Origin of the sequence: Mesorhizobium sp. M0018 (assembly GCF_040323955.1) — a bacterium.
In the GTDB taxonomy this organism is placed as follows: Bacteria; Pseudomonadota; Alphaproteobacteria; order Rhizobiales; family Rhizobiaceae; genus Mesorhizobium.
In genome coordinates, this window is sequence record NZ_JAMYVL010000007.1 from 223,773 (window position 1) to 279,855 (window position 56,083).

Annotated in this window: 50 protein-coding genes, 1 pseudogene and 1 riboswitch (2 of these 52 only partly in view); of the genes and pseudogenes, 26 read left to right on the forward strand and 25 right to left on the reverse strand. The window is 62.7% G+C overall.

Annotated features, from left to right (window positions below; genetic code table 11):
• The 3 genes from NKJ81_RS12630 to NKJ81_RS12640 form a co-directional block, all read right to left on the reverse strand.
• On the reverse strand, nucleotides 1-1,278 hold the 5' portion of the coding sequence (locus NKJ81_RS12630) for a class II 3-deoxy-7-phosphoheptulonate synthase (protein ID WP_352540630.1). The gene continues 96 nt to the left of window position 1, outside the view; the window shows 1,278 of its 1,374 coding nt (coding positions 1-1,278); the start codon lies at nucleotides 1,276-1,278; its stop codon lies off the left edge, out of view.
• A gap of 179 nt (nucleotides 1,279-1,457) precedes the next feature.
• Nucleotides 1,458-4,955: a transcription-repair coupling factor gene (gene mfd, locus NKJ81_RS12635; protein WP_352502470.1), complete on the reverse strand. Its 3,498-nt coding sequence runs from the start codon at nucleotides 4,953-4,955 to the stop codon at nucleotides 1,458-1,460.
• Between the two features lie 13 nt (nucleotides 4,956-4,968).
• Nucleotides 4,969-5,256, reverse strand: coding sequence for an FAD assembly factor SdhE (locus NKJ81_RS12640; protein ID WP_352471754.1), 288 nt, complete (start codon nucleotides 5,254-5,256; stop codon nucleotides 4,969-4,971).
• Between the two features lie 91 nt (nucleotides 5,257-5,347).
• On the opposite strand from NKJ81_RS12640, the gene recG reads away from it, so the two are divergent.
• Nucleotides 5,348-7,456, forward strand: a complete 2,109-nt coding sequence (gene recG, locus NKJ81_RS12645; RefSeq protein WP_352540631.1) for an ATP-dependent DNA helicase RecG — start codon at nucleotides 5,348-5,350, stop codon at nucleotides 7,454-7,456.
• On the opposite strand, the gene NKJ81_RS12650 is transcribed toward recG, so the two are convergent.
• The 4 genes and pseudogenes from NKJ81_RS12650 to glmS all read right to left on the reverse strand — a co-directional run bounded on the left by NKJ81_RS12650 (nucleotide 7,408) and on the right by glmS (nucleotide 10,703).
• Nucleotides 7,408-8,160: a DUF502 domain-containing protein gene (locus NKJ81_RS12650; RefSeq protein WP_023680026.1), complete on the reverse strand. Its 753-nt coding sequence runs from the start codon at nucleotides 8,158-8,160 to the stop codon at nucleotides 7,408-7,410. The genes recG and NKJ81_RS12650 overlap by 49 nt on opposite strands.
• Before the next feature lie 81 nt (nucleotides 8,161-8,241).
• The gene (locus NKJ81_RS12655) at nucleotides 8,242-8,541 is read right to left on the reverse strand and encodes a HigA family addiction module antitoxin (RefSeq protein ID WP_352540632.1); all 300 of its coding nucleotides are present in this window, start codon (nucleotides 8,539-8,541) and stop codon (nucleotides 8,242-8,244) included.
• Between the two features lie 37 nt (nucleotides 8,542-8,578).
• Nucleotides 8,579-8,847, reverse strand: a pseudogene (locus NKJ81_RS12660) (type II toxin-antitoxin system RelE/ParE family toxin).
• A gap of 32 nt (nucleotides 8,848-8,879) precedes the next feature.
• On the reverse strand, nucleotides 8,880-10,703 hold the full coding sequence (gene glmS / locus NKJ81_RS12665) for a glutamine--fructose-6-phosphate transaminase (isomerizing) (protein ID WP_352540633.1): 1,824 nt from the start codon (nucleotides 10,701-10,703) through the stop codon (nucleotides 8,880-8,882).
• A 288-nt stretch (nucleotides 10,704-10,991) separates the two neighbouring features.
• On the opposite strand from glmS, the gene NKJ81_RS12670 reads away from it, so the two are divergent.
• A complete protein-coding gene (locus NKJ81_RS12670) occupies nucleotides 10,992-11,285 on the forward strand; it encodes a hypothetical protein (RefSeq protein ID WP_352471802.1) in 294 nt (97 codons plus the stop codon).
• Nucleotide 11,286: 1 nt separating this feature from the next.
• Here the strand turns inward: NKJ81_RS12670 and glmU are convergent, their stop codons facing one another.
• Together glmU and NKJ81_RS12680 are read right to left on the reverse strand one after the other, a co-directional pair.
• On the reverse strand, nucleotides 11,287-12,648 hold the full coding sequence (gene glmU, locus NKJ81_RS12675) for a bifunctional UDP-N-acetylglucosamine diphosphorylase/glucosamine-1-phosphate N-acetyltransferase GlmU (RefSeq protein ID WP_352540634.1): 1,362 nt from the start codon (nucleotides 12,646-12,648) through the stop codon (nucleotides 11,287-11,289).
• 130 nt (nucleotides 12,649-12,778) lie between these two features.
• Nucleotides 12,779-13,726, reverse strand: coding sequence for an AraC family transcriptional regulator (locus NKJ81_RS12680; RefSeq protein WP_352502464.1), 948 nt, complete (start codon nucleotides 13,724-13,726; stop codon nucleotides 12,779-12,781).
• Nucleotides 13,727-13,854: 128 nt separating this feature from the next.
• Between NKJ81_RS12680 and NKJ81_RS12685 the strand changes: the two genes are divergently transcribed.
• Nucleotides 13,855-14,748, forward strand: a complete 894-nt coding sequence (locus NKJ81_RS12685) for an SDR family oxidoreductase (RefSeq protein ID WP_352540635.1) — start codon at nucleotides 13,855-13,857, stop codon at nucleotides 14,746-14,748.
• Nucleotides 14,749-14,772: 24 nt separating this feature from the next.
• Here the strand turns inward: NKJ81_RS12685 and NKJ81_RS12690 are convergent, their stop codons facing one another.
• On the reverse strand, nucleotides 14,773-15,519 hold the full coding sequence (locus NKJ81_RS12690) for a cytochrome c biogenesis CcdA family protein (RefSeq protein WP_352471765.1): 747 nt from the start codon (nucleotides 15,517-15,519) through the stop codon (nucleotides 14,773-14,775).
• Between the two features lie 188 nt (nucleotides 15,520-15,707).
• Between NKJ81_RS12690 and NKJ81_RS12695 the strand changes: the two genes are divergently transcribed.
• The 9 genes from NKJ81_RS12695 (at nucleotide 15,708) to rpmG (ending at nucleotide 25,390) form a co-directional block, all read left to right on the forward strand.
• Nucleotides 15,708-16,085: a COG4315 family predicted lipoprotein gene (locus NKJ81_RS12695; RefSeq protein WP_352540636.1), complete on the forward strand. Its 378-nt coding sequence runs from the start codon at nucleotides 15,708-15,710 to the stop codon at nucleotides 16,083-16,085.
• A gap of 447 nt (nucleotides 16,086-16,532) precedes the next feature.
• On the forward strand, nucleotides 16,533-19,148 hold the full coding sequence (gene topA / locus NKJ81_RS12700; RefSeq protein WP_352471768.1) for a type I DNA topoisomerase: 2,616 nt from the start codon (nucleotides 16,533-16,535) through the stop codon (nucleotides 19,146-19,148).
• 6 nt (nucleotides 19,149-19,154) lie between these two features.
• A complete protein-coding gene (gene rnr / locus NKJ81_RS12705; protein ID WP_502898793.1) occupies nucleotides 19,155-21,461 on the forward strand; it encodes a ribonuclease R in 2,307 nt (768 codons plus the stop codon).
• Nucleotides 21,461-21,913 (forward strand): DUF983 domain-containing protein, encoded by a 453-nt coding sequence (locus tag NKJ81_RS12710; protein ID WP_023679976.1) that lies wholly within the window; start codon nucleotides 21,461-21,463, stop codon nucleotides 21,911-21,913. Before rnr ends, NKJ81_RS12710 begins: the two co-directional genes overlap by 1 nt.
• Nucleotides 21,914-21,985: 72 nt before the next feature.
• Nucleotides 21,986-22,720, forward strand: coding sequence for an NUDIX hydrolase (locus NKJ81_RS12715; protein ID WP_352540637.1), 735 nt, complete (start codon nucleotides 21,986-21,988; stop codon nucleotides 22,718-22,720).
• A 16-nt stretch (nucleotides 22,721-22,736) separates the two neighbouring features.
• Nucleotides 22,737-23,912: an MFS transporter gene (locus NKJ81_RS12720; protein WP_352502459.1), complete on the forward strand. Its 1,176-nt coding sequence runs from the start codon at nucleotides 22,737-22,739 to the stop codon at nucleotides 23,910-23,912.
• 110 nt (nucleotides 23,913-24,022) lie between these two features.
• Nucleotides 24,023-24,484: a YqfO family protein gene (locus tag NKJ81_RS12725; RefSeq protein ID WP_352540638.1), complete on the forward strand. Its 462-nt coding sequence runs from the start codon at nucleotides 24,023-24,025 to the stop codon at nucleotides 24,482-24,484.
• A 51-nt stretch (nucleotides 24,485-24,535) separates the two neighbouring features.
• Nucleotides 24,536-24,904, forward strand: coding sequence for a YybH family protein (locus NKJ81_RS12730; protein ID WP_352540639.1), 369 nt, complete (start codon nucleotides 24,536-24,538; stop codon nucleotides 24,902-24,904).
• A gap of 318 nt (nucleotides 24,905-25,222) precedes the next feature.
• The gene (gene rpmG / locus NKJ81_RS12735) at nucleotides 25,223-25,390 is read left to right on the forward strand and encodes a 50S ribosomal protein L33 (protein WP_006201775.1); all 168 of its coding nucleotides are present in this window, start codon (nucleotides 25,223-25,225) and stop codon (nucleotides 25,388-25,390) included.
• A gap of 67 nt (nucleotides 25,391-25,457) precedes the next feature.
• Here rpmG and NKJ81_RS12740 read toward each other — a convergent pair whose 3' ends face one another.
• The 8 genes from NKJ81_RS12740 to NKJ81_RS12775 form a co-directional block, all read right to left on the reverse strand.
• On the reverse strand, nucleotides 25,458-26,525 hold the full coding sequence (locus NKJ81_RS12740) for an ABC transporter ATP-binding protein (RefSeq protein WP_352540640.1): 1,068 nt from the start codon (nucleotides 26,523-26,525) through the stop codon (nucleotides 25,458-25,460).
• 4 nt (nucleotides 26,526-26,529) lie between these two features.
• A complete protein-coding gene (locus NKJ81_RS12745) occupies nucleotides 26,530-27,378 on the reverse strand; it encodes a carbohydrate ABC transporter permease (protein ID WP_352540641.1) in 849 nt (282 codons plus the stop codon).
• Nucleotides 27,378-28,301: a carbohydrate ABC transporter permease gene (locus NKJ81_RS12750; protein ID WP_352540642.1), complete on the reverse strand. Its 924-nt coding sequence runs from the start codon at nucleotides 28,299-28,301 to the stop codon at nucleotides 27,378-27,380. The genes NKJ81_RS12745 and NKJ81_RS12750 overlap by 1 nt, the downstream gene beginning before the upstream one ends.
• A 213-nt stretch (nucleotides 28,302-28,514) precedes the next feature.
• Nucleotides 28,515-29,792, reverse strand: a complete 1,278-nt coding sequence (locus NKJ81_RS12755) for an ABC transporter substrate-binding protein (protein ID WP_031212851.1) — start codon at nucleotides 29,790-29,792, stop codon at nucleotides 28,515-28,517.
• 29 nt (nucleotides 29,793-29,821) lie between these two features.
• The gene (locus tag NKJ81_RS12760; RefSeq protein WP_352540643.1) at nucleotides 29,822-31,009 is read right to left on the reverse strand and encodes a PLP-dependent transferase; all 1,188 of its coding nucleotides are present in this window, start codon (nucleotides 31,007-31,009) and stop codon (nucleotides 29,822-29,824) included.
• Nucleotides 31,006-31,740 (reverse strand): FadR/GntR family transcriptional regulator, encoded by a 735-nt coding sequence (locus tag NKJ81_RS12765; protein WP_023679986.1) that lies wholly within the window; start codon nucleotides 31,738-31,740, stop codon nucleotides 31,006-31,008. Before NKJ81_RS12765 ends, NKJ81_RS12760 begins: the two co-directional genes overlap by 4 nt.
• Nucleotides 31,741-32,203: 463 nt before the next feature.
• Nucleotides 32,204-33,577, reverse strand: coding sequence for a PleD family two-component system response regulator (locus NKJ81_RS12770; RefSeq protein WP_352540644.1), 1,374 nt, complete (start codon nucleotides 33,575-33,577; stop codon nucleotides 32,204-32,206).
• 33 nt (nucleotides 33,578-33,610) lie between these two features.
• On the reverse strand, nucleotides 33,611-33,982 hold the full coding sequence (locus tag NKJ81_RS12775) for a response regulator (protein WP_006334976.1): 372 nt from the start codon (nucleotides 33,980-33,982) through the stop codon (nucleotides 33,611-33,613).
• A gap of 215 nt (nucleotides 33,983-34,197) precedes the next feature.
• Between NKJ81_RS12775 and NKJ81_RS12780 the strand changes: the two genes are divergently transcribed.
• Nucleotides 34,198-34,497, forward strand: coding sequence for a DUF3572 domain-containing protein (locus tag NKJ81_RS12780; RefSeq protein WP_352502452.1), 300 nt, complete (start codon nucleotides 34,198-34,200; stop codon nucleotides 34,495-34,497).
• Nucleotides 34,494-35,147, forward strand: coding sequence for a hypothetical protein (locus NKJ81_RS12785; protein ID WP_352540645.1), 654 nt, complete (start codon nucleotides 34,494-34,496; stop codon nucleotides 35,145-35,147). The genes NKJ81_RS12780 and NKJ81_RS12785 overlap by 4 nt, the downstream gene beginning before the upstream one ends.
• 9 nt (nucleotides 35,148-35,156) lie before the next feature.
• Here NKJ81_RS12785 and NKJ81_RS12790 read toward each other — a convergent pair whose 3' ends face one another.
• Together NKJ81_RS12790 and NKJ81_RS12795 are read right to left on the reverse strand one after the other, a co-directional pair.
• On the reverse strand, nucleotides 35,157-36,737 hold the full coding sequence (locus NKJ81_RS12790) for a hypothetical protein (protein WP_352540646.1): 1,581 nt from the start codon (nucleotides 36,735-36,737) through the stop codon (nucleotides 35,157-35,159).
• A gap of 96 nt (nucleotides 36,738-36,833) precedes the next feature.
• On the reverse strand, nucleotides 36,834-37,409 hold the full coding sequence (locus tag NKJ81_RS12795) for a GNAT family N-acetyltransferase (protein ID WP_352471783.1): 576 nt from the start codon (nucleotides 37,407-37,409) through the stop codon (nucleotides 36,834-36,836).
• A gap of 68 nt (nucleotides 37,410-37,477) precedes the next feature.
• Between NKJ81_RS12795 and NKJ81_RS12800 the strand changes: the two genes are divergently transcribed.
• Nucleotides 37,478-38,806, forward strand: coding sequence for a DNA polymerase IV (locus NKJ81_RS12800; RefSeq protein WP_352471784.1), 1,329 nt, complete (start codon nucleotides 37,478-37,480; stop codon nucleotides 38,804-38,806).
• 151 nt (nucleotides 38,807-38,957) lie between these two features.
• Here the strand turns inward: NKJ81_RS12800 and NKJ81_RS12805 are convergent, their stop codons facing one another.
• Nucleotides 38,958-39,464: a hypothetical protein gene (locus tag NKJ81_RS12805; RefSeq protein ID WP_352471786.1), complete on the reverse strand. Its 507-nt coding sequence runs from the start codon at nucleotides 39,462-39,464 to the stop codon at nucleotides 38,958-38,960.
• A 173-nt stretch (nucleotides 39,465-39,637) separates the two neighbouring features.
• On the opposite strand from NKJ81_RS12805, the gene NKJ81_RS12810 reads away from it, so the two are divergent.
• Nucleotides 39,638-40,519, forward strand: coding sequence for a DMT family transporter (locus tag NKJ81_RS12810; protein ID WP_352471788.1), 882 nt, complete (start codon nucleotides 39,638-39,640; stop codon nucleotides 40,517-40,519).
• A 14-nt stretch (nucleotides 40,520-40,533) separates the two neighbouring features.
• Here NKJ81_RS12810 and dnaE read toward each other — a convergent pair whose 3' ends face one another.
• Nucleotides 40,534-44,061: a DNA polymerase III subunit alpha gene (gene dnaE / locus NKJ81_RS12815; protein ID WP_352540647.1), complete on the reverse strand. Its 3,528-nt coding sequence runs from the start codon at nucleotides 44,059-44,061 to the stop codon at nucleotides 40,534-40,536.
• A gap of 574 nt (nucleotides 44,062-44,635) precedes the next feature.
• Nucleotides 44,636-46,648: an acetyl-CoA carboxylase biotin carboxylase subunit gene (locus tag NKJ81_RS12820; RefSeq protein ID WP_352540648.1), complete on the reverse strand. Its 2,013-nt coding sequence runs from the start codon at nucleotides 46,646-46,648 to the stop codon at nucleotides 44,636-44,638.
• 213 nt (nucleotides 46,649-46,861) lie between these two features.
• On the opposite strand from NKJ81_RS12820, the gene NKJ81_RS12825 reads away from it, so the two are divergent.
• From NKJ81_RS12825 to NKJ81_RS12855, 7 genes are all read left to right on the forward strand, one after another.
• On the forward strand, nucleotides 46,862-47,989 hold the full coding sequence (locus NKJ81_RS12825) for an S-(hydroxymethyl)glutathione dehydrogenase/class III alcohol dehydrogenase (RefSeq protein ID WP_352540649.1): 1,128 nt from the start codon (nucleotides 46,862-46,864) through the stop codon (nucleotides 47,987-47,989).
• Complete coding sequence (locus tag NKJ81_RS12830; RefSeq protein ID WP_352451332.1) at nucleotides 47,986-48,258, forward strand: hypothetical protein; 273 nt, start codon at nucleotides 47,986-47,988, stop codon at nucleotides 48,256-48,258. The genes NKJ81_RS12825 and NKJ81_RS12830 overlap by 4 nt, the downstream gene beginning before the upstream one ends.
• A 20-nt stretch (nucleotides 48,259-48,278) precedes the next feature.
• On the forward strand, nucleotides 48,279-48,848 hold the full coding sequence (gfa, locus tag NKJ81_RS12835) for an S-(hydroxymethyl)glutathione synthase (RefSeq protein WP_352451333.1): 570 nt from the start codon (nucleotides 48,279-48,281) through the stop codon (nucleotides 48,846-48,848).
• Between the two features lie 66 nt (nucleotides 48,849-48,914).
• A complete protein-coding gene (locus NKJ81_RS12840) occupies nucleotides 48,915-49,382 on the forward strand; it encodes a YaiI/YqxD family protein (RefSeq protein WP_352454435.1) in 468 nt (155 codons plus the stop codon).
• Between the two features lie 5 nt (nucleotides 49,383-49,387).
• Nucleotides 49,388-50,065, forward strand: coding sequence for a DUF1345 domain-containing protein (locus tag NKJ81_RS12845; protein ID WP_352473888.1), 678 nt, complete (start codon nucleotides 49,388-49,390; stop codon nucleotides 50,063-50,065).
• 104 nt (nucleotides 50,066-50,169) lie between these two features.
• The gene (locus NKJ81_RS12850; RefSeq protein WP_352473889.1) at nucleotides 50,170-51,051 is read left to right on the forward strand and encodes a cytochrome b/b6 domain-containing protein; all 882 of its coding nucleotides are present in this window, start codon (nucleotides 50,170-50,172) and stop codon (nucleotides 51,049-51,051) included.
• A 1-nt stretch (nucleotide 51,052) separates the two neighbouring features.
• Complete coding sequence (locus tag NKJ81_RS12855; RefSeq protein ID WP_352454438.1) at nucleotides 51,053-51,862, forward strand: molybdopterin-binding protein; 810 nt, start codon at nucleotides 51,053-51,055, stop codon at nucleotides 51,860-51,862.
• A 23-nt stretch (nucleotides 51,863-51,885) separates the two neighbouring features.
• On the opposite strand, the gene NKJ81_RS12860 is transcribed toward NKJ81_RS12855, so the two are convergent.
• Complete coding sequence (locus NKJ81_RS12860; protein ID WP_352540650.1) at nucleotides 51,886-52,488, reverse strand: DUF3011 domain-containing protein; 603 nt, start codon at nucleotides 52,486-52,488, stop codon at nucleotides 51,886-51,888.
• Nucleotides 52,489-52,574: 86 nt separating this feature from the next.
• Between NKJ81_RS12860 and NKJ81_RS12865 the strand changes: the two genes are divergently transcribed.
• On the forward strand, nucleotides 52,575-53,405 hold the full coding sequence (locus NKJ81_RS12865) for a transporter substrate-binding domain-containing protein (protein ID WP_352540651.1): 831 nt from the start codon (nucleotides 52,575-52,577) through the stop codon (nucleotides 53,403-53,405).
• A gap of 14 nt (nucleotides 53,406-53,419) precedes the next feature.
• Here NKJ81_RS12865 and NKJ81_RS12870 read toward each other — a convergent pair whose 3' ends face one another.
• Nucleotides 53,420-54,418, reverse strand: coding sequence for a hypothetical protein (locus tag NKJ81_RS12870; RefSeq protein ID WP_352540652.1), 999 nt, complete (start codon nucleotides 54,416-54,418; stop codon nucleotides 53,420-53,422).
• 203 nt (nucleotides 54,419-54,621) lie between these two features.
• A riboswitch (glycine riboswitch) is annotated at nucleotides 54,622-54,708 on the forward strand.
• Between the two features lie 148 nt (nucleotides 54,709-54,856).
• On the opposite strand from NKJ81_RS12870, the gene gcvT reads away from it, so the two are divergent.
• On the forward strand, nucleotides 54,857-55,975 hold the full coding sequence (gcvT, locus tag NKJ81_RS12875) for a glycine cleavage system aminomethyltransferase GcvT (RefSeq protein WP_352473893.1): 1,119 nt from the start codon (nucleotides 54,857-54,859) through the stop codon (nucleotides 55,973-55,975).
• A 5-nt stretch (nucleotides 55,976-55,980) separates the two neighbouring features.
• A protein-coding gene (gene gcvH / locus NKJ81_RS12880; protein ID WP_352451343.1) for a glycine cleavage system protein GcvH crosses the window boundary here: on the forward strand, nucleotides 55,981-56,083 show its start. The gene runs 266 nt beyond the window's last position; 103 of the gene's 369 nt are visible here — the first part of the coding sequence; the start codon lies at nucleotides 55,981-55,983; the stop codon falls past the right edge of the window.

The window sequence follows — 56,083 nt, forward strand, 5'->3', positions numbered from 1 at the left end:
GCGCGGATCGCAATGGGTGTGGTAGCGGTCCTGCAGCTCTTCGGCGGTGATGGCGCGGGCGCCACCGGTGCATTCCGTGACGTTCTTGCCGGTCATCTCGACATGGATGCCGCCCGGATGCGTGCCTTCGGCGCGGTGCACCTCGAAGAAGGTCTGCACCTCCTTCAGGATGCGGTCGAATGGCCGTGTCTTGTAGCCGGCGGCCTCGATCGTATTGCCGTGCATCGGGTCGGACGACCACACCACGCTGCGGCCTTCCTTCTGCACCGCGCGCAGCAGTTTGGGCAGATGGTCGGCAACCTTGTCGGAGCCGAAGCGGGCGATCAGCGTCAGCCGGCCGGGCTCGTTCTCCGGATTGAGCAGGTCGATGAGCTGCAACAGGCCATCCGGCGTCAGCGACGGACCGCATTTCAGCCCGAGCGGGTTCTTGATGCCGCGGCAATATTCGACATGCGCATGGTCGGGTTGGCGCGTGCGATCACCGATCCAGATCATGTGGCCAGAGGTGGCGTACCAGTCGCCGGAGGTCGAATCGACGCGGGTCAGCGCCTCCTCGTAGCCGAGCAGCAACGCTTCGTGGCTGGTGTAGAAATCCGTCTCGCGCAGCGCGTAATTGGTCTCCGAGGTGATGCCGACGGCCTTCATGAAGTCCATCGTCTCGGTGATGCGGTTGGCGAGCGATTCGTATTTCTCGCCCTGCGGGCTGTCGGACACGAAGCCGAGCATCCATTGATGCACGTTCTCCAGGCTGGCGTAGCCGCCCTGGGCGAAGGCACGCAAAAGGTTGAGCGTCGCCGCCGATTGGCGGTACGCCATCTCCTGTCTTGCAGGATCGGGAATGCGCGACTTGGCGTCGAACTCGATGCCATTGATGATGTCGCCGCGATAGCTCGGCAGCGTTACACCGCCCTTGGTCTCATTGTCGGACGAGCGCGGCTTGGCGAACTGGCCGGCGACACGGCCGACCTTCACCACCGGCTGGGCGCCGGCGAAGGTCAGCACCACCGACATCTGCAGGAAGACGCGGAAGAAGTCGCGGATATTGTCGGCGCCATGCTCGGCGAAGCTCTCGGCGCAATCGCCGCCCTGCAGAAGGAATGCGTCACCGGCAGCGACGGCTGCAAGCTGCTTCTTCAGCTTGCGTGCCTCACCTGCAAAAACCAACGGCGGAAACGTGGCAAGCTGGGCTTCCGTGTTCCTCAGCGCGGCAAGATCCGGATAGGCAGGAACCTGCTGGATCGGCTTGGCTCTCCACGAATTCGGCGACCATTTCGTCATCGAAGCACCTAACGCTCTTTCACACGGACGCCATCGCCCGCCAATCCGCCCCATATGGGGTCGCGGCTCCATACACGAAGCCGATTTCCTATTCTAGACCGGAAGTGGTCGCGTGGCGAATGAGCACGGCACTGCGAAAGTGCCGATGCGGCTGTGCCCAGAGCACCAGCCACGCGCTGCTACGCCGCCTTCTCCACCAGCCGCGCCAGCTGCGTCATGACAACCGCTGAGCCAGCCAGCCGCTTCTCGGGCGTCGCCCAGTCACGGCTGAAGACGACGCTCTGGTCGGGTCGGATCTTGGCCAGCGAGCCCTGTTCGCCGATGAGCTTGACCAGCCCGACCGGATTGGGGAATTCCCGCTTGCGGAAATGGACGACGACACCTTTCGGCCCGGCGTCGAGCTTCTCCACGTTGGCCTTGCGGCAAAGCGCCTTGATGAAGACGATCTTCAACAGATGCTTTACCTCTTCCGGCAACGGTCCGAACCGGTCGATCAGCTCGGCGCCGAAAGCATCGATCTCTTCCGTATTTTCGAGATCGCCAAGACGGCGATAGAGCGCCAGCCTGAGCTGCAGATCCGGGACGTAGCTTTCCGGGATCATCACCGCCGTGCCGACGGCGATCTGCGGCGACCAGCCGCCGTCCTGCACCTCGCCGGAATCCTTCACTTCGGCCACCGCCTCCTCCAGCATCTGCTGGTAGAGCTCGAAGCCGACCTCCTTGATGTGGCCCGACTGCTCTTCGCCAAGCAGATTGCCGGCGCCGCGGATGTCGAGGTCGTGGCTGGCCAGCTGGAAACCGGCGCCTAGCGTATCGAGCGATTGCAGCACTTTCAGCCGACGCTCGGCTGTATCGGTTAGCTTGCGGTTGGCGGGCAGAGTGAACAGCGCATAGGCGCGCACCTTCGAACGGCCGACGCGGCCACGCAACTGATAGAGCTGAGACAGGCCGAACATGTCGGCGCGGTGTACGATCAGCGTATTGGCGGTCGGTATATCGAGGCCGGATTCGACGATGGTGGTCGACAAAAGCACATCGTACTGGCCGTCATAAAAGGCATTCATGATATCGTCGAGCTCGCCGGGCGGCATCTGGCCGTGGGCCACCGCCACTTTCAGCTCAGGCACGGATTCGCGCAGGAAATCATGGATTTCCGTGAGATCGCTGATACGCGGTACGACGTAGAAGGAATGGCCGCCACGGTAGCGCTCGCGCAGCAGCGTCTCGCGGATGACCAGCGGATCGAAAGGGGAGATGAAGGTACGCACGGCCATGCGATCGACCGGCGGCGTGGCGATCAGCGACAGCTCACGCACCCCGGTCAAGGCAAGCTGAAGCGTTCGCGGGATCGGCGTCGCCGACAGCGTCAGAACGTGGACGTCGGTCTTGAGATCCTTCAGCCGCTCCTTGTGCTTGACGCCGAAATGCTGCTCCTCGTCGATGATCAGCAGGCCGAGATTCTTGAACGAGATCGAGGAGCCGAGCAGTGCGTGCGTGCCGATGACAATGTCGACTTGGCCTTCGGCGACGCCCTTCTTGGTCTCGGCCAGTTCCTTGGCGCCGACCAGCCGCGAGGCCTGGGCGACGCGGATCGGCAGGCCGGAGAAGCGCTGCGAGAAGGTCTTGAAATGCTGGCGCGACAACAATGTCGTCGGCACCACCACCGCGACCTGAAAGCCTTCCATCGCCGCGATGAAGGCGGCACGAAGCGCGACTTCGGTCTTGCCGAAGCCGACATCGCCGCAGATCAGCCGATCCATCGGCTTTCCAGCGCCCAGATCACCCATGACCGAATCGATTGCCGTTTGCTGGTCGTCGGTTTCTTCATAGGGGAAACGCGCCGCAAACTCGCCATAGAGGCCTTCCGCCGGCACCAGCGCCGGTGCGGCCCGCATTTGTCGCTCGGCGGCGATGCGGATCAGCTGCCCGGCCATGTCGAGCAGACGTTTCTTCAGCCGTGCCTTGCGCGATTGCCAGGCGCCGCCGCCAAGCTTGTCGAGCGTCGCCTCGGCCGAATCCGAGCCATAGCGCGACAGCAGCTCGATGTTTTCCACCGGCAAGAACAGCCGATCGTCGCCGGCATAGTGGATTTCAAGGCAATCGTGCGGCGCACCGACCGCCTCGATGGTGCGCAGCCCGATGAAGCGGCCAATGCCATGGTCGGCATGCACGACGATATCGCCTGAAGACAATGCCGAAGCCTCGGCGATGAAGTCGGACGCGCGCTTCTTGCGCTTCGAGCGCCGGATCAGCCGGTCGCCGAGAATGTCCTGCTCGGCGACGACGACCAGTTTCTCGGTCTCGAAGCCGGATTCGAGCGGCAGCACGGCCAGGGCCGCCTGCCCTGGCTCAAGCCTTTCGGCTTCGGCAAGCGTCGCCACCGGCTCCAGATTGCCAAGGTGATGCTCGACCAGGATCTGGCCGAGCCGGTCGAGCGAACCTTCAGTCCAGCCGGCGACGACGACACGGCGGCGTGCAGCGCGCTCGTCGGAAATGTGTTTGACGACGACGTCGAAGACGTTGGCGTTAGGGTCGGCGCGTTCCTCGACGAAGCTGCGGCCATGGCGCGAGCCGGCATGGAACACCTTTTTCGCACCGGCATCGGGCGCGTCGAAGGAGGTGAAGTCGATCGCTTCGCGCGGACCAAGCGAGGCAATCAGGTTCTCGGGCGACAGATAAAGCTGATCCGGCGACACCGGCTTGTAGGGCACGGCATCCTTCAAGGCGCCGTCGGCCTGTTTTTTTCGCGCCTCGTAATGATCGAGGATCAGAGTGTGGCGCTCGGCCAGTGCCTCATGCGCCAGATGATCAAACACCACGGGCGCATCCGGCAGGTAATCGAACACGGTTTCCAGCCGCTCATAGAAGAACGGCAGCCAGTGCTCCATGCCGGCAAACCGCCTGCCCTCGCTGACCGCCGCATAGAGCCCATCGTCGCGCGAGGGCGCGCCAAAGGCTTCGATGTAGGCGCGGCGGAAGCGGCTGATGGTTTCCGGCGTCAGCGCCACCTCGCTCATCGCCTGCAGCGCCATCGACTTGCGTTGGCCGATGGTGCGCTGGGTTGCGGTGTCGAAGACGCGGATCGATTCCAGCGTATCGCCGAAGAAATCGAGGCGCAGTGCCTCCGTCCAGCCGGGCGCGAAGAGATCGAGAATGCCGCCGCGCACGGCAAATTCGCCGATGCCGCGCACCGTCGGCACCCGCTCGAAGCCGGAAGTCTCCAGCCGTGACACCAGCGCGTTCATGTCGATCTGGTTGCCGGGCTTGGCGTGAAAGGTCTGCGCCTCGACGAGTTCCGCCGGCGGAATGCGTTGAAGCAAGGCGTTCGCGGTGGTGAGAATGACGGCGCGGTGCGGCTTCTTCGCCAGCGCGATCATCGCTGCCAGCGCATCGAGCCGCCTTGCGGCGGCGTCGGCGCCGGGCGAGACGCGGTCGTAAGGCAGGCAGTCCCAGGCCGGCAGTTCCAGCACCGGCAGGCCCGGCGCGGCAAAGGCAAGCGCCTCGACGATCGCCGGCAGACGCTGGCCGTCGCGCGCCACGAACAGCACCGGCTTGTCAGGGGCGATCTCGTGCGCAGCCTGCACCAGCGCAAAGGCTTCGTAGCCGTCGGCGACGCCATCGACGATGAACTGGCCGGCGCGGCCTTTCGGCAGACCGATCGTAGGGATAAGGCTCATGGCTACACGTTGTTCAGAAGGTCATCTCCCGGCGCGAAGCCAGGATTTTTTGCAGGACGGTACAGTCGATATCCGCCGGAACCGGGCGTTCGCCAGTGACGAGAGGCAGGAATTCGGTGTCGGGAATGTCGAGGAGCCTCTCATATTGGTCGATTTCGTCGCCGGTCAAGGCGCCGATCTCGGCATCGGCGAAGCTGCCGAGTATAAGGTCCATCTCGCGCATGCCGCGGTGCCACGAACGAAACAGAAGCTTGCGGCGGCGGGCATCGAGCCCCTCGCTTGATCGTTTCGTTCCGGTCATCTTGCAACATCCTTGCCCAGGCGGCGCATATAGCGTGGATAGAAGGCGGTGTCAGCCTTGCGCTACAGTCGCCGCAACATAAGCTGACATCATGCGTCCCTCCCTCCTCGATCCGCTGTTTGTCCCGATCACCTCGCTTGCCGGGGTCGGGCCAAAAGTTGGCGCCCTGATCGAAAAAGTCGTAGCAGCCGACCTCGGCGACCGGGCCGCGCGCGCCGGGGATCTCTTGTTCGTGCTGCCGCATACTGTCATCGACCGCCGCAACCGGCCTGGCATCGCCGGCTCGGCGGAAGGCGCCATCGTTACGCTCGACGTCCGCATCGACCGCCACCAGCCGCCGCCACGCGGCAACAGGTCGGTCCCGTACCGGGTCTACGCCCATGACGACACCGGCGAGATCGCGCTGACCTTCTTCCATGCCCATGCCGCCTATCTCGAAAAAGCAATGCCCGTAGGCGAGCATGTCGTCGTCTCCGGCCGCATGGAATGGTTCAACGGCCGCCCGACCATGGTTCACCCCGACCATATCGCACTTGCCGGTGACGCGGAAAACCTGCCGCTGGTCGAGCCGGTCTATCCGCTGACCGCCGGGCTCTCGGGCAAGGTGCTGCGCCGGGCCATCGGCCAGGCGCTGGCCCGCCTGCCGGTGCTACCCGAATGGCAGGACGGTGAGTTCCGGCGCCGCCATGCCTTTCCTGCTTTCAGCGATGCGCTCAACCGCATCCACAATCCTGCCGACCCGATCGACGTCTCTGTCGACGGCGCAGCGTGGCGGCGCCTTGCCTATGACGAGTTCTTGGCCGGCCAGGTATCGCTGGCGCTGGTGCGGGCCAAGGTCCGCCGATTATCTGGCCGGCCACTCGTCGGCGACGGCCGCATAGTCGAACAACTGCGCGTGGCACTCCCCTATTCGCTGACCATGTCGCAGGAAATGGCGCTTGCCGAAATCAACGCCGATCTCGGTGACCCCGAACGCATGCTGCGCCTTTTGCAGGGCGATGTCGGCTCCGGCAAGACGGTGGTCGCGCTGCTTGCCATGGCGCGTGCCGTCGAGGCCGGCGGCCAGGCGGCATTGATGGCGCCGACCGAAATCCTGGCGCGCCAGCATCTGGCAACGATTGCGCCGTTGGCGGAACGGGCCGGCCTGCGTGTCGCCGTCCTCACAGGTCGCGAAAAGGGCCGCGAGCGTGCCGACACGCTGACCGGACTGGCCAATGGTGACATCGACATCGTCGTCGGCACCCATGCGCTGTTCCAGGAAACGGTGACGTTCCGTGACCTCGTGTTCGCCGTCGTCGACGAGCAGCACCGTTTCGGCGTCCACCAGCGCCTTGCCATTACCGCCAAGGGCGACGCGCCCGACATGCTGGTGATGACGGCAACGCCGATACCGCGGACGCTGGTGCTGACTGCATTCGGCGACATGGATGTGTCGAAGCTGACGGAAAAGCCGGCCGGCCGCCAGCCGATCCGCACCGTCACCTTGCCGCTTGAACGGCTCGACGAACTGATCGGACGCATGCTCGACGCCGTCGCCGATGGCCAGAAAATCTACTGGATCTGTCCGCTGGTCGAGGAATCCGAGGAGATCAAGCTGATGTCGGCCGAGGACCGTTTTGCCTCGCTGAAGCCGCTGTTCGGCGACCGCGTCGGCCTGGTGCATGGTCGCATGAAAGGCGCCGACAAGGACGAGGCGATGCGCGCCTTCAAGCAGGGCGACACCCGTATCCTGATCGCCACCACCGTCATCGAGGTCGGCGTCGATGTGCCGGACGCGACGATCATGGTCATCGAGCATGCCGAGCGTTTTGGCCTCGCCCAACTGCACCAATTGCGCGGCCGGGTCGGGCGTGGCGACAAGCCTTCATCGTGCGTGCTGCTCTACAAGGATCCGCTCGGCGAGACGGCAAAACGCCGTTTGTCGGTAATGCGCGAGACCGAGGACGGCTTCCGTATCGCCGAAGAGGATCTGAAGCTGCGCGGCGAAGGCGAGTTGCTCGGCACCCGCCAGTCCGGCACGCCGGGCTTCCAGGTGGCGCGCATCGAGGCGCATGCCGACCTGCTCGAGGCCGCTCGCGACGATGCGCGGCTGATCCTGTCGCGCGATCCGGAATTGCAGTCCGAACGCGGCACGGCGCTGCGCCTGTTGCTCTATCTGTTCGGCCGCGACGAGGCCGTGCGGCTCCTGCGTGCCGGCTGAGGCATCGTGTCGAGCGGCGGATTGGCAAGCGCGCCGTGGATCTGCTCGCCATTCACCGTCACCATTTTGACCGCCGGCGCCACCAAGCCGGCCGACACGATCAGCTTGGCTCCGTCCTCGATTGTCATGTCGAGCAGCACAATGTCGGATTTCGGCACATACATCAGAAAGCCCGTCGTCGGGTTGGGCGTACATGGCATGAATACGGCAATCAGCGGATCGCCTTCCCGGTCGAGCTTCTGGTTGATCTCGGTTTCCTTCTCGCTGGCGACGAAGACCAGCGACCAGACCCCTTTGCGCGGATATTCGACCAACCCGACCTGGCGGAACATGTCGCCCTTGTTCGACAGCACGGTCTCGAAAATCTGCTTCAGCGAACGGTAGATGCCGCGCACCAGCGGCATGCGGCCAAGCAGGCGCTCGCCGAAATTGACGATGGCGCGGCCAACGATATTGGCGGTCATAAAGCCGATGAAGGTGATGAGGATCAAGGCAACGATCAGCCCAAAACCCGGCACTGGAAACGGCAGGTAGGTGTCCGGATTGTAGCGTACCGGAATGTAGGGTTTCACCCAGGAATCGACCCAACCGATCAGCGACCAGGCAATGTAGGCGGTAATCGCCAGCGGCGCGCAAACGACGAAGCCGGTCAGGAAATAGTTTCTCAGCCGGGTCATGCCTGAGGTCTTGAGAGCATCCGACATGGTTCACCGCAGCGTGTGTTTGCAGCGCGACACTACTGAACCCCAAGGCGCTTTGGAATGGCGAAGTTTTTAAAAGATCAACTATGCCGCGGCTTCCAGCGGTTCGATCTTCTCGAGCTCCGGTGCGAGTTTCTTCGCCTCGGTTTCAAGTTCATAAGCCTGCTGAAAATTCATCCAGAATTCCGGCGTGGTGTTGAAGAGCCTGGCGAGGCGAAGCGCGGTATCAGGAGTCAGGCCGATCTCTTCCTTGGCAATGCGTTCGATACGGGTACGAGGAAGATTGAGCTTCTTCGCCAGCGCACCGGCACTCATACCGAGCGGGACGAGATATTCCTCGCGCAGGAACTCTCCGGGGTGAATTGGACGTACGAACTTGAGCATGGTTCAGAGACCTCAAGGGTTTAGGGCAAGTGCCCGCTCAATGGTAGTCGACGATCTCCACCTCTTCGGCGCCAGCGTTGGTCCATTTGAAGCAGGCATTGGTCGTTGATACGAATTGAATGCTGCCCAGCTCTGCTCCCTTCAGGGCTTCAAGGCGATTTCCGGGTGGCGATCGTTCAATTGTCCGGCGTTTTCGATCGCTCGAAGACGACGTTCGCCACGGGCAACCAGATCCGGTGGAAAACCTTTCGGTGCCTTCCCCTCGGCAACCGCTTCCACCGCTTTGCCTTTGAACGAAACGATCAACTTGGACCCTATCGGTAGCCGTTTGGAACCGATCATTCCACCGTTACCGATTTCGCCAGATTGCGCGGCTGGTCGACATCCGTGCCCATGAACACGGCGGTGAAATAGGCGAGCATCTGGATCGGCAGTGCGTAGATGATCGGCGAGATGATTTCCGGCACGTCCGGCAAAACGATCGTCTCCATCGTCTTCACCGTGGCGTGCGCGGCGCCCTTGCTGTCGGTGATCAGGATGATCTTGCCGCCGCGCGCCGCCACCTCCTGCATGTTCGAGACGGTCTTTTCGAAGATACGATCATGCGGGGCGATGACGATGACGGGCATGTTCTCGTCGATCAGCGCGATCGGGCCGTGTTTCAACTCGCCGGCGGCATAGCCTTCGGCGTGGATATAGGAAATTTCCTTGAGCTTCAGCGCGCCTTCCAGGGCCAGCGGAAAATTGGTGTCGCGGCCGAGATAAAGCACGTTCTTGTAGTGCGAGAGGTCGCGCGCGATCTTTTCGATCTGCCCGTCGAGCTTTAGCACCTGGTTGGCATAACGCGGCGCTTCCGACAGCTCGCGTATCAGCGTTTTCTCCTGCTCCTGCGAAATCGTTCCGCGCGCCACGCCGGCCCGCACCGCCAGCGAGGCCAGCACGGAAAGCTGGCAGGTGAACGCCTTGGTCGAGGCGACGCCGATCTCCGGGCCGGCCAATGTCGGCAGGATGACGTCGGATTCGCGCGCCATGGTCGATTCGCGCACATTGACGACCGCGCCGATCTTCATGCCGGCCTTGCGGCAGTAGCGCAGCGACGCCAGCGTGTCGGCGGTCTCACCCGATTGCGAGATGAAGAAAGCGGCATCGTTCTTCGACAGCGGCATCTCGCGATAGCGGAACTCCGAAGCGACATCGATGTCGACCGGCAGCCGCGCATAGCGCTCGAACCAGTATTTGCTGATCAGCCCGGCGAGATAGGCGGTGCCGCAGGCCGAGATCGCCAGCCGGTCGACCTTGGCGAAATCGAACGGCAGGTCGAGCGGCTTCGAGACGCCGCCGACGAAATCAACATAATGCGCCAGCGTGTGCGAGATCACTTCCGGCTGCTCATGGATCTCCTTTTCCATGAAATGGCGGCGGTTGCCTTTGTCGACCATGAAGCTCGTGCTGAGCGACTGTTGGCGTTTGCGGTCGACCTTGTTGCCGCCCATGTCGAAGATATCGACCTCGTTGCGGCGCACCACCGCCCAGTCGCCGTCTTCCAGATAGGTGATCGAATTGGTGAAAGGGGCAAGCGCAATGGCGTCGGAGCCAAGGAACATCTGGCCGTCGCCATGACCGACCGCGAGCGGCGGGCCATTGCGCGCGCCGACGATCAGATCCTCGTCGCCCTTGAACATGATGGCGAGCGCAAAGGCGCCTTCCAGCCGCTTCAGCGCCTTGTGCGCCGCCTCAACCGGCTTCAGCCCCCTGGCCAGTTCGCGCGCCACCAGATGCGCGACGACTTCGGTATCGGTCTGTGAGGCGAAGCTGTAGCCGTCGCGCATCAGCTCGTCGCGCAATTCGGCGAAATTCTCGATGATGCCGTTATGGACGATGGCGACGCCGTCGGAAAAATGCGGATGCGCATTGCTCTCGTTCGGAACGCCATGCGTGGCCCAGCGCGTGTGGCCGATGCCGATCATGCCGTCGAGCGGTTCGTCCTTCAGCAGGCGCTCGAGATTGACCAGCTTGCCCTCGGCGCGGCGGCGGTCAAGCCTGCCGTGCTCGATCGTGGCGACGCCGGCCGAGTCATAGCCGCGATATTCGAGCCTTTTCAGCGCATCGACGATAAGCGGCGCGACCGGCGAGTCACCGACAATTCCAACGATACCGCACATGGCGCTTGCCCCCGATTCCGACCTCAAACCCGGCGCTATTTAGAGACTGCCGGGCTGTCGCGAAAAATCACATTCCATTTCGTCCGGTATCAGCCGGACTATCCTGCACAGATGCACCATGACAGGGCGCACTTGCAATCCGGTTACTGCAATTGCTCAGTTTCTCCGCTTATGTATCCTATCTCGGCTCAACGGCTCCAGAAATCAGTCAAAGACATGATGCGGCTATGAACGAACGAAATTGACACGGTGACGCTTTGGCGTCCGGTTGGTCCCCGCGAACTGGAGTTGATCCAGAGGGCAGGGATGCGCGCCTTTCCTCCTCGACTTGCCGATCAGCCGATCTTCTATCCGGTTACCAGCGAGGCCTATGCCACCCAGATCGCCCGAGACTGGAACGTGCCCGCGAGCGGATCAGGTTTCGTGACGCGTTTCGAGGTGCGTCGCAGCTTTCTGGACCGTTACAGCGTCCAGCATGCCGGCAGCCGGGCGCATCTGGAATACTGGATCCCGGCCGAAGACCTGTCGGCCTTCAACGATGCAATCGTTGGCGAAATCCAGCTTGTCGCCGAGTTCCGCTAGTCTACCCTTTTTTGCGGGCCGCCGCGGCCTGAGAAAAACGCTCTCGCAACTCCTTGCCCTTGCCGGGTAGAGTCCGCTGGCGGGCGCGGCCGAAAGCCAGCGCATCGTCGGGTACGCTTTCGGTAATGACGCTGCCCGAGGCGATGTAGCCGCCCTTGCCGATCGACACCGGCGCCACCAGCGAAGAGTTCGAGCCTATGAAGGCGCCCTCGCCGATATCGGTGAAGAATTTCGAATAGCCGTCATAATTGCAGGTGATGGTGCCGGCGCCGATATTGGCGCCGGCACCGATGCGGGCATCGCCGATATAGGTCAGATGGTTGACCTTCGCGCCCTCCTCGACGATCGCCTGCTTGACCTCGCAAAAATTGCCGACCTTGGCCTTGGTTCTCAGATCGGCCCCGGGCCGCAGCCGCGCGAACGGCCCGACATCGCAATCCGACGCGATGGTGGCGCCTTCGATATGGCTGAAGGCATGGATCTTGACCCCCGTCGCGATTTTCACGTCCGGCCCGAACCAGACATTGGGTTCGACGATCGTATCGGCGCCGATCTCGGTGTCGTGCGAGAAGAACACAGTTTCGGGCGCGATCAGCGTAACGCCAGAAAGCATCGCCTCGCGCCGCCGGCGCTGCTGCCAGATACCTTCCGCCTGGGCAAGCTCGGCACGGTTGTTGATGCCGAGCGCGTTCTCGAAACTGGCTTCGGTGGCGACGACATCAAGTCCCTGGGCAGCGGCGATCTCGACGATGTCGGTGAGATAATACTCGCCCTTGGCGTTCTTGCTGCCGACTTGATCGAGCAGCTTCAGCGCGTGCCTGCCGGCGACCGCCATCAGCCCGCCATTGCAGAAGGTGATCTTTTTCTCCTCGTCCGAGCAGTCCTTCTCCTCGCGGATGGCCACGAGCTTGCCGGCCTTTTCGATAAGCCGGCCGTAGCCCGAAGGATTTTCCGTACGGAAGCCGACCACGACGACGGCCGCACCTTCCGCCAGCTTCAGCCTCGCCGCCGCGAGCGCTTCCGGATCGATCAACGGCGTGTCGCCAAACATCACCAAGATATCGTCATAACCTTTTGATATTGCTGCACGTGCGGCAAGCACGGCGTGCGCGGTGCCGAGACGTTTTTCCTGAACGAAAGCCTCGGCCCTCGGCGCAAACTTGAGTGCAGCCTTGCGCATCTCATCGGCGCCATGGCCGATCACCAGCGCCAATTCGCCTCTGCCGGCGGCTTCGGCCGCCTTGACGACATGGGCAACCATCGGCAGGCCCGCGATTGTGTGCAGCACTTTCGGCACTGCACTCTTCATGCGCGTGCCTTCACCGGCGGCGAGGATGATGGACAGGCAGGATCTCTGGCTCATGGGGACAGCAACCGTTGAAAGGGGTCTGGAATTGAAGCGTTAGTAGCACCGGCGCCATGCTGCACCAATGCGGTTAAATTCCGGTGAGACGGTGGAACCTCCAACCCGCGACACGCTCAAGCCGATCGGCTCAGGCGGCTTCCGCCTCGTTGCGTGATGCGAAGCTGGGGGCTCGGCCACGGCCGTATTGCCGTGGCGAACAGTTCATGACCCGCTTGAAGGCTGTGCTGAAGGCGCTTTCGGATTCGTAGCCGAGCGAAAGCGCTATGACGGCGACGGGATCGCTGGAATTCGTCAGCCGGTCGCCAGCCAGCAGCATTCGCCAGCGCGTCAAATAGTCCATCGGCGACGCGCCAACCGTCTCCTTGAATCTGAGCGCAAAGGTCGACCGCGACATGCCGGCCCGTTCCGCCAGTTCCTGTAGCGTCCAGCCATGCGCCGGATCGTCATGCATGGCGCTGATCGCCGCGCCGATCTGTTTGTCCGCGAGGGCAAAGAGCCAGCCGATGCCACCTTTCAATCCTTCCGAAAGATGCAGCCGCAGCGCCTGAACCAGCATCATGTGGGCGAGGTGCTGGATCATCAGAAAGCCGCCCGGCTGCGGCTCGCGCAGCTCCTGCATCATCCGCTCCACAGACCAGCGCAGCGCCGACTGGTCCGACTCTTTGCGGATATGCACAATGGCTGGCAGCATCCGCAACAGCATGCCGGCATGATTGCCGCCAAGCGCGAAGCGGCTGCTGACCAGAAAGAAATCACCACCGCCATTGTGGGTCACGACACCGCCGGCTCGCGCAGGCGGAAAAATCTTGACGGCTTCAACAGGCGTCAAGCTCATGTCGCTTGCAAGGCGGAAAGGCCGTCCACTCGGCAGCAGGAAGCAGTCTCCCGTCTCAAGGCGCACTGCGTCAGCAACGCCCTCCACAGACAGCCAGCACCGGCCGGAGACCACCGCTCCGGTCTTGATGCTTTGCTGCTGGTCGGGGAACTGGATCGACCATTCACCACCAGCATCGAAACCGGCCGACATATAGTTTCGCGGCTTCAGCAGCGACAGCACATCTGAAAGGGGATCCACAGGTCATTCCGGACGATTGCGAAGATAATACGGACTTTACCGCATAGATCGTATTTTCTCAAGCGCCTATCACGACACAACTGAGCCGCGAAAATGGTCGTGGCCAGAAACGGACAGGAGAAGTCGTGATGCGTGTTTTCGTTACCGGAGCGACCGGATTCGTCGGTTCTGCCGTCGTTCAAGAACTCATCGGCGCCGGCCATCAGGTGCTCGGCCTCGCCCGCTCGGCGGCGTCGGCCAAGTCGCTTGCAGCCACCGGAGCCGAGGTGCATCGAGGTGACCTCGAAGACCTCGAAAGCCTCAGCAGGGGCGCAGCGGCAGCTGATGGAGTGATCCATACCGGCTTCAACCACGACTTCTCGAAATTCGCGCAAAATTGCGAGATGGACCGGCGCGCCATCGAGGCCTTGGGCGGTGCACTCGAAGGCTCCGAGCGGCCCCTGCTCGTCACCTCCGGGACCGCGCTCCAGGCGCGGGGCCGTATCGCGACCGAGGAAGATGCGCCTGTCCCATCTTCCGCTTCGTATCCCCGCGCCTCCGAAGCGACAGCCGCCGCGCTGGCGGCACGCGGCGTGCGCGCGTCGGTTGTGCGCCTTCCTCCGTCGGTCCATGGCCAAGGCGACCACGCTTTTGTTCCTATTCTCATCGACCTCGCTCGCAAGAAGGGCGTGTCGGCCTATATCGGCGAAGGGCTCAATCGCTGGCCTGCCGTGCATCGGTTCGATGCCGCCCGCGTCTACCGGCTTGCGCTCGAGCATGGAGCCGATGGCGGGCGATATCACGCGATCGCCGAAGAAGGCGTGCCGTTCAAGGACATCGCCGGCGTGATCGGCCGGCGCCTGAACGTGCCGGTCGTCGCCAAGTCCGCGGAAGAAGCCGCCGATCATTTTGGCTGGTTCGCTATGTTCGCGGCGATGGATGTCCCGACCTCGAGCGAACGGACCCAGGCGCTGCTGGGGTGGCAGCCGAGCGGACCCGGGCTGATCGCTGATATCGACCAGCCGGGCTATTTCGAAGGCTGAACAGACCCATGTCGGGCGGCAAACCTATCCCAATTGCCCCAGCACCGGAAAATTCTCGAGCAACCAATAGGATACCGCCTGCACGCCGCCGGTCAGGAAAAACACGCCGGCGACCACCAGCAACGCGCCGATGGCCTTTTCGACGCGGCCGAGATGGACGCGGAATTTCCCGAGAAAGCGCATGAAGGCGCCTGAAAACAGCGCCGCAACGAGGAAGGGAATACCGAGGCCGAGCGAATAGGCGGCGAGCAGCAGCGCGCCCTCGCCCACCGTCTCGCGGCCGCCGGCAAGCGTCAGGATCGGCCCCAGCACCGGGCCGATACAGGGCGTCCAGCCAAAGGCGAAGGCCAGGCCCATGACGTAAGCGGCGATCAGGCTGGCCGGCTTGCCTTGTGACTGGAAGCGCGCCTCGCGTGAAAGCAAAGGGATGCGCAGTACGCCGAGGAAATTCAGCCCCATCAGGATGATCAGCACGCCTGCCGCCATTGCCAGCGGCTCCTGCCAGACTCGCAGCAAATGGCCGATGGTCGAGGCGCCGGCGCCGAGCGCGACGAAGACGGTCGAGAAGCCGAGCACGAAGGCGATTGAGGAATTAATCAGCGCGCCTCGCGCGCCGGCCTTTGCCGTAATGCCGGCCTCGCCGCGGAAATCGTCGACCGACACGCCGGCCATATAGCACAGGTAAGGCGGCACCAGCGGCAGCACGCAGGGGGACAGGAAGGAAATTGCTCCCGCCCCGATCGCACTGACATAGCCGACGTCCAATGCCATTTCCGTCTCCCGATGACTGCGCAGCCATATAGCCGCGACAACAGCCGTCCGCCAATCACCATCGCGTGGCCCCATCACATTGGGTAGCAAGTCGGCGCCCGCCCGGGAAGAAAGGGCAGCCAGGCAGCGTTGATCAAACGAAACTGCGTTGTTCCGCACGCTTTTCGAAATGACCCAGGAAGAAGTCCATGAAAACGATCGCAATTGGCATGGCCGCGCTTTTGCTCGGCACTGCCGCATCCTTCGCTGCTGAGGCGTGGAAGGAAGCGGAGGTCGGCGGCACCAAGATCTACACCGACGCCAGCGGCATGACGCTCTACACCTACGACAAGGACGAGGCGGGCAAGTCGAACTGCTACGACAAATGCGCCGCCAATTGGCCGCCGCTGAAGGCTGACGCCAACGCCAAGGCCGAGAGCGAGTGGACGATCGTCGACCGCACCGACGGCACCAGGATGTGGGCCTACGAAGGTAAGCCGCTCTACACGTTCATCAAGGACAAGAAGGCCGGCGACGTGACCGGCGAGGGTGTCGGCGGCGTCTGGCATATCGCCAAGGCCGACTAGGCCTTGAGCTTCTAATCGACTGTAACAGGCAGTAACACGGCTGGTCGCTGGGAACTCGACCCAACCGCCCCGGCGGCCAGCTTTTCAGCACGGTACTTCCTTGCGACTGTCCGAGCAAAATGCCGGGCTACCGATTGCGCGCTTTACAGCATCTGTTCAAGCAGGGCTGGCGCGTGCTCGATGTTTCTCTTATATCCGCGGGAGAGTTTGTCCCGTTCTCCAGGATCAATTGCCGGGTTTGTCCAGCGATAGGCTGCTCATTTCCCTTGTCCAGGATTGCGGAAATCGCATGGCGCGCCGTTGGGTTGCGCATTCGGTACAGGGCCGCATTTTGACTGCTTGGCCTTGACCGGATGCAAAAGCGCGGCCATGTGAGCGACACATTGAACGAGATTTCGTCGCGCGCAGCGGAATTCTTCTGCCGCATCACAACTGATATGAGACCGTATGGACGTCGTCGTCGTCGAATCGCCGGCCAAGGCGAAGACAATCAACAAGTACCTCGGCAAGAACTACAAGGTTCTGGCCTCGTTCGGCCATGTCCGCGATCTGCCGGCCAAGGATGGCTCGGTGCGTCCGGATGAGGACTTTGCCATGTCCTGGGCCGTCGACACCGCGTCTGGAAAGCGTCTCGCCGATATCGCCAAGGCGGTCAAGGACGCCGACGGGCTGATCCTCGCCACCGATCCGGACCGCGAGGGCGAAGCGATCTCCTGGCATGTCCTGGAAGTGCTGAAGCAAAAGCGCGCGTTGAAGGACAAGCCGGTCAGCCGCGTCGTCTTCAACGCCATCACCAAGGCGTCCGTGCTGGAGGCGATGGCCAATCCGCGCCAGATCGACGCGCCGCTGGTCGATGCCTATCTCGCTCGCCGCGCGCTCGACTATCTGGTCGGCTTCACGCTGTCGCCCGTGCTGTGGCGCAAGCTGCCCGGCGCCCGCTCCGCCGGCCGCGTCCAGTCGGTGGCGCTGCGTCTGGTCTGCGACCGCGAATCCGAGATCGAGCGCTTCATCCGCGAGGAATACTGGCAGGTCGCCGCAATTCTCGGTACGCCGCGCAAGGATAATTTCGAGGCGCGGCTGACCGCCTTCGAGCGCAAGAAGCTGCAAAAGCTCGACATTTCCAACAAGGCACAGGCCGACGACATCAAAGCGATGCTCGAAGGCGCCAGCTTCAAGGCGGCGTCGGTCGAAGCCAAGCCGACCAAGCGCAATCCCGGGCCGCCCTTCACCACCTCGACGCTGCAGCAGGCAGCCTCATCAGGCCTCGGCTTTTCGGCCAACCGCACCATGCAGGTGGCTCAGCGGCTCTATGAGGGCATGGAGATCGGCGGTGAGACCACCGGCCTGATCACCTACATGCGAACCGACGGCGTGCAGATGGCGCCGGAGGCGATCTCTGCCGCGCGCGATGCGATTGCCAAGGAATTCGGCCCTAAATACCTGCCTGAAAAGCCGCGCTACTATTCCGCCAAGGCCAAGAATGCCCAGGAGGCGCACGAAGCGATCCGTCCGACCGATTTCATGCGCACGCCGGCTTCCGTCAGGCAGTATCTCGACGCTGACCAGGCGCGGCTTTACGAGATGATCTGGAAACGCGCCATCGCCAGCCAGATGCAGCCGGCCGAGATAGAGCGCACCACGGTCGAGGTCGAGGCCATCAACGGCCCGCGCACCGCCGAGCTTCGTGCTGTAGGCTCCGTTGTTCGCTTCGACGGCTTCCTTGCCGCTTACATCGAGCAGAAGGAAGAAGATTCGGAAGACGAGGAAAGCCGCCGCCTGCCCGAGATCCGTGCCGGCGAGCAGCTCACACGCGAGGCGATCAACGCCACCCAGCACACCACCGAGCCGCCGCCGCGTTATTCGGAAGCTTCGCTGATCAAGAAGCTGGAAGAGTTGGGCATCGGCCGGCCGTCGACTTATACGGCGATCCTGAAGACGCTCGAGGATCGTGACTATGTCACCATCGACAAGCGCAAGCTGGTGCCGCAGGCCAAGGGCCGGCTATTGTCGGCCTTCCTCGAAAGCTTCTTCGAGCGTTATGTCGAGTACGACTTCACCGCTTCGCTGGAGGAAAAGCTCGATGAGATTTCCGACGGCAAGCTCGCATGGAAGGACGTGCTGCGCGATTTCTGGAAGGATTTTTCCGGCGCCGTCGCCGACATCAAGGAGTTGCGCGTCACCGACGTCCTCGATGCATTGAACGAGGAACTGGCGCCGCTGGTCTTTCCCGCGCGGGAAGACGGTTCGAACCCGCGCATCTGTCCGAAATGCGGTACCGGCAACCTGTCGCTGAAGCTCGGCAAGTTCGGCGCCTTCGTCGGCTGTTCGAACTATCCCGAATGCTCCTTCACCCGCCAGCTCGGCGACGCCGCCAATCCCAATGGCGAGAACGGCGGTGGTGAAGACGGCACCAAAGTGCTCGGCAAGGACCCCTATACCGCCGAGGAGATCACGCTGCGCAATGGCCGGTTCGGCCCCTATATCCAGCGCGGCGACGGCAAGGATGCCAAGCGCTCCAGCCTGCCCAAGGGCTGGACGGTCGATTCGATCGATCACGAAAAGGCGCTCGCCTTGTTGTCGCTGCCGCGCGACGTCGGCAAGCATCCGGAATCCGGCAAGATGATTTCGGCCGGGCTGGGGCGCTACGGGCCGTTCGTGCTGCATGACGGCACCTACGCCAATCTCGACAGCATCGAGGACGTGTTCTCGATCGGCCTCAATCGCGCCGTCTCGGTGATCGCCGAGAAGCAATTGAAGGGCAAAGGCGGCCGCAATGGCGGCACAGCCGCTGCGCTCAAGGAACTAGGCGAGCATCCTGCCGGCGGCGGCAAGATAGTCGTGCGCGACGGCAAATACGGGCCTTATGTGAATTTCGGCAAGGTCAATGCGACGCTGCCGAAGGGCAAGGATCCGCAATCGGTGACGATCGAGGATGCGGTGGCGCTCATTGCGGAAAAGGAAGCCAAGGGCGGCAACGGCGCCAGGAAGCCCTTCCGCAAAGCGGCCGCGCCTGCGAAGAAACCGGCTGCGGCCAAAAAACCGGCGGCCAGGAAAAAGGGATAGGACGGGTTGGCGCGCAAAGTCTCCGGAAGAAGCCACGGCGATCTGCGCACCGCCGATACCCGTGCCAAGGTCAGGGACAATTACCGGCCTTCACGCGACGAGATACTGCGTTACATCGCCGAAAATCCGGACCGCGCCGGAAAACGCGACATCGCCAAGGCGTTTGCGCTGCGCGGCGAAGACCGTATCTGGCTGAAGGACGTCTTGCGCGACCTGCAGGATGAAGGCCTGCTGACCAAGGAGCGCAAGCGGCTTGCCCGTGTCGGCGCCCTGCCCCACGTCGCGGTGCTCGACATCTTCGGCCGTGACGCCGACGGTGTGCTGCTGGCGCACCCGACCGAAGCGATTGGCAATGGCGAACCTCCGGTCATAGCGATCCGCGTGTCGCGCGGCGGCAATGGCCCGACGCCGGGCATCGGCGACCGCGTGCTGGCCAAGACCTTTCCGACCGACGATCCGGCGGGTCCGGCCTATACGGGCCGGGTGATGAAGATATTCGAGAAGCGCACCGATGCGGTTCTCGGCGTTTTCCGTGTGCTGAAGGACGGCACGTTCCGCATCGAACCGGTGGAAAGGCGTCAGCCGGAGCTGGTCGTCGACAAGGAATTCCAGAACGGCGCCAAGAACGGCGACCTGGTCGAGGTCGAGCCGGCACGGGCCTCGCGCTACGGGCTGCCGCGAGCCAAGGTTCTGGCGGTGTTGGGGTCGCTGACCAGCGAAAAGGCGGTCTCGATGATCGCCATCCACGCACACGACATTCCGCATATTTTCCCCGCCGACGTCATCGCCCAGGCGGAGGCGGTCAAGCCGGCGACGCTTGCCGGCCGCGAGGATTGGCGCGAGCTGCCGCTGCTCACCATCGATCCGGCCGATGCCAAGGATCATGACGACGCGGTGTTCGCCATGCCTGACACCGACGAGAAGAACGCCGGCGGCGTGATTGTCACCGTCGCCATTGCCGATGTCGCTGCATACGTGCGCTATGGCACGGCGCTCGATCGCGAAGCGCTGAAGCGCGGCAATTCGGTCTATTTTCCCGACCGAGTCGTACCGATGCTGCCGGAGCGCATCTCGAACGACCTCTGTTCACTGCGCGAGGGCCAGGATCGTCCGGCGATAGCGGTGCGTATGACTTTCTCGGCCGATGGCCACAAACTCAGACATTCCTTCCATCGCGTCATGATGAAGTCTGCGGCGAAACTCGCCTATCAGCAGGCGCAAGCGGCGATCGACGGCGCACCGGACGACACGACTGGCCCGATCCTCGATACGGTGCTGAAGCCGCTATGGGACGCCTACGCGATCCTGAAGCGCGGCCGCGACACCCGCCAGCCGCTCGAACTCGATCTGCCCGAGCGCAAGATCCTGCTCAAGCAGGACGGCACCGTCGACAAGGTCGTCGTGCCGGAGCGGCTCGACGCGCACAAACTGATCGAAGAGTTCATGATCCAGGCCAATGTCGCCGCCGCCGAGACACTCGAGGCGAAGCGCCAGGCGCTGGTCTACCGCATCCACGATGCGCCCTCGCTCGCCAAGCAGGAATCGCTGCGTGAATTCCTGCAGACGCTCGGCCTGTCGCTGGCGCGCGGCGCGCAAATGCTGCCGAACCAGTTCAACGGCATCCTCGCTCGCGTGCGCGGCGCCGATAATGAGGGGCTGGTCAACGAAGTGGTGCTGCGCTCGCAGAGCCAGGCCGAATATTCGCCCGCCAATATAGGCCATTTCGGCCTCAACCTGAAGCGCTACGCGCATTTCACCTCGCCGATCCGTCGCTATGCCGACCTGATCGTGCATCGTGGGCTGATTGCCGCACTCGGCCTTGGTCCGGGGGGCCTGACGCAGGACGAGGCGGAGCGGCTGGAAGAGGTCTCGGCGCTGATTTCGGCGACCGAGCGGCGCGCGATGGCCGCCGAGCGCGACACGGTCGACCGGCTGATCGCCGCCTATCTCGCCGAGCGCATCGACGACCGTTTCGACGCCCGCATCTCGGGCGTCACCAAATCGGGCCTGTTTGTCCAATTGCCGCAGTACGGCGCGGATGGCTTCATTCCGGTTTCAACCCTGGGCGGCGACTACTATATATACGACGAAACTGCTCGATCGCTTTTCGGAGAACGCACCGGCAAGGGCTATCAGCTTGCTGATCGCGTCGAGGTTCGCCTGATCGAGGTGGCGCCGATGGCCGGCGCGATGCGTTTCGAGATGCTGACCGAGCCCAAGCCGCTGCCCGGCTCCAAACGGTCGTTCCACAAGGCCAAAGGCCGCGCCCGGGCGTCGCAATCGCGTCCAGGCTCGCGCGGCAGGAGACGGTAATGCCAACAGAACTGCAGGTGGAAGAACGGATTTTCGGTGGCGAACATCACTCGGGCCGGACCGCCCGGCCGCTATGGACAGCAATGAAGCGCGGCATGCTCGGCCGCTGCCCGCATTGCGGCGAGGGCAAGCTGTTTCGCGCCTTCGTCAAGACCGTCGACAAATGCGATCATTGCGGCGAGGAGCTCCACCACCATCGCGCCGACGACCTGCCGGCCTATCTCGTGGTCGTTATTGTCGGCCACATCGTGCTCGGGGCCTTCATGGGTGTCGAGGCGACCTCGACGCTGTCTACCTGGCAGCACATCGCCATCTGGGTGCCATTGACCATCATTCTGGCCGTCGTCCTGCTGCAGCCGGTCAAGGGCGCTGTCATCGGCCTGCAATGGGCGTTTTATATGCACGGCTTTGGCGGTGAAGAAGATCTGATCGAGTCGCATCCCGAGGCTTGAAACCGAGGCTGGCGCAATCGGCATGGCTGGACGCCACTTTCGCATCGGAGAAGATTCCGCTAGGTCGACCGCATGGACGTTATGACCAAGGCGGAAGTCGACAAGGTTGAGCGGATCGCGCTCGAGGCCAAGCCTATACGCCCGCGCGACGCCGCGACGCTGATCCTGCTTGACCGCAAAGGCGACGAATTCCTGGTGCTGATGGGCCGCCGCCACGCCGGTCATGCCTTCATGCCGGGAAAATTCGTGTTTCCCGGCGGCCGCACCGATCCGGCCGACAGCCGCATCTCGACAGCCACCGCACTTCATCCCGAGGAAGAAGCGAGATTGACCGCTGGCATCGGTCGCACCAGCCCGGCTCGCGCCCGCGCCATTGCCTTGTCGGCAATCCGCGAAACCTATGAGGAGGCCGGCCTGCTGATCGGTCAAAAAGGCGTGTTCGCAACCGCCAGGCGCGACTGGCAGGGCTTTGTCGAACACGGCGTCATCCCATCACTGCAAGCGCTGCGCTTCGTCGCACGCGCCATCACCCCGCCCAACCGGGTGCGCCGCTTCGATACGCGCTTTCTCGCCGCATGGCGCGACGATGTCGCCGTTGAACGGCCGGGTGGCGGTCCGACCAACGAGTTGGAGGACGTCGTTTGGCTGCCGCTGGCCAAGGCCAGGCAAGCCGATATTCCAGACATCACGCGCACCGTCCTGGAGGAACTGGAAACGCGGCTCGCCTGGGATCCGCTGCTGAGCCCCGGCAGTCCCGTGCCGTTCTACCGGCTTGTCCGCAATCGCTTCGTCCGCGAAATTCTCTAGAGCAGCCAGGCATTCCATGACAGTCGATACCCAGCCGCAGGGCAAGGAACGCGTACACTGGCTGCCGATGGTCGCGGCGATCTCGTCGATCAGCGTCGTCGGCATTGCCATCGGCCTTGGCATGCCGCTGCTCAGCGTGATCCTGGAAACGCGTGGCCATTCCGCGTCGATGATCGGTCTCAACACCGCGGTCGCCGGCCTCGCCTCTATCGCCGGCGCGCCGCTCGCCACCCCGCTTGCCATGCGGTTCGGGGTCGCCTGGACGATGCTTGCCATGATCGCCGCCGGGGCGCTGGCCTTTGTCGGTTTCCATTTCGCGCCAGCTTTCTGGATGTGGTTTCCGCTGCGCGTGCTGCTGCATATCGCGCTGACGGTGCTGTTCATCCTGTCGGAATTCTGGATCAGCACCTCGGCGCCGCCACACCGGCGCGGACTGGTCCTCGGCATCTATGCCACCGTGCTGTCTCTCGGCTTTGCCGCCGGGCCTTGGCTGTTCGCCCATCTCGGCAGCAGTGGCTTCCTGCCCTTCGGCGTTACCATCGCCTTGGTTACGCTCGCTGCCATACCGGTCCTGGCGGCACGCAACGAGAGCCCGACGATCGTCTCGGACGGCGAAACCAGCAATTTCCTGCGTTACATCTGGCTGGTGCCGACGGCGACCGCGGCCGTGCTGGTGTTCGGCGCGGTCGAGACCGGCGGCTTTGCACTGTTCCCGGTCTACGGTAGCCGCATCGGCTACTCAGAGGCGGACGCCGCCCTTTTGCTCACCATGATCGGGCTTGGCAACGTGCTGTTGCAGATCCCGATCGGCATGATCAGCGACCGCGTAAGCGACCGTCGCTATCTGCTGATGGCCTGTGCCACCGTCGGGCTTGCCGGCACGGTCTTCATGCCGTACTTCGCGCAGAACTGGCATTTGATGGCAGCGCTTCTGTTCGTCTGGGGCGGTGTGGTCGCTGCCATGTACACAATCGGCCTGGCGCATCTCGGCTCGCAGCTTTCCGGCCACGAATTGGCCTCCGCCAACGCCGCCTTCGTGCTCTGCTACGGCGTCGGCATGGTGCTTGGCCCGCAGGCGATCGGCATCGGCATGGACGCTTTCGGGCCGTCGGGCTTCGGTTGGGCGCTCGGCCTGTTCTTCGCCTGCTATATCGTGCTGGTCGGCACCAGGCTGCTCCGCAAAATCCTCTGAGTCGGCCCAGCTGCCGACATCGCTCCCACTGCTGACCAACTCCTGACACAACCATGTCAGGAGGGCTCGAGTATATGCTCCCCCAAAGTGCATAAGCAGGGAGACCTCGGATGATCGATAGTGGCTTTGAAACGAAATCGCTGCGGATGGAATTGCTGCTGCTGGTGACCTTTCAGGCACCGGCAGCTGATGTCGACCGCATCATGGAGGCGGTGGTCGCGATCGCACCGCTCGGAATGGGCAAATATGACAGCAATGCCTTTCAGTCGGCGGACGGCATCGAACGTTACCGGCCGCTTGAAGGTGCCGCCGTCGGCGCCGAGACGGAATTGCGCAGGCGGTCGGGCACTGTCGAGGTGTCGTTCGAACTGCCCGATGACCAGAAGCTCGCCGCACGCGTCGTCGAAGCGATTTATCAGGTTCACAGCTATCAGGAACCGGTGATCCGCATTCAGCCACTGCTTGCCAGCCGCTCCAAGGGTCTCGACGACCGCGCCAACCCGAACCGCTGGTGGAACACGACGGGAGACTGGAAGACGGCGTTGCAACCGGAAACCGTCGCGGCGGAGTGACCGGAACCTGGTCGTATCTCGGTTTGAATCTGGCTGTCAGGAAGCCTGCCGATGAATGATGAAGCAAACCGCAACCCGGCAAGCGATCCCCAGGACCTGGCGCGGCTATTGGTTTCTCGCGAGCAAGGGGGAGACGCGGAAGGAATGGCTGCTCTTTACGAACCCGGTGCCATCCTCGATACCGGCAACGGACAGTTGGCCTGCGGCAGAGATGCCATCCGCCGATTTTACGCCAAGTTGGTGGCAGCGGGACGGAAGTTTGATCTCGGAGATCAGCGTCCGGCTATCATCAACAGGGATTTGGCGCTCACTTCCACGCGCCTTGCCGACGGCACCGTTACTGCGGAAATCGCTCGCCGGCAAGGTGACGGGAACTGGCTTTGGGTGATCGATCAGCCGTCCATCGCTCGATACTCATAGCCAGCATTCAAACTGAGACGCCACCCAGAGGACGGCCGGAGGCACACAGGAGCCTCCCGCGGCGGTCGGCACCCAATCAAATTGTCGGTTTTGGTAGCACATCAATGTCCGCTTCGTCCCCAGCCTCCATCGGCTGGCAATAAACCCGGACAACTCATGTGCTACCTAATCCGGACAACTCATCTGCTTACGGCACAGAACCTGGACAAGGGTTGACTTTCCGGGCGCGTTCTTTATGTGTCGCGGCAAGTTTCCCGCGTCCGGGTGTTTCCCGTGCTCCAGCGGCCAAAACTCCACGAACATTAACGGACGAACATCATGGCCAAAGCCGCAAACATCAAGATCAAGCTTCTGTCGACCGCCGACACCGGTTTCTTCTACGTGACCAGCAAAAACAGCCGCACCAAGACGGACAAGCTGTCGTTCCGCAAATACGACCCGGTCGCCAAGAAGCACGTCGAATTCAAGGAAACCAAGATCAAGTAATCGGGTTTTTTCTCGCAGTACCGAAACGCCGCCTTCCGGGCGGCGTTTTTCATTTCGGGATGCAGGGTTAGCCGATGCGATCGCCGCTTGCCGGATCGAACAGATGGAGCGATGCCGGATCAGCCGACAGGCGCACGGCCTCACCCGGCTTCACGCTGGCCCGGCCCATGGCAAACACGCAGACCTGCTGGCCGGCAAGCCTGGCATAGAACTGGGTGGACAGGCCGAGCGGCTCCACGACACCCACCTCGCCCTTCAGCGCGCCATTGTCGGCGAGCCGGATATGCTCGGGCCGCAAGCCGACGGTGATCGCATCGCCATCCCTGAGCGGCAGGCCGTCCGGCAGCCTCAGCTTCTGGCCGTCGGCCAGGATGGCATCCGGCTTGGCGCCCTTTTCAACCACGGCAGACAGAAAATTCATGCCGGGCGAGCCGATGAACCCGGCGACGAACATGTTGACCGGCCGGTCGTACAGATCGAGCGGCACACCGACCTGCTGGACGAGGCCGTCATGCATGACGACAATGCGGTCGGCCATTGTCATCGCTTCGGTCTGGTCGTGGGTGACATAGACTGAAGTGGTCTTCAATTGCTGGTGCAGCGCCTTGATCTCGGCACGCATGTGAACGCGCAGCTTGGCATCGAGGTTCGAAAGCGGCTCGTCGAAGAGAAAGACCTTCGGGTCGCGTACGATGGCACGGCCCATGGCGACGCGCTGACGCTGGCCGCCGGACAATTGCCGAGGCAGGCGCTGCAGAAGCGCATCGAGCCCGAGCCGCTTGGCGGCCCCGTCCACCCTTGCATCGATCACCGGCTTCCCGGCCTTCCTCAGCATCAGGCTGAAGCCCATGTTCTTCGACACGTCCATGTGCGGATAGAGCGCGTAGGACTGGAATACCATGGCAATGTCGCGGTCCTTTGGCGCCATATCGTTGACCAGGCGCTCACCAATATGGATTTCGCCGTCGGAGACCTCCTCCAGCCCGGCGATCATACGCAGCAGTGTCGACTTCCCGCAGCCGGACGGGCCGACCAGAACGACGAACTCGCCGTCGGCGATTTCGAGATCGACTGCGTGCAGAACGCGCACCGCTCCATAGTCTTTGCGGACTTTGTCAAGTGTAACGGAGGCCATCGATCTATCCCTTGACAGCGCCGGCGGTAAGGCCGGTGACGAGGTAGCGTTGCAGGAAGGCAAAGAAGACGCAGACCGGGATCAGCGCCAGGATGGAAGCCGCCATCATCTGTCCCCAGTCGACCGCGAATTTGCCGATATAGGTGAGCAGGCCGACCGCGAAGGTCTTCTGGTCGTCGCTGGAAATCAGCATCAGCGCAAACAGCAACTCGCTCCAGGCGGCGGTAAAGACGAAGCCGAGCGTCGCGCCCATGCCGGGCAGCGTCAGCGGCACGATCACCTTGCGCATCGCCTGCAGGCGCGTGCAGCCGTCGATCATGGCTGCCTCTTCCAGGTCTCGCGGGATGCCGTCGAAGAAAGATTGCATCAGGAAGGTCGCAAAGGCCGTATTGAATGCGGTGTAGATGATGACGAGGCCGGTTAGGCTGTTGATGAGGCCGATCTGTCCCATGATGCGGTAGATCGGCGGAATGACCATCACCAGCGGAAAAGTCTGGGTGAGCAAAAGCAGGATGGCCAGGGTCGCCTTGCCGCGGAAGGAAAATCGCGACATGGCGTAGCCGGCCAGCGTGGCAATGACCGTTACGAAGGCTGCCGTCGACACCGAAACGATAACGCTGTTCAGGAAATAGCGTGGAAAATCGGTGGCTTCGAGCACGGTGACGAAGTTCTGCAGCGTCGCTTGCGACGGCCAGAAAGTGATGCCTTCGGAATAGAGCAGCCGCTCCGGCGTAACCGAGATCTTCAACGTCCAGAAGATCGGGAACAACGCGAAGGCCATATAGGCACCGATGCCGCCGTAAAGGCCGATACCGCCGAGGACGCGCGAGGAAGCGGAGCGTCCGGCAATCATCAGACGTGCCTCACCAGCGAACGGCGGATGCCGATAAGCGCAATCGCATAGACGATGAGCAGCACAAGCAGCAGGACCGCCACTGCGGAGGCATAGCCTTTGTCCAGCGACTTGAACGCGCTGACATAGATATAGACCGGCACTGTGGCGGTCGAACCGGCAGGCCCGCCTTCGGTCATGACGAAGATCAGGTCGGCGAATGTGGCGATCCATATCGTGCGCAGCATGACGGTAATGACGATGGTCGGCGCCAGGAACGGCAGCGTCACCTTGGTGAAGCGCTGCCACGGCGAGGCGCCGTCGATCGCCGCCGCCTCATGCAGTTCTGACGGGATCGACTTCAACGCCGCCAAAAGCGTGATGGCAAAAAAGGGAATGCCGAACCAGACATTGGCGACGATCGGCCCCCACATGGCTGTCGAGGGATCGGAGAGCACGTTGGTTGGCTCGGCTTTCAGCCCCAAGGCGTAGAGCCAATGCGGCAGCGGCCCGATGATCGGGTTGAACAGCCAGGCCCAGGTCAGGCCAGAGAGGAAGGACGGTACCGCCCAAGGCAGGAACACCACGGCCTGCACGATCTTTCTGCCCCGGAACGGGGTGTCGAGCAGCAGCGCCAGGCCAAGTCCAAGGAAAAATTGGAAGAACAGGCTGGCTGCCGTCCACCACAGCGTGTTGACAAGCGCCTGCCCGAGCACGGGATCCGACAGCATCGCCTGATATTGCCCAAGCCCGACATATTCGGATTTGAAAGCGGAGAATTTGCGGAACGAGTAGCCGACACCGATAACCAGCGGCACCAGCAGCACGACGACCAGCAGCGCGATCGCCGGGCTGAGATAGAGCCAAGGCTCGATCGCGGCATGGGATAGCCGCCTCTTTCGCGGCCTCCCGGCGGATCGGATTTCGGACACGGCATAGGTCATTGGTACTGGATCGTCTCCTGGGTAAGCACGGGCTGGCGACAGCGCCTTCCCCGTTTACGGGGAGATGCCGGTCCACCCTCCGCAGCTGCAGCGCACCTGCTGCGGAGGACGGGCAGGCAGATGAGAAGCAGCGCGAGCCAAGTCGGGTTGGCGCCGCCCCTCATCCGTCACGTCGTGACACCTTCTCCCCGTGAACGGGAGAAGGAAGAAAAGCTATTTCTTGTTCTTGGCCAGCCAGTCCTGCTGTTCCTTGGTCAGGAACTTGGCCCATTCGTCGGCCACGTCCTTGGCCGCCTTCTGACCAAGTAGCACTTCCTGAAAATTCTTGATCGCCACCTGGTCTACGAAATTGCCAAGGTTTTCCAGGTGAGTCGGCGGCGTCACCATCTCGTATTTGTCGCCGTTGTTCAGTTCCTCGAACCAGCCCTTGAACTGCTCGGTCCTGAAGTGAGCGTCCTGGTCGGCGCCGTTGTGGATTGGAATGACGCCGACTTCCTTTGCCCATTCCAGATTGTCCTTGGGCGACAACAGCGTCGCCATCAGCTTCCAGGCATCGTCCTTGTGCTGGGAATTGGCGAACATCGCCCAGCCGGCATAACCGAGCGTCGGATAGGATTTGCCGCTCGGCCCGACCGGCATCGGCGCCACGGCGAAGTCGTCGGCGCTCATCTTGTCGGCGATGCCGAGCAGCGCGTCGGGATCCTGGTTCAGCATGGCGCAAGTGCCGGAATAGAAGCCGGTGACGGTCTCGTTGAAACCCCAGCTCACCGCATCTTTCGGCGCCAGGCCGTTCTTGTACATGTCGGCGAGCATCTGCAGGCCTTTGACCGAGCCTTCCTCGTTGATGGTCGAGGTGCCGTCCTCGTTGAAATAGCCGCCCTTGCCAGCGGCGATGTTCATGAACATATGCATGCCGTTGAAGGCGCCCGGGCCGCCGCGCAGGCAGTAGCCATATTTGCCCGGTATCGCCGAGATTTTTTTGGAGTCCTCGACGAATTCATCGAGCGTCGCCGGCGGACCGTCCAGACCGGCCTCCTTGAACAGCTTCTTGTTCCAGAACAGCGCGTTCAGGTAATAGCCGTAAGGGATCATGTACTGCTTGTTATCGACCGTCGAGCCGAACTGCTTGGCACGCTCGCCAAGCGTTTTGGCATCATCCCATTTGGCCATGTATGGCCCGAGATCCTCGAGCTGGCCGTTGGTCGCATAGAGGCCCATCCAGCGCTCCGGCATCTCGACGATGTCGGGCGTGTCGCCGGCCTGCACCATGGTGAGGAACTTCTCGAACGCCTGGCCCCAGGGCAGCGATACCAGCTCGACCTTGACACCCGGATTGGCCGCCTCGAATTCGGCGATCTGCTTCTTGAGGAATTCGGTACGCGGCGGACTGGTGATGACCTCGACCATCTTGACCGTGGAATCGGCCAGCACGCTGCCGGCGGAAATCGCCAGACCCGCGACGGCACCAAGAAGGATGCTCAGTTTTTTCATGTTCAGCACTCCCATTTTGAACGGCTCCTTTATCTTTTTGCTCTGTCGAAGGCCTGGGCAACATCCGCCCACAGGTCTTCGACACTTTCCAATCCGACACTGAAGCGGATGGTTCGTGGGCTGACGCCGAAGCGCGCCATCGAATTCAGGCCCGGCGTCTGCTCGAGCGAGGCCTTTGCCGGAACGACCAGGCTCTCATGGCCGCCCCAGCTGACGCCGATGCGAAAGAGTTTCAGCGCATCGACGAAAGCCGGGATGTCGACGTCTTCCGTCACTTCGAACGAGAACAGCCCGGCATAGCCGGCAAGCGTCGCCTTGCCTGGATGGTTGGAATAGGCCGGGTGGTTGACCCGCTCGACATGGTCATGCGCTTTCAGCCGTTCGGCGATGGTCAGCCCGCTCTTCATGTGGTGCGGCAACCGCAGCGGCAATGTGCGCAGGCCACGCAGCAACAGCCAGGCCTCGAAAGGCGAAAGTTTGCCGCCGAGGTAGGAATAGGTCTGCTCGTTGATATGTCGGATATGGGCGGCCGAACCGGCCACCACACCGGCGACGGTGTCGCTGTGGCCGCCGAGATATTTCGAGGCCGAATGCAGCACCAGGTCGACCCCGTGCGAAATCGGCTTCTGGAACACCGGCGTCGCCCAGGAATTGTCGATCGAGGTGATGATGCCCTGGTCTTTGGCCAGCCGCGCCAGCTGGGTTATGTCCTGGAGCTCGAACATCATCGACGTCGGGCTTTCCAGGTAGAGCAGCTTGGCGCCGGGAAGTGCTGCCGCGACCGCGTCCGGATCGGAACCGTCGACGTAGTCGACCTTGATGTTGAGCCGTGGCAAAAGCCGTTCGAACAGCCGGTAGGCATCGCCGTAGCAATTGCGCACGACAACCATGCGCTCACCGGCACCGACGAAAGCAAGCACCGTGGCGCTGATCGCCGCCATGCCGCTGGAAAAGCCGCGCGCGGCCTCCGCGCCTTCGAGAGCGGCGACACGCGCCTCGAACTCCATGACCGTCGGGTTGTCGCCGCGCGAATAGATCGGCTGACGTCGCCTGCCGGCGAATGTGTCGGCCATCTCGGAATAGTTGGCGAAGGTGAAGAGCGAAGTCTGGTAGATCGGCGGGACCACCGCGCCGCCGGGGAAAGGCTCGTCATGGGCGAGAAGCGTCGCTGCCTCGGCGAGATAGTCGTTTTCGAAACCGGCGGGATGATCGCTCATTTCTGGCCTGAAAGTTCGAGTTTGGCCGCGCCGCGCTTCAGATCGTCCTCGACGGTGGCGATCAGCTTGAGCGCCTCGGCCCGGGCCCCCTCCGGATCGTGCGCGGCAATGCGTTCGTAGATGGTGCGGTGGTAAGGAAAGCTGGCGTGGCCGAAATCACGAACGCCGAGCGGATGCTCCCAGAAACGATGGAACAGTTCGTGCATGGCGGCGATGATCTGCTCGAACAGCGGATTGCCGGAACTGCGGTAGATCGACTGGTGGAATTCCCAGTCCTCCTCCGCCGACATCCCGGCGCGGGTGTGGAAGGCCTGCTCCATAATGTCGAGCTTGCGCCCGATCTCGACGAGATCTGCCTGGCCCGCGCGGACGGCGCACAGGGCGGCGGCTTCCGCTTCCAGCGCCCGGCGGATTTCCAGCGTCTGCATCAGGCTGGTGAAATCATTGCCGCCGGCCAGCGTCAGCGGCATGTGCAGCATGTCCAGCGAGACCACTCCCTTGAGATAGGTGCCGCTGCCTTGGCGCCGTTCGACCAGGCCGAGCCCTTCCCACCGCGTCAACGCCTCGCGCACGGTGTTGCGGCTCACCTTGAGGCGCTCGGCAAGGATTCGTTCGGTCGGCAGTCTCTGGCCGGGCCCGAGAGCTTCCCGCATCACAAAGCCGGCCAGCGCCTTGAGCACCGCGTCGTCACGAGCAGTTGCCTGTATGGGGGAAAGGCCGAATTCGGTCATGCCAACGGGTCACCAAATGGCTCAATGGTCCAACCAATTTCTGCATAGAAGACAGGGGCCTGTCAATCGACTGCGGGCGCATACGCCCTGCCCAGCCGGCTATTTCAAAGGGCGCTGTCGCTGCCGCGACAAAAACCAAGCGTTTTCCGGGTCTTGGCGTAGAATCCTGATGTGTTCTGAAAATTGGGGGCCGGCCGGCGTTTGGCAGCGGTACGAGGAGGCCACTATGTGCCAGCGCCGGCCGGCCGACCCCACGGACCCAGGAGATGCGGCGGACCTGAGCATCATGGGGTATTCTTCGGGTCGAACCGGCGATCTAGCCTCGTGCCGGTTACGTCTAAGGGCTGCACATTTGCGCAACAACTTATGGAAATCAACCGTTTCTTAACCAAGCCTCGCAAATCGCTTGGATTAAGGTAAATTCGTAACCTTGTCGCGTTGACCCGGCAATTGGTGTTCGGTGCTAAGCCGCCTTGGCGACGACGCGATTGCGGCCGCCGCTCTTGGCTTCGTAGAGCGCAAGGTCGGCGCGTTTCATCAGCGCGGAGACCGTGTCTACCCCCTTCAGCACCGACGACACGCCGACGCTGACGGTGACTTCGACGGCTTTGCCTTCGGCGCCGACGGGAAACGGCAGCTGGGCGATTTCGGCGCGAATGCGCTCGGCGACCTTTTCGGCCACCGCGCCGTCGGTGTCCGGCATCACCACGACGAACTCCTCGCCGCCAAAGCGGCAGGCCAGGTCGATGCCGCGCACATTCTTGCGCAGCCGCCGCGCAAATTCGCGCAGCACGTCGTCGCCGCCGTCATGGCCATGCGCGTCGTTGATGCTCTTGAAGCGGTCCAGATCGGTGATCATCACCGACAGCGGCCGGCGCCGTGCCACGGCGCGGTCGAACAGCGTCTGCAGATGGCTGTCGAGATAGCGCCGGTTGTGCAGGCCGGTCAGGGCATCGGTCACCGCCATCTCGATGGTCTGGGTGACGCTGGCGCGAAGCTGGTCGTTGTAGCGCTTGCGCCGCACCTGCGTACGCAGCCGCGCGGTCAGCTCCTGCTGGTCGATCGGCCGCATCAGATAATCATTGATGCCGAGTTCGAGGCCGCGGATGATACGCCCCTCCTCGCCCTCGTCCGCCAGAAGGATGATCGGCAGGAAACGGGTGCGATCGAGCGAGCGCAATTGCGAGCAGAGCCTCAGCGGGTCGAAATCGGCGAAGGCCGTCGAGATCATCACGCATTCATACGGCTGCTCGGCGGCCTGGAAGAAGCCTGCATGCGGATCGTTGGCGACGTCGAGATCGGCACTGCCGCGCAGCATCTTCTGGATGCGCTCGAACGAGGATTTGCGCTCGTCGACCAGCAGCACCTTCGGCACCGCATCGTCGGTAGCGAAGTTGCGGCTCAAAAGCTCCTCGATGCCGATATTGCGTGTCGTCGAGGCGCGCAGCCGCAGCTCGTCGGTCAGCGATTTCAGCCTGACCAGGCTCTTGACGCGCGTCATCAACTGCAGATCGTTGACCGGCTTGGTCAAAAAATCGTCGGCGCCGGCCTCGAGGCCGCGCACCCGGTCCGAAACCTGGTCGAGCGCGGTGATCATCACGACAGGGATGTGCGATGTCGCCGGGTCGCCCTTCAGCCGCCGGCAGACCTCGAACCCGTCCATGTCGGGCATCATCACGTCGAGCAGCACGACGTCGACCTTGCCGTTCTCGCAGATCTCGATCGCGTCCGGCCCGTTGGTGGCGGTCAGGACCTCGAAATATTCGGCGAGCAGCCGAACCTCCAGCAGCCTGACATTGGCTGGGATGTCGTCGACGACGAGGATCCGCGCGGTCATTTCACAAAGCTCCGGCTCGGCTGGAAAGATACATCAGGCATCGCCCAGGTAGGATTTGATGGTTTCGATGAAACGCGGCACCGAGATCGGCTTGGAGATATATGCCTCGCAGCCGCCCTGGCGAATGCGCTCCTCGTCCCCCTTCATCGCGAAGGCGGTGACGGCGATGACCGGGATGACGTGGAGATCATCGTCCTCCTTCAGCCATTTGGTGACCTCGAGGCCCGACACTTCCGGCAGCTGGATGTCCATCAGGATGAGGTCCGGCCTGTGCTGCCGCGCCAGATCCAGCGCTTCCAGGCCGTTGCGTGTGCGCACCGTCTCGTAGCCGCTCGCTTCGATGAGGTCGCGAAAGAGCTTCATGTTGAGCTCGTTGTCTTCGACGATCATAACCTTCTTTGGCATCGATTTCCCGTCCCGGCTGACCTTCCACTCGAAGGGTGCCGTCATGCGCCCTTGTCGGCACGCACCAAACCTGTTCCCACTATACGGCAATATGATTGACGAAACGCAAACCGGCCGCCCTAAAAGCGTTCGGATTCCAGATCGGCGGCTTGCTGCCGGCGACACTTGCCACTACTGCGAAAACAGAACGATTCCGCCCATGAAGGAAGGTAGCGATGGCAAACGCAGCGTCAATGCGCGAGGAAGCGGAAACCATTGCCGTAAAGGCGTTGGGCTTCGTCGCCGCCGATCCGGAACTTCTGCCCCGCTTCCTGGCGATCACCGGCATCGAAGCCCATTCCATCCGCCGGGCGGCGGGCGAGCCGGGATTCCTGGCCGGCGTGCTGCAGTTCATCCTTGCCCATGAGCCGACGCTGATGCGTTTTTCCGAGGAGACCGGAACGCCGCCCGCCGCAGTCGGCAAGGCATTGCGGGCGCTGCCGCTCGGCGACGACAATCATGAGCATTCGGTATGAGCGACGATCCCGAGACGGCGCGGCAGATCGAGGAGCTGGCCGCCGACGACCGGCCGCTGCTGGTGCTCGACGTCGACGACGTCGTGCTCGAATTCATCCGGCCGTTTCCGCATTTCCTCAAATCGCGCGGCTTCGGCCTGACGCTGGCTTCCTTCCGCCTCACCGGCAACATCACCGAAACGGCGAGCGGCCGTTTGATCGAACAGCCCGAGGTTACGGCACTTCTGGGGGAATTCTTTGACGCCCAGGCCGATTGGCAAAGCATCACCGACGGTGCCGAGGATGCTCTTGCAGCGCTTAGCGACAGCGCCGAGATCGTTCTGCTAACCGCCATGCCGCACAAGCACCGCGTGGTGCGCCGTGCGCATCTCGACGCGCTCGGATTGCCCTACCCGCTTTTGACCACCGAAATGGCCAAGGGACCGGCGGTGGCCAAATTGCGCGGCAACAAGGGCCGCCCGGTCGCTTTCGTCGACGATCAGCCGTCCAATTGTGTGTCGGTGCAGAACTCGGTCGCCGATGCGTATCTCTTCCATCTGATGGCCGACAATTCGCTGCGCGCTTTCCTGCCGCCGCCGCCGGACGGCGTCAGAGTCGTCGAAGACTGGCGCGACGCCGCGCCGAAGATCGCGAGCGCTCTGGGGCTTTAATGGGAGCGCTCAGGGCTGCAGCTTCGGTCCTGCCCCGCCATTGTCGCCGCCGTCCGAATCCTCGCCCCCGGTCGAATTGTCCGTTCCATTCGCGCCATCATCGCCCGAGTTGTCATCCTGGCCGGCGCTGTCGTCCTGGACTTCATCCGGCCCCTTCAGCATGGCGCCGTTGACCGCAACGGACCCATCGGCCTTGGTGTTGATCACCCATTCCAGCCGGCCATCCGGCAGCGTCTTGCCAAAACCTTTGACGGCCAGCGCAAAGGGGAAGGCCTGCGCCATCTGCTCATCGCTCTTGGCGCCTTCCTTCAAGGCATCGACGATCCTGTCGTAGCCGGCCACAGCGACGGTCACGGTCGCATCAGGCTTTTCGCCGCCCGGGAAAGTCATCTCGCCTTCCATGGCGACTTCGACGTCGCCATTCTTCACGGTCGAGTGGCCGAGGATTACTTTGGGTTTCTTGGCCTTGAAATCGGCGACCAAAGCCTTGCCGAATTCCCCCGGCAACGGCGGATTCTTATTGAGATCAAAGGCTTCGATCGCCTTCTTCGCCATCGTGTCGAGATCGATATTGGCACCGCCGAAGTTGAGGTCGATATCCGTCGGCACCAGTGGACCAGTCCAGGCGGGCAGCAATTGCCGGGGGATCGTCAGACCGGAGGCCTTGATCCCATAGTTGATCTTGCCGTTCTGGGAGACGCCATCCATGCCGCTAGCCAAATCCAACTGCTTCGCACCCCACTTGCCGACTGGGCTCTCAATTGCGAAATCCTTGAAGGCGTACGTTCCGTCGATTCTTTCCCAGACAGGCAACGCCGCAAGGAGACGTGACTTAAGTTCCGCCTGATTTACTTTCAGTTTCGCCTCGTCTTCATTAGCGACGGCAAAAGCAAGCAGATCCATCAACGGCTTTGTCCGAACACCCTTGCCGTTTGCATGCACCGAAAATTCCGGCGCATTGAGGGTGACCGGGAAATTCAACCCTCGCTCGGGATCGTTGATTTTGAGGACTTCAGCAAAATTCAAGATCTTTTCCGCGACAGTGAAATCGATGCCGCCGTTCGCCGATTTCGTCGAATTTAGCGTGGCGGTGCCGGCACCGGCAGAGACATCGGCCTCTTGCTTCGGCTCCCGGGTTTTCATCGTCATAGCGTCCATTGACCCCGTGGCGCTGACGAAGGCCACCAGGGCCGGATCATACACACCGGTGAACTTGTTGTTCGACACCGAAAAGTCGATGTGCTGCGGCCCTTGAGGCCCCTTGAAATCGAACGATCCGGTCAGCGACGTATCCGCCGACACGTCCCACTGCCCGTCCTGGCGCGGCTTGACCCGCATGTCGTAAGGCGTGACGTCGAACTTGAAGGAATCCTGTTTCGACAGCAAAGCGACGAGCGGCTTGAAATCGACGGCGAGTTTGTACGCATCGCCGTCGGCAGTGATTTTCACCAGCCCGATATCGAAACCCTGCCTGCCGAAATAATGTGCCAGATCATCGGTAAGCTTCTTCGCGCCTTGGCTGTCGACGGTCTGGGCGAAAGCGGGCGCGCTAAACGCGACGGCGAGAACAAGTGGCAATACACGCTTCACGTCGATTCTCCGTTGTCTCGGGCCAAATCATTGCTTGTATTAGTGAAACAGCGTTACAGCGGCAAGACGCCGGCTGTAGGCCAAAAGCGCATCCGGCTAAAGCACCAGCCGCACCAGCGGTCGGCCTGGCTTACGTTCGACCAATCGCTGGAACCCGGCCTTCTCGAAGACCCGCGACGAGCCTACGAACAGCCCGATCGAGCGCGAATCCTTCGACAGGTCGATCGGGCAGGCCTCGATCAGCCGCGCGCCGTTCTCGCGGGCGAACTCGATGCCGCCTTGGACCAGGCGGTGCGACAGGCCCTTGCCGCGTGCTTTGGTGCGGATGAAGAAGCAGGAGATCGCCCAGACGCCCGGATCGCTGGCGTCGGCGGGGTCGATCGGCGCCGACCCCCTGCCCTGGTTGTTCCATTCGGGCACGTCGGCACGCGGGCCGATCTGCATCCAGCCGACCGCCTGGCCACCCTCGAAGGCCAACAGGCCCGGCGGCGGCCCGGCCTCGATCCGCGCCTTGATGTGGTCCTTGTTGCGCTCCCGGTTGCTCGCGCGGCGCGCTGCGGGCGACAGCCGGAAATGTGTGCACCAGCAGCCGTAGCAGGCGCCTTGCCTACCGAAAAGATCTTCGAAATCCGCCCAAAGCTCGGGCACTAGCGGCGCTATGGTCGTATTCATGAGCTCTCTCCCGGCCCACCGCCTTGTCGTGGCATCCGTCCTGACGTACCATTGCATTTGTTCTCTTTATGTTCGCAGCGATGGCGGCCCCTGTCAACAATCCCGAACACGGTTTTTGCCGCGACTGCCTGAGTTTTCAGCGCAGCGAGGCACGCCGTTGCGAGCGCTGCGGCAGTCCACGGCTCGCCCGCCATCCGGAGCTCTACCGGCTGCGCCTTGCCCATATCGATTGCGACGCGTTCTACGCGGCGGTCGAAAAGCGCGACAATCCGGCGTTGAAGGACCGGCCATTGATCATCGGCGGCGGCAAGCGCGGCGTCGTCTCCACCGCATGCTACATTGCCCGCATCCACGGCGTGCGCTCGGCAATGCCGATGTTCAAGGCGCTCGAAGCCTGCCCGGAAGCGGTGGTCCTGCCGCCGGACATGGAAAAATACGTCCGCGTCGGCCGTGAGGTGCGCGCCATGATGCAGGCGCTGACGCCGCTGGTCGAGCCGCTCTCGATCGACGAGGCCTTTCTCGACCTCGCCGGCACCGAGCGCCTGCATGGCCTGCCGCCTGCGGTGGTCCTGGCGCGCTTCGCACTCGGCGTGGAAAAGGAGATCGGCATCACCGTTTCGGCCGGTCTTTCCTACTGCAAGTTCCTGGCCAAGGTGGCATCGGACTTCCGCAAGCCGCGCGGCTTTTCGGTGATCGGCGAGGCCGAGGCTATCGGCTTCCTGGCCGAGCAGCCGGTGACGCTGATCTGGGGGGTCGGCAAGGCCTTTGCCGCCACGCTCGAGCGCGACGGCATCCGCACCATCGGCCAGTTGCAGCGTATGGAACGTGGCGATCTGATGCGCCGCTACGGCGTCATGGGCGACCGGCTCTACCGGCTTTCGCGCGGCGAGGACGACCGTCGCGTCGTTCCCGACCAGGACGCGAAAAGCGTCTCGGCGGAAACCACTTTCGATACCGACATCGCCTCCGTCGACGAACTGGTTTCGGTGCTGAGGGCGCTGTCGGAAAAAGTCTCGGCCCGGCTGAAGAAATCCGGAATTGCCGGACGCACCGTCGTCCTCAAGCTGAAGACGCAGGATTTCAGGATCCGCACGCGCAATCGCCAGCTCGGCGATCCAACCCGGCTGGCCGACCGCATCTTTCAGACCGGGCTCGAGCTGCTGCGCAAGGAAGCGGATGGCACGAAATACCGGCTGCTCGGCATTGGCGTCAGCGATCTCTCCGACGATGACCGGGCGGACCCGCCCGACCTGGTCGACGTCCAGTCACGCAAGCGCGCCATGGCCGAAGGCGCCATCGACACGCTGCGCGGCAAGTTCGGCCGCAGGGCGGTGGAAACCGGCTATACCTTCGGCAAGGGCCGCGATGCCCATCCGCCCGAACCGGTCGAGGAATGATACCGGCATGTTTGAGATTCAGGTCAGGCCGAGTCGAGAAGGGTGGTTTCCGAGAACCGGAGCGGAGCGCACTTGTGAGTACGTGAGCACTGGATGCGCAGGAAACCGCTTTTCGCAGGCCGGCCTCCACCTGAATATCAACTTGCCCCAGTCACGTGCGCTGCAGATCGATCCGGGTGGTCACCACACTCTTCCCGGTTTTCGGATCGGTATCGACGACGATCAGCCGCATGCCATTCTCGCCGTTCTTCTCGACCGTCATTTGCGCCTTGCGATCGCCATTGACCTCCTTGGCCCAACGGATGCCGAGATTGATTGCGTTGCCGGAGCGGCTGCCGCTCAATTGCGCCGGCCCGGTGCGCGATCCGACATAGGTGCCGGTGTATTTCGTCCCGCTCGATTTGAGATCGGCGCTGATGGCGCGCGTTACCACGATAAGACCGCGGCAGCTGCCGTCGAGCGACAGCGAGCTCGACGTTGCGTCGGAATTGAAATGACAGGAGACATTCACCGTCGGCGCATCGGTGGTCACCTTGACGATGCCTTTGCCGGCGAAATTCCCCTGGAATGAGCGAAGAAAATCCGGATCGTCGGCATGCGCTGCCCCGGCCCCGGCCGTCAGGCAGCCGGCAAGTACAAATCGTGCAAGTGATTTCATCGGACCGCTCCTCGTTGGTATCCAAAACACAGCACGCAAACACTGAGGGACCAACGCTCCCCTCAGCGGCGGGTTCCGGCTTCAACATCACTGTTTGCAACGCTGCGCGGCTGGCCCAGTCGAATGCGTCGGCTAGCGGTTGCGATGAGCGCTCCGGCTTGCGACATAGCCGCATGGCACCCGCACCCTCGATCCCCAAGGCCGCGTTCTGGATGGCGCTGTCGATCGCCTCGTTCCTGGCGATGTCGGTGGCCGGCCGTGCCACGACGGCCGAACTAAACGTCTTCCAGGTGCTCGAGCTGCGCTCGGTGATCGGCTTTTTCATCCTGTTGCCGCTGGTCATGATGTCAGGCGGTTTTGCGGCGATGCGCACCGGACGCCCGCTGGCTCATATCGCCCGCAACGTCGTCCACTATACCGGCCAGGCTGCCTGGCTCTACGCCCTGACGCTGATCCCGCTTGCGGTACTGATCTCGATCGAATTCACGACGCCGATCTGGACCGCTTTGCTGGCCGTCGCTTTCCTCGGCGAAAGGCTGTCCCGGCCACGGCTGGCGGCGATCGTGCTCGGGCTGATCGGCGTTGTGATCATCGTGCGTCCGGGCGTCGGCGCGGTCAATCCGGGACATGTCATCGTGCTGGGAGCCGCGGTCTGCTTCGGCGTCTCGGTGGTCCTCGTCAAGTCGCTGACGCGGACGGACAGCGTCGTGCGCATCATCTTCTGGATGTTGATCATCCAGTCGCTGCTTGGCCTCGTCCCGGCGCTTTACGAATGGCGCAACCCGCCGCTTGAGCTCTGGCCGTGGATCCTGCTCATCGCCTTCACCGGCATGTCGTCGCATTTCTGCATGGCCCGCGCACTTGTCTATGCCGATGCGACGGTCATCTCGCCAATGGACTTTTTGCGCGTGCCGCTGTCGGCGGTGATCGGATGGCTGCTCTATCACGAGCAGATCGACGCCTTCACCGCCGGTGGCGCCCTGCTGATCCTCATGGGAAATCTGCTCAACCTGCAGCGGAGAGCACCGCAACCGGCGGAGATCGCCGCTTCATAAGCGTGCGCTAACTGTTAGACCAGTTCCACCTCGACCACGCCCGGCACCGCCCGCATCGCCGACGCGATCTGCGGCGATACGCGGTAGCGGTTGGGCAACTCGATCTCGACCTCGCCCTCGCCGCCTTCCTTGATGACGATGATGCTCACCTGACTGTCGCCACGCTGGCCAAGCTGCGATTGGATTGTCGATGCCGGTGCGTCATTTCTGACGAAGATGCGCAACGCTTTCTGGATACGGCTTGCCTCTTCCTCCAACGACTGCACGGTCTGGATGCGCAGATTGACGCCTTCAGGCCTGTCCTCGGCCGAAACGGTGATCACCACCGAGCGGCCGGGTTCGAGCAGGTCGCGGTATTGCGCCAGCCCCTCGGAAAACAGCACCGCTTCATACTGGCCGGAGGTGTCGGAGAACTGCACGACGCCCATCTTGTTGCCGGTGCGCGTCTTGCGCTCCTGCTTGGTGGTCACCGTGCCGGCGAGCCGGCCGGCGGCAGCACCGCGTTTGACGGCGGCCGAAAACTCGCCCCAGGTCTGCACCCGCATTTTCTGCAGCGCCGCCTTGTATTCGTCGAGCGGATGCGCCGAGAGATAGAACCCGACCACCTGGAATTCACGGTGCAGGCGGTCGGCGGCGAGCCAGGGATCGGTCGCCGGCAAGTTGAGCGCCTGCGACTGTGCGCCGAGCGAGGCGCCAAAGATGTCATGCTGGCCGGTGACGGCATTCTGCTGCGCCAGCGACGCCAGCCCCATCATCCGCTCGACGCCGGCCATCATCGCCGCGCGGTCATGACCGAAGCAGTCGAGCGCGCCGGCCATGATCAGGCTTTCGAAGACGCGCTTGCCGACGATCTTCGGATCGACCCTTTCACAGAAATCGGCGAGGCTCTTGAAGGGTTTTTCGCCGCGCGTGGCGACGATGTGCTCGACCGCCGCATCGCCGACGCCCTTGAGCGCGGCCAGCGAATAGAAGATGCGGTTCTCGCCGACCTCGAAATCCCGGAACGACGTCATGACCGACGGCGCCACCACCTCGATGCCGAGGCGCAGCGCATCCTGGCGGAAATCGGCGAGCTTGTCCGTATTGCCCATGTCGAGCGTCATCGATGCCGCCAGGAATTCGACGGGGTAATGCGCCTTCAGATAGGCGGTCTGGTAGGAGACGACGGCATAGGCGGCGGCATGCGATTTGTTGAAACCGTAGTCGGCAAACTTTGCCAGCAGGTCGAAGATGAAGTCGGCTTGCGGCTTGCCGACGCCGCGCTCGACCGCGCCCGAAACAAAGCGCTCGCGCTGCTTGTCCATCTCGGCGCGGATCTTCTTGCCCATGGCGCGGCGCAGCAGATCGGCTTCGCCCAGCGAATAGCCGGAGAGCTCCTGCGCGATCTGCATCACCTGTTCCTGGTAGACGATGACGCCTTGCGTCTCCTTGACGAGATGGTCGATCTTCGGGTGGATCGACGCCATCTCCTCCTCGCCGTGCTTTCTGGCGTTGTAGGTCGGTATGTTCTCCATCGGCCCCGGCCGGTAGAGCGCGACCAGCGCGATAATGTCCTCGATACAGTCGGGCCGCATGCCGATCAGCGCCTTGCGCATGCCGGCACTTTCCACCTGGAACACGCCGACCACCTCGCCGCGCGACAGCATGGCGTAGGTTTCGGGGTCGTCGAGCGGAATGTGGGCAAGATCGATCTCGATGCCGCGGCGGCGGATCAGCTTGACGGCCCTGTCCAGCACCGTCAGCGTCTTCAGGCCAAGGAAGTCGAATTTCACCAGCCCGGCCTGCTCGACATATTTCATGTTGAACTGCGTGACCGGCATGTCCGAGCGCGGATCGCGGTACATCGGCACCAGCTCCGACAGCGGCCGGTCGCCGATGACGATGCCGGCGGCGTGCGTCGAGGCGTGCCGATAAAGACCTTCCAGTTTCTGCGCCGTATCGAGCAGCGTCTGCACGATCGGCTCACGCTCCGCCTCTTCGGCAAAGCGCGGCTCGTTGGCGATGGCGTCGGCGAGCTTGACCGGATTGGCCGGGTTCGACGGCACCATCTTGCTCAGCTTGTCGACCTGCCCGTAAGGCATCTGCAGCACGCGGCCGACGTCGCGCAGCACCGCGCGCGCCTGCAACGTGCCGAAGGTGATGATCTGGCCAACCTGGTCGCGGCCGTATTTCTGCTGGACGTAGCGGATGACTTCCTCGCGCCGGTCCTGGCAGAAGTCGATGTCGAAGTCGGGCATAGACACGCGGTCGGGATTGAGGAAGCGCTCGAACAGCAGCGAAAAACGCAGTGGGTCGATGTCGGTGATGGTCGTGGCATAGGCGACCAGCGAGCCGGCGCCCGATCCGCGGCCCGGGCCGACCGGAATCCCTTGTGCCTTGGCCCATTTGATGAAGTCGGCAACGATCAGGAAATAGCCCGGATATTTCATCTTCTCGATGACGCCGAGCTCGAAATCCAGCCTTTCGCGATATTGCTCGACGGTATAGCCGGGCGTCGGCCCGTGCGCCGCCAGCCGCGCCTCTAGCCCTTCATGCGCCTGCCTGGCAAGCTCCTGCGCCTCCGCCTTGACCGCAGCATCGGCGTCGGCGACATCGCGGCCGGCAAAGCGCGGCAGAATCGGATTGCGGGTCTTCGGGTAATACGAGCAGCGCAGCGCGATCTCGACGGTGTTGTCGATTGCTTCCGGCAGGTCGGCGAACAGCCTCGCCATATCGGCCTGGCCTCTCAGGAAGTGGTCGGGCGAAAGGCGGCGGCGATTGTCGGCCGCAACCACGGAACCTTCGGCGATGGCGATCAGGGCGTCATGCGCCTCATAGTCTTCACGAGAGAAGAAAAACGCCTCGTTGGTGGCAACCAGCGGCAGATCGTGGCGGTAGGCGAGATCGACCGACAACTGCTCGATGGCGCGGTCATAGCCGGACACGCGCTCAAGCTCGACATAGAGCCGGTCGCCGAACAGGCTCTTGAGCGCCGAGAGCCGGGTCTCGGCGAGTTCGCGGCGATCCTGTTTCAATGCAGTGCCTATCGGACCGCGCGGCCCGCCCGTAAGGCAGATCAATCCGTCGGTGTGGCCCTGCAGCATCTCGCTCGTCAGATGCACCGCTTCGCCGGGCGGTGTCTCGAGATAGACGCGGCTGACCAGCCTGACCAGATTGCCGTAGCCGGCCTCGGTTGCGGCGATCAGGACGACCGGCCGCATCTCCGGTCCTTGCCGCCTGCGGTCGCGCTGGCTGTCGCTCGCCTCGCCGGAAAAGGCGAGGTCGATCTGGCAGCCGATGATCGGCTGGATGCCATCCTTTACCGCCTTCTGGGCGAATTCCAGCGCGCCGAACAGATTGTTGGTGTCGGTGACGGCGATTGCCGGGCATTCGTCCTGCACCGCATGGCCGACGATCTTGCCGAGCTGCAAGGCACCTTCGAGCAGCGAATAGGCCGAATGCACGCGCAGATGAATGAACCGACGCGCCGCCGCCTCCGCCCGCGACGCCTTTGCATAGGCCTCGCGCAGCAAGGGATCGCGTGGAAGTCTTTCATCCGCCATGGTTTTTTCGCGCCGCCTGAAAGGACTCAGTCGATGAAGTTGTATTGTCGAGCGCCGGGTAGCACGAGTCCAGCGCTAGTGATTAGAGCTTTGGAGGTTTAGAGCAACCGCCGAAGCTGCCAATTTCCCCCCTTGTGGGGGAGATGTCCGGCAGGACAGAGAGGGGCGCTGTCCCGCCAACCTCAGGCTACAAACAAAACCCGCCTCGGCGGGCGGGTCGTTGGAGCCAATTAGCACCATAGCCAAATTAATAGCATAGCTGCCGGCACAAAGCAAGAACAAAATACGGCGCGACGGGGAAAAATTCGAGTTGTCCGTCTCCCGAGGGCGTATCCAGAGGATTGCAGGTCGCGTTCCTTCGCGCCCCCCTCTGTCCTGCCGGACATCTCCCCCATGAGGGGGGAGATTGGCCATCATCTCGGCTTTCGCCAATTTCCAACGTTGCAGGAGCGAGCTGGGCCCCGAAGCTGCCAATCTCCCCACTTTAGGGACACTTGAGGGGGAGATGTCCGGCAGGACAGAGGGGCGCGCTGTCCCGCCAACTTCAGACAGAGCGTCGAGGGCGGGTCCAACCTCACGCGAATTCCATGATCACAGCATCGACGGCAAGGCTGTCGCCGGGCTTGGCGTTGAGCTTCGAGACGATGAGGTCGCGCTCGGCGCGCAGCACGTTTTCCATCTTCATCGCCTCGACCACGGCCAGCGTCTCGCCGGCCTTGACCTCCTGCCCCTCGGCAACGGCAATCGACACGACGAGGCCGGGCATCGGGCATAGCAGCATCTTCGAGGTATCCGGCGCCACTTTTTCCGGCATCAGCCTTTCGAGTTCGGCGGTGCGCGGCAGCATGGCGCGGGCTGTCACCGAGATGCCTTTCCAGGCGATGCGGAACCCGTTCAGCACCGGCCTGACTTGCGCCGCGACCTTGCGGCCGCCGACCGTGCCGCGCCAGATGAGATCGCCCGGCCGCCAGTCGGATGCCACCGTCAGCGGTTTGCCGCCGTCGATTGTGAGGTCGAGCTCCATCGGAATGGAAATCATGCCTTCGACGATGGCAACCGAAAGATAATCCCGGCCGATCTTCACCACCCAATCGCGTTTCAAGGCGCCCGAATGCGGCGCCAGCCGCCCGCCCAGCCGGTCGAGCCGGTCGCGGCGCAGCAGTTCGACCGCGGTTGCGATCGCGGCCAGCACCGCGTTTTCTTCGCTGTTCGGCACAATGGGCGCGAAGCCGTCGGGATATTCCTCGGCGATGAACGCCGTCGATAGCCGCCCTTCCCGCCAGCGCGGATGCTGCATCAGCGCCGCCAGGAACGGTACGTTGTGCTCGATGCCGTCGACGACGAAACTGTCCAGCGCTTCCGACATCGCGTCGATTGCCGCCAGCCGTGTCGGCGCCCAGGTGCACAGCTTGGCGACCATCGGGTCGTAGAACATCGAGATTTCCGAGCCTTCGGTAACGCCGGTATCGTTGCGGATGACGATTTCGCCGAATTTTCCCTCTTCCGGCGGCCGGTATTTCGTCAGCCTGCCGATCGACGGCAGAAAGTTGCGATACGGATCTTCGGCATAGAGGCGGCTTTCCACCGCCCAGCCGTTCAGCTTGACGTCGCTCTGCTTGATGGCGAGCTTTTCGCCGGCCGCCACGCGGATCATCTGCTCGACCAGGTCGATGCCGGTGACGAGTTCCGTCACCGGATGCTCGACCTGCAGCCGCGTGTTCATTTCCAGGAAATAGAAGTTCTTGTCGCTGTCGACGATGAACTCGACCGTGCCGGCGCTCTGGTAGTCGACGGCCTTGGCCAGCGCCACCGACTGCTCGCCCATGGCTTTGCGGGTCTTGGCGTCGAGGAACGGCGACGGCGCCTCCTCCACGACTTTCTGGTTGCGGCGCTGGATCGAGCATTCGCGCTCGCCGAGATAGAGCGTGTTGCCATGCGCGTCGGCGAGCACCTGGATTTCGATATGGCGCGGATCGACGATGAATTTTTCGATGAAGACGCGGTCATCGCCGAACGAGCTTTTCGCCTCCGACCGCGCCCGGTCGAAGCCGTCGCGCACCTCTGCCTTGCTCCAGGCGATGCGCATGCCCTTGCCGCCGCCGCCGGCTGAAGCCTTGATCATCACGGGATAGCCGATTTCGCCGGCTATTCTTTCGGCATGGGCGGCGTTTTCGACGACGCCGAGCCAGCCGGGCACCGTCGACACCTTGGCCGCATTGGCGAACTTCTTCGATTCGATCTTATCGCCCATCGCCTTGATGGCCTTCGGCTTCGGGCCGATGAAGACGATGCCTTCCTGCTCCAGCGCTTCGCAGAAGGATGCCCGCTCGGACAGGAAACCGTAGCCGGGATGCACGGCCTCTGCTCCTGTGGCCTTGCAGGCGGCGATGATCTTTTCCGCGACCAGATAACTTTGCGCAGCCGGCGAAGGCCCGATATGCACCGCCTCGTCGGCCATTTCGACATGCACGGCGTCCCGGTCGGCGTCGGAATGGACCGCGACGGTGGCGATGCCCATCTTGCGCGCCGTCTTGATCACGCGGCAGGCGATCTCGCCACGGTTGGCGACCAGGATCTTTGTGAACATGCAGGCCTCGTCCCTCGGCTGCCCTTCTTTTACGGGCTTCCCGTTTTATGGGCTTCAGGGGGCCGGTCAAGGCAAAGTCGGAGCCTATCCCGCATGCAAATCGGCGGGCGCTGACGAAAATCCGGGGTCACAACGTCGCTTCGTGCATAGCGCAGAGCTGAATGGTAAGTTAAATCTAACCTGGATTGCAGACTGTCATGGGAGGATTGCCTGATGAAAACGCGCGCCGCTGTCGCCGTTGCCGCCGGAAAGCCGCTGCAGATCATGGAGGTCGACCTCGAAGGTCCCCGCGATGGCGAGGTGCTGGTCGAGATCAAGGCAACCGGCATCTGCCACACTGACGAGTTCACGCTGTCGGGCGCCGACCCGGAAGGCCTGTTTCCGGCGATCCTCGGCCATGAGGGCGCCGGCATCGTCGTCGACGTCGGCAAGGGCGTCTCCTCGGTCAGGAAGGGCGACCATGTCATCCCGCTCTACACGCCGGAATGCCGGCAGTGCCCGTCCTGCCTGTCGCGCAAGACCAATCTGTGCACCGCCATCCGCGCCACGCAGGGACAGGGCTTGATGCCGGACGGCACCTCGCGCTTCTCGATCGGCAAGGACAAGCTGTTCCACTACATGGGCTGCTCGACCTTTTCCAACTTCACCGTGCTGCCCGAGATCGCGGTGGCCAAGGTCAATGCCGACGCCCCGTTCGACAAGATCTGCTACATCGGCTGCGGCGTCACCACCGGCATCGGCGCTGTGATCAACACGGCCAAGGTCGAGCAAGGCGCGACGGCGGTCGTGTTCGGCCTCGGCGGCATCGGCCTCAACGTCATCCAGGGCCTGCGCCTTGCCGGCGCCGACATGATCATCGGCGTCGACCTGAACAACGACAAGAAGGAATGGGGCGAGAAATTCGGCATGACGCATTTCGTCAATCCGAAGGAGATCGACGGCGATGTCGTGGCTCATCTCGTCAACATGACCAAGCGCGGCGCCGACCAGATCGGCGGCGCCGACTACACCTTCGACTGCACCGGCAACACCAAGGTCATGCGGCAGGCGCTGGAAGCGTCGCATCGCGGCTGGGGCAAGTCGGTCATCATCGGCGTTGCCGGCGCCGGCCAGGAGATCTCGACGCGGCCGTTCCAGCTGGTCACCGGCCGCACCTGGATGGGCACCGCCTTCGGCGGCGCGCGCGGCCGCACCGACGTGCCGAAGATCGTCGACTGGTACATGGCCGGCAAGATCGAGATCGATCCGATGATCACCCACACGCTGAAGCTCGAGGACATCAACAAGGGCTTTGACCTGATGCATGAAGGCAAGTCGATCAGGAGCGTGGTAGTCTATTGAAGGAGGTACTGATCCGGGTTCGGATCCGATATCCGAATTTCAGCGAGTCGCTCAGTATGCAGAGCTGGCAATTCGGCGAACATCTTTGGGTAGCGCTTAGGAATAACAACCGCGTTCGCATCGACCTCGATGAGATCGACCGCGGCAGAGAAGAAATATCGTTTCTCGTGCGCGATACATATCTGAGTAAGGCGCTCAAGGTGGTAGAGCGCGTCAAGCAAGAACACCGTATGGAGAATGAAGCGGTAATCGAAACGGAACCAGCATAGAACCAAGGGAGGAGACAAAAATGCCGGAAAAACTGCATCCTAAAATCGACAATGGACTGCCACGGGAAAAGGCCGATTTTGCCGGCGGCACGCTGGTCTGCGCCTGCACCAGCAACCCGGTCAAGGTCAAGGTCAAGGGCCAGATCGCCCACAACCATGCCTGCGGCTGCACCAAATGCTGGAAGCCGGAAGGCGCGCTGTTCTCGGTCGTGGCGGTTGCCGGTACAAACGACGTGACGGTGACCGAAAACGGCGACAAGCTGAAGATCGTCGATCCGGGCGCGCTGATCCTGCGCCATGCCTGCACCGGCTGCGGCGTCCATATGCACGGCCCGGTCGAGCGCGACCACGCTTTCAAGGGGCTGTCCTTCATCCATCCCGAACGCTTCCAGGAAGACGGCTGGTCGCCGCCGGGCTTCACCGCCTTTGTCTCTTCGATCATCGAGTCCGGTGTCGATCCGAGCCGCATGGACGGCATAAGGTCACAGCTGAAGTCGATCGGGCTCGAACCTTATGATTGCCTCAATCCAGGACTGATGGACTATATCGCCACCTGGACGGCCAAGCGGTCCGGCGCGTTGCCGGCCTAGTAGCCGCTCGACTATCATCGATCGAGCCGGGCGACGCCGCCCGGCTCTTTCACATTTGGAACAACGATGCCCGCACCTGCTATTCTCGTCGATGCCGACGCTTGCCCGGTGAAGGCCGAGGTCGAAAAAGTCGCCGAGCGGCACGGCATCGTCGTCACCTTCGTCTCCAATGGCGGCTTGCGTCCGTCGCGCGATCCGATGATCCGCAATGTCGTCGTCTCCAAGGGCGCCGATGCCGCCGACGACTGGATAGTCGAAAATGCCCGGTCCAACGATATCGTGGTGACCGCCGATATCCCGCTTGCCGCGCGCGCGGTGGCGCTTGGCGCCCACGTACTTGGTCCGACCGGACGCCCGTTTACGCCCGAAACGATCGGCATGGCGGTGGCAATGCGCGATCTCAAGCAGCATCTGCGCGAGACCGGCGAAAGCAAGGGCTACAATTCGAGCTTCGCGCCGCAGGACCGCTCGCGGTTCCTCGGCGAGCTTGACCGCATCCTACGGCGGGCGCTGAAATCCGCGTCTGCGGACTGAAGGCCATGGCGACTGGTACCCCGACCAAGATGCCCATGCGACGCCACACGCCGTTCGCGGTGTCGGCCTGCATCGGCGTGGCAGCCTTTGGCGCCGCGCTGGTCTGGCGTGCGCCGCTTGCCTATTCGATCGGCGCCAATGTGTTCTTTGCCGCCTATCTCGTCCTTGTCATCGCCCATATGCCGCGGCTTACCGGCAGCTATCTGCGCAAGAATGCAGGCGACACGGACCTGCCGGTACTGGCCATCTTCGCGGTCACGCTGATTGTCGTCGCTATTGCCATCATGTCGTTGTTTCAATTGATCAACAGGGAGAAGAGCGCGGACACCGTCGAGCTTATGGTGGCGCTGCTGTCTATCCCGCTTGGCTGGTTGACCATCCATGCGATGGCCGCACTTCACTACGCGCATATCTACTGGTTGGATGGCGATGCGATGGATGGCGACACAAAAAAGAAAATTCCGGTCGGCGGCCTCGACTTCCCGGGCGGCAAGCGGCCGGAAGGCTCGGATTTCCTCTATTTCGCCACGGTGATCGGCATGACGGCGCAAACCGCCGACACCAACATCACGACCTCGCAAATGCGCCGTGTCGTGCTTGTGCATTCGATCCTGTCGTTCTTCTTCAACACGGTCATCGTGGCAGCCGCGGTCAACCTCGCCGTCAGCCTCGGCAGTCCGTAATAAATCCGTGATCGGGTGAAACATCGCTTAGGCTGGCGACGTATTGGGAGGAGAAGAGATCTGACAGGCCATGCGGAACCGCTTGGCAGGGAGGCACGGAAAACATGGAATCAGTTGCCAGAGGCGAAGCCAGCACCGAGGCAGATAGCGCTGCTTCGACGGATGCGACGCTGATCTATCGCCAGTCGCGCTGGACGCGGCTGACGCATTGGCTGTGGGCGATCGCGCTGTTCTTCATGCTGCTTTCCGGTCTGCAAATATTTAACGCCCGCCCACAGCTCTACATCGGCAAGGAGTCGGGTTTTGGCTACAACAACACCGTCTTCGCCATTGGCGCCGAGAATACGGCGACTGGCCCGCGCGGCTATACCGAAATCTTCGGCAAGCGCTTCGATACCACTGGCGTGCTCGGCTGGTCGGGTCCGGCCGGCCAGGAGACCTCCCGTGCCTTCCCGTCCTGGGCGACGATCCCTTCCTATTACGATCTCGGCACCGCGCGCGTTGTTCATTTCTTCTTCGCCTGGGTGCTGACCACCACGCTGCTGGTCTGGCTGGTCGCCAGCCTGATCAACGGCCATTTGCGCCGCGATCTTGCCCCGCGCCTCGATGATTTCAGGCGCCTGCCGCGAGACATTGTCGAGCACGCCAAGCTCAGGTTCCATCACACGCGCGACTACAACACGCTGCAGAAGATGGCCTATGGCGGCGTGCTGTTCGTGCTGCTGCCGCTGATGATCATCACCGGCCTTGCCATGTCGCCGAGCATGGATTCGGTGCTGCCGTTCCTGAATGATCTGCTCGGCGGCCGACAGACGGCACGCACCATTCATTTCACGGTGATGCTGCTGCTCGTCGCCTTCTTCATTATCCACATCCTGATGATCCTCGCCGCCGGCCCGATCAACGAGCTGCGCTCCATCATCACCGGGTGGTACCGAACCGACCCGCCGGCGCATGGCGACAAAGCGCCAGAGAGGAGTGCCTGACATGGCGAAATTCGAGATCAGCCCCAAGCTACAGATAAGCCGAAGAAAGTTCCTGACCTCGGCCAGCCTCGGCCTTTCCGGCATCATGCTGTCGGGCTGCGACGCCTTCGACAGCCAGCTTGGCGTCGGCGACAGCCTGCGCAGCTTCCTCGAAAGCGCCAATGGCCTGACCTGGCGGGCGCAGCGACTGCTTGCCGGCGCTGATGCGCTGGCGCCGGAGTTCACCGAGGCCGACATTCGCCAGCCGCAGCGGCCGAACGGTGTCACCGCACCGGACGACGATTTCTACAAGGGCCTGCTCGCCAGCGATTTCGCCGACTGGCGGCTGGAGGTTTCAGGCCTGGTCGAAAAACCGCTGTCGCTGAGCCGCGAGCAGCTGATGAACATGCCGAGCCGCACCCAGATCACCCGTCACGACTGCGTCGAAGGCTGGAGCTGCATTGCCAAATGGACCGGCACGCCGCTGTCGCTGGTGCTCGACCAGGCAGTGGTCAAGCCGCAGGCGCGCTACGTCATGTTCCACTGCCTCGATACGATCGACCGCAGCCTGGCCGGCGACATCAAATATTACGGCTCGATCGACCTGGTCGATGCTCGTCATCCGCAGACGATCCTTGCCTATGGCCTCAACGGCAAGCCGTTGCCGGTCGAAAACGGCGCGCCGCTGCGCGTCCGCGTCGAGCGCCAGCTCGGCTACAAGATGCCGAAATACCTCTACAAGATTGAGCTGGTCGACGGCTTCGCCAATATCGGCGGCGGCAGAGGCGGCTATTGGGAGGACAATGGCTACGACTGGTACGGCGGCATCTGACCGAAACCTGACCCGAGCTTCATCTAACTGTCGTCGTCGCTGTCGTCGCCGTCGCTGCGCAGGGCCGGATTCAGGTCAGGATTGTCGTCAGGGGTGACAAGCTTGCCCAGCCCGTGCGGTCCCTGGTAGTTGCCGTGGGTATCGAAGTTGGGGTTGCCCTGATTGTCGAATTGCGGCGTCGGATCGATCGATTGGTCGTAACGGCGCGGGCGCGGCTTCGGATAGTAATTATCGGAATGATGGCGATGCGAATTGCCGTTGTCGAGAATGGCACCTACCACGCCGCCGACGATAATGGCTGCGGCGACGTCGCCAGCAGAGGGATTGCGGTTGGGGCTGGCGACTGCGAATTCGGCCGAGCAACCATTGTCGACCCAGATGCCGCCGGCGTCATAGCCCCAGCTTCTACCGTATACGCAACGCGCCTTCGACAGCCTGGAGGTCAACTGCACGCCGCGGCGCGTATCGATCCCGCAATAGGAATAGCGGTAATCGGCGCTGGAGCAGACCACGCGTTTTGCCCCCGCAGCCTGCGCTGCCGCCGGCAGCAGCGAAAGCTTCGCCGGATTGCCCAGGATGCAAACCAGGAACATCATCGAACCGGTAACCGCCATCCGTGCCGACATCGCAACTCTCCATCAGGGTCCGCTATCGACAGAATGGCACCTCTGTGTAAATCTGACAACCGGACGGGCTCAGCGAGGTTATATTAATGCGCGCTAAGATGATCGCCACAACTATACTTGCCCTTTCTGCGTGGTTGGCTTTGTCGCTGCTGCCAGCCCGGGCGGACGACAGCCTCAAGCGCATCATCGACCAGAAGACACTGACGGTCGGCGTGGCGCTCAACCCGCCATGGATCCTCAAGAAGGCCGACGGGAAGTTCGCCGGCTATGATGTCGACCTGACCAGTGCGCTGGCGTCTGATCTCGGCGTCGACCTGAAGCTGGTCGAGGTGCCCTGGAACGACCTTAAGACAAGACTGCTCAAGGGTGATTTCGATATGATCGCGGCGGGCTACGCCAGCACGCCGGAACGCGCACGCGAGGTGGTATTCTCCAACCAGACCGGTACCGCCGATATCCGTATGGTTGCGACGATCGCCAGCCTTGGGAAAAGGCCGGGAAAGGCAGTGGCGGCGCCGGGATATAAGATCGCCGTGCTGTCCAATTCCACCGATGAAGCCGCCGCGAAGGAAGCTTTTCCCAAGGCGACCATCCTGTCTTTCGACAATACCTCAGATGTTTTCGCCGCGATCATCGGCGGCGACGCACAGGCGATGGTCGCGACGTCGCCGACGCCGCAGATGGCCGCCAGGCTCTATGACGCGAAGTTGACGATGGTGGGCGGCCCGCTGTTGCGGACGCCGGAAGCGTTTGCGATGCGCCCGGACGATGTCCGCCTCATCCAATACGTCAACAACTGGATCGGCGCGCGCACCGCCGACGGCACCATAGGCGGCGTGCGCCGCTACTGGTTCGGCAGCTTCAAATGGATGTTGCGCTTCGACACCAGTGCCAAGCCGGAGCCCGCCAAACAATAGCGTCGCGCGACTGCTTATGCGACCTTGTCGATCAGCGGCTTCAGCGCCGGGTGGATTTCCGGCGAGGCGTGCTTGATTAGCGTCAGCAGCGCGCGCTCGTTCTCCTGCAGCGGCCGGTCGCCTATGTGTTCAGCGAGCCATTTGGCCTCGCCGGCATCGACCGTCTCGGCGCGGCGGGCCAGAGCCTCGGCTGCCTTGTTCTTGGACTCCCACTCGGCTTCGATATCGCCGGGTGAGCGATAGGCTTCCATGATGCCGGACAGGCCGCCCGATACCATGCGGCTGAAGAACCCGCCGATTTCCGGATCGGCCTGTTCGAAGAACGAATCCCGGCGCAGCGCCACGTCGCGCACCGGCGGTTCGTAGCCGGCCGAACACATGACGAAATTGGCGATCGCCTTGACGAACAGATCGTTCCAGGACGGATCGTTGTCGCCCGCCGCTGTCCGCTCGTTGATCTTGAACAGCACCTCGGCCTCGGCGCGGCTGATGGCGATGTTGCCATCGCCGCCATAGGCGTAAAGGATGCGGCGCAACAGCTCGACCTCAGCCTTGGCAATCGACCCAGGGATAAGCCTGCCGCCGGTCATCAGCGGCCCCTTGCCGTCCACGACCGCATGAGCGACCTGCTCCAGCGCATAGCTGGAAAGCGTGCTCGGCGATGATTTGGCAACTTCCAGCACATGCACCAGCAGCTCGAGTTCGGTCTGGCTGTCGACCATGCCGTCGCGCGAAATCGTCCGAATCAGCCAGTCGGCATTGTCCTGCGAAACATAGCCCGCCGGCTTTTCCTGGTGGACGATGAAATCGGTGACCGCCTCGACGAAAAACTCGAGCCATTCCGTGCATTTGTCCCTCGCCGTTGCATCCAGCGCAAACAGCGCCTCGGCCTCGCCGCGCGTTGCCACGCCGTCGCCGAACACTTCGCCGCGCAGCATGACCACGTCTTCCGCCGTGATCCGATTTTTCGAGGTCAGCCCGGCCACCGGCGCGCTCATGATCAATTCGCCCATTTTCTTCCCCGCCGCCGCCGGTAATTGCCGGCCCTTATGCGGTATATCGGCAAGGTCTTGAGAAACCGGCAAGCGGCGTGGTTAGCGAAGGCTTGCCTATAAAGAAGGCCCGCAGAAGACTTGGCAGTAAAAATGTCGCCGGCAGGTGACAAGGTGTCGTCCACGGGCTATGGATGACGAGTCGAGGGCTCCTGACCGAGTCCTACCTGTTTGTGGGAGAGAGCAGCGAGAGCTGCCGCCGAAGGGGAAATCGCCCGAAATCTCTCAGGCAAAAGAACCGTAGACGGGAAAGACACTCTGGAAAGTCGGGGCTTGCCCCCGCGCCGAAGGTGTAAGCGCTGCCGACAGAGTTACGGGGCGCGAGTCTCTCAGGCTTCAGACAGAGGGGCACGGACTGGTCGCCATTCGCGGCCGCTTGCGTGCGACTCTGGAGATGACATGACGGGCGACGATACCAAACACCTTCCCCTCGAAGATCTGCACATGGCAGCTGGTGCGCGCTTTGGCGCCTTCGCCGGCTGGTCGATGCCGCTGACCTATCCGGCCGGCGTGATGAAGGAGCACCTGCACAGCCGTGAGCATGCCGGCCTGTTCGACATCTCGCACATGAAGCTGTTCGAAATCAGCGGTACGGGGGCAGCAGCGCTTCTGAACCGCGCCTGCCCGTTCGATGCCGGCGCACTTGAGGTTTCCCAGTCCAAATACACGTTCTTCCTCAATGAGGCGGCCGGCATTCTGGACGATCTGATCGTCACCAGGCTCGGCGCCGAGCGCTTCATGATGGTCGCCAATGCCGGCAACGCCGCCGCCGACGAAAAGCATCTGCGCGCACTGGCCAAAAATTTCGATGCAGAGGGCGATTTCGATGTAAAAGTGGATGCGCTCGACCGCGTCTTCCTGGCCATACAGGGCCCCGAGGCGTGGGCTGCCCTTTCCCGCGCCGGCATCGAGACCGGTTCGCTGGTGTTCATGCACGGCATCGAGCCGCGCGAAAAATGGTTCATGAGCCGGTCCGGCTATACCGGCGAAGACGGCTTCGAGATCGGCCTGCCGGAAGCGGATGCAAGAAACCTCGTCGCCAGGCTGCTCGAGGACGAGCGGGTGATGTGGGTCGGCCTTGCCGCCCGCGACAGCCTGCGGCTCGAAGCCGGACTGTGCCTGCACGGGCTGGACATCACGCCGGAGATCGATCCGGCCAGCGCCGGGCTGATGTGGGCCATCCCCAAGGAGGTTCGCGCCTCTGGCGCCTTCATCGGCGCCGATGCGCTGCGCGCCATCCTGGAGCGTGGTCCGGCGCAAAAACGCGTCGGCCTGAAGCCGGAAGGCCGCCAGCCGGTGCGCGCCGGTGCTGCCCTTTTCGATGCTGACGGCAACCCTGCCGGCCATGTCACCTCAGGCGGCTTCGGCCCCTCGGCCGGTCATCCGGTCGCCATGGGTTACGTCCAGACGCCGCTTGCCAAATCCGGCGCAAAACTGTTCGCCGATGTCCGCGGGACGAAAATCCCGGTCGACATCCACCCCTTGCCCTTCACGCCCCATCGCTACCGCAAAGGATGATTTCAATGGCAAAGACCTATTTCACCGAAGATCACGAATGGCTGCGCGTCGAGGGCGGCATCGCCACGGTCGGCATCACCGATTACGCGCAGCAGCAGCTCGGCGATC

What these genes read in the sequence shown, in the direction of transcription:
- mfd (WP_352502470.1), bottom strand. Translation starts at nt 4,955, where the DNA reads ATGAGCCTTATCCCTACGATCGGTCTGCCGAAAGGCCGCGCCGGCCAG.
- NKJ81_RS12640 (WP_352471754.1), bottom strand. Translation starts at nt 5,256, where the DNA reads ATGACCGGAACGAAACGATCAAGCGAGGGGCTCGATGCCCGCCGCCGC.
- recG (WP_352540631.1), top strand. Translation starts at nt 5,348, where the DNA reads ATGCGTCCCTCCCTCCTCGATCCGCTGTTTGTCCCGATCACCTCGCTT.
- NKJ81_RS12650 (WP_023680026.1), bottom strand. Translation starts at nt 8,160, where the DNA reads ATGTCGGATGCTCTCAAGACCTCAGGCATGACCCGGCTGAGAAACTAT.
- NKJ81_RS12655 (WP_352540632.1), bottom strand. Translation starts at nt 8,541, where the DNA reads ATGCTCAAGTTCGTACGTCCAATTCACCCCGGAGAGTTCCTGCGCGAG.
- glmS (WP_352540633.1), bottom strand. Translation starts at nt 10,703, where the DNA reads ATGTGCGGTATCGTTGGAATTGTCGGTGACTCGCCGGTCGCGCCGCTT.
- glmU (WP_352540634.1), bottom strand. Translation starts at nt 12,648, where the DNA reads ATGAGCCAGAGATCCTGCCTGTCCATCATCCTCGCCGCCGGTGAAGGC.
- NKJ81_RS12685 (WP_352540635.1), top strand. Translation starts at nt 13,855, where the DNA reads ATGCGTGTTTTCGTTACCGGAGCGACCGGATTCGTCGGTTCTGCCGTC.
- NKJ81_RS12690 (WP_352471765.1), bottom strand. Translation starts at nt 15,519, where the DNA reads ATGGCATTGGACGTCGGCTATGTCAGTGCGATCGGGGCGGGAGCAATT.
- NKJ81_RS12695 (WP_352540636.1), top strand. Translation starts at nt 15,708, where the DNA reads ATGAAAACGATCGCAATTGGCATGGCCGCGCTTTTGCTCGGCACTGCC.
- topA (WP_352471768.1), top strand. Translation starts at nt 16,533, where the DNA reads ATGGACGTCGTCGTCGTCGAATCGCCGGCCAAGGCGAAGACAATCAAC.
- NKJ81_RS12710 (WP_023679976.1), top strand. Translation starts at nt 21,461, where the DNA reads ATGCCAACAGAACTGCAGGTGGAAGAACGGATTTTCGGTGGCGAACAT.
- NKJ81_RS12715 (WP_352540637.1), top strand. Translation starts at nt 21,986, where the DNA reads ATGGACGTTATGACCAAGGCGGAAGTCGACAAGGTTGAGCGGATCGCG.
- NKJ81_RS12720 (WP_352502459.1), top strand. Translation starts at nt 22,737, where the DNA reads ATGACAGTCGATACCCAGCCGCAGGGCAAGGAACGCGTACACTGGCTG.
- NKJ81_RS12725 (WP_352540638.1), top strand. Translation starts at nt 24,023, where the DNA reads ATGATCGATAGTGGCTTTGAAACGAAATCGCTGCGGATGGAATTGCTG.
- NKJ81_RS12730 (WP_352540639.1), top strand. Translation starts at nt 24,536, where the DNA reads ATGAATGATGAAGCAAACCGCAACCCGGCAAGCGATCCCCAGGACCTG.
- rpmG (WP_006201775.1), top strand. Translation starts at nt 25,223, where the DNA reads ATGGCCAAAGCCGCAAACATCAAGATCAAGCTTCTGTCGACCGCCGAC.
- NKJ81_RS12740 (WP_352540640.1), bottom strand. Translation starts at nt 26,525, where the DNA reads ATGGCCTCCGTTACACTTGACAAAGTCCGCAAAGACTATGGAGCGGTG.
- NKJ81_RS12745 (WP_352540641.1), bottom strand. Translation starts at nt 27,378, where the DNA reads ATGATTGCCGGACGCTCCGCTTCCTCGCGCGTCCTCGGCGGTATCGGC.
- NKJ81_RS12750 (WP_352540642.1), bottom strand. Translation starts at nt 28,301, where the DNA reads ATGACCTATGCCGTGTCCGAAATCCGATCCGCCGGGAGGCCGCGAAAG.
- NKJ81_RS12755 (WP_031212851.1), bottom strand. Translation starts at nt 29,792, where the DNA reads ATGAAAAAACTGAGCATCCTTCTTGGTGCCGTCGCGGGTCTGGCGATT.
- NKJ81_RS12760 (WP_352540643.1), bottom strand. Translation starts at nt 31,009, where the DNA reads ATGAGCGATCATCCCGCCGGTTTCGAAAACGACTATCTCGCCGAGGCA.
- NKJ81_RS12765 (WP_023679986.1), bottom strand. Translation starts at nt 31,740, where the DNA reads ATGACCGAATTCGGCCTTTCCCCCATACAGGCAACTGCTCGTGACGAC.
- NKJ81_RS12770 (WP_352540644.1), bottom strand. Translation starts at nt 33,577, where the DNA reads ATGACCGCGCGGATCCTCGTCGTCGACGACATCCCAGCCAATGTCAGG.
- NKJ81_RS12775 (WP_006334976.1), bottom strand. Translation starts at nt 33,982, where the DNA reads ATGCCAAAGAAGGTTATGATCGTCGAAGACAACGAGCTCAACATGAAG.
- NKJ81_RS12780 (WP_352502452.1), top strand. Translation starts at nt 34,198, where the DNA reads ATGGCAAACGCAGCGTCAATGCGCGAGGAAGCGGAAACCATTGCCGTA.
- NKJ81_RS12785 (WP_352540645.1), top strand. Translation starts at nt 34,494, where the DNA reads ATGAGCGACGATCCCGAGACGGCGCGGCAGATCGAGGAGCTGGCCGCC.
- NKJ81_RS12795 (WP_352471783.1), bottom strand. Translation starts at nt 37,409, where the DNA reads ATGAATACGACCATAGCGCCGCTAGTGCCCGAGCTTTGGGCGGATTTC.
- NKJ81_RS12800 (WP_352471784.1), top strand. Translation starts at nt 37,478, where the DNA reads ATGTTCGCAGCGATGGCGGCCCCTGTCAACAATCCCGAACACGGTTTT.
- NKJ81_RS12805 (WP_352471786.1), bottom strand. Translation starts at nt 39,464, where the DNA reads ATGAAATCACTTGCACGATTTGTACTTGCCGGCTGCCTGACGGCCGGG.
- NKJ81_RS12810 (WP_352471788.1), top strand. Translation starts at nt 39,638, where the DNA reads ATGGCACCCGCACCCTCGATCCCCAAGGCCGCGTTCTGGATGGCGCTG.
- dnaE (WP_352540647.1), bottom strand. Translation starts at nt 44,061, where the DNA reads ATGGCGGATGAAAGACTTCCACGCGATCCCTTGCTGCGCGAGGCCTAT.
- NKJ81_RS12820 (WP_352540648.1), bottom strand. Translation starts at nt 46,648, where the DNA reads ATGTTCACAAAGATCCTGGTCGCCAACCGTGGCGAGATCGCCTGCCGC.
- NKJ81_RS12825 (WP_352540649.1), top strand. Translation starts at nt 46,862, where the DNA reads ATGAAAACGCGCGCCGCTGTCGCCGTTGCCGCCGGAAAGCCGCTGCAG.
- gfa (WP_352451333.1), top strand. Translation starts at nt 48,279, where the DNA reads ATGCCGGAAAAACTGCATCCTAAAATCGACAATGGACTGCCACGGGAA.
- NKJ81_RS12840 (WP_352454435.1), top strand. Translation starts at nt 48,915, where the DNA reads ATGCCCGCACCTGCTATTCTCGTCGATGCCGACGCTTGCCCGGTGAAG.
- NKJ81_RS12845 (WP_352473888.1), top strand. Translation starts at nt 49,388, where the DNA reads ATGGCGACTGGTACCCCGACCAAGATGCCCATGCGACGCCACACGCCG.
- NKJ81_RS12850 (WP_352473889.1), top strand. Translation starts at nt 50,170, where the DNA reads ATGGAATCAGTTGCCAGAGGCGAAGCCAGCACCGAGGCAGATAGCGCT.
- NKJ81_RS12855 (WP_352454438.1), top strand. Translation starts at nt 51,053, where the DNA reads ATGGCGAAATTCGAGATCAGCCCCAAGCTACAGATAAGCCGAAGAAAG.
- NKJ81_RS12860 (WP_352540650.1), bottom strand. Translation starts at nt 52,488, where the DNA reads ATGTCGGCACGGATGGCGGTTACCGGTTCGATGATGTTCCTGGTTTGC.
- NKJ81_RS12865 (WP_352540651.1), top strand. Translation starts at nt 52,575, where the DNA reads ATGCGCGCTAAGATGATCGCCACAACTATACTTGCCCTTTCTGCGTGG.
- NKJ81_RS12870 (WP_352540652.1), bottom strand. Translation starts at nt 54,418, where the DNA reads ATGGGCGAATTGATCATGAGCGCGCCGGTGGCCGGGCTGACCTCGAAA.
- gcvT (WP_352473893.1), top strand. Translation starts at nt 54,857, where the DNA reads ATGACGGGCGACGATACCAAACACCTTCCCCTCGAAGATCTGCACATG.